This is a genomic window from Denitrobacterium detoxificans (assembly GCF_015062615.1).
GTDB lineage: Bacteria > Actinomycetota > Coriobacteriia > Coriobacteriales > Eggerthellaceae > Denitrobacterium > Denitrobacterium detoxificans_A.
This window is the reverse complement of the sequence record NZ_SUUH01000001.1, coordinates 1-57,671: the sequence shown is the minus strand read 5'-3', so window position 1 is coordinate 57,671 and position 57,671 is coordinate 1. Positions and strand designations below refer to the sequence as shown.

The 57,671-nt window shown below is 57.7% G+C and carries 53 protein-coding genes and 7 tRNA genes (1 of these 60 running past the window's edge); 56 read left to right on the top strand and 4 right to left on the bottom strand.

What is annotated here, in order from left to right:
* The 4 genes from E7002_RS00300 to E7002_RS00285 form a co-directional block, all read left to right on the top strand.
* Positions 1–90: the final stretch of a 6-carboxytetrahydropterin synthase gene (locus tag E7002_RS00300; RefSeq protein WP_066662269.1), read on the top strand. It extends 339 nt beyond the left edge of the window; the window shows 90 of its 429 coding nt (coding positions 340–429); its start codon lies beyond the left edge, outside the window; the stop codon is at positions 88–90.
* A gap of 3 nt (positions 91–93) precedes the next feature.
* The gene (gene rnhA / locus E7002_RS00295) at positions 94–540 is read left to right on the top strand and encodes a ribonuclease HI (protein WP_303726939.1); all 447 of its coding nucleotides are present in this window, start codon (positions 94–96) and stop codon (positions 538–540) included.
* A 96-nt stretch (positions 541–636) separates the two neighbouring features.
* A complete protein-coding gene (locus E7002_RS00290; protein WP_303726938.1) occupies positions 637–2,049 on the top strand; it encodes a sodium-dependent transporter in 1,413 nt (470 codons plus the stop codon).
* 28 nt (positions 2,050–2,077) lie between these two features.
* A tRNA-Arg gene (locus tag E7002_RS00285) sits at positions 2,078–2,153 on the top strand.
* A gap of 153 nt (positions 2,154–2,306) precedes the next feature.
* Here the strand turns inward: E7002_RS00285 and E7002_RS00280 are convergent.
* Entirely contained in the window at positions 2,307–2,993 is a 687-nt protein-coding gene (locus tag E7002_RS00280; RefSeq protein WP_303726937.1) for a nitroreductase family protein, read from the bottom strand.
* Positions 2,994–3,576: 583 nt separating this feature from the next.
* On the opposite strand from E7002_RS00280, the gene arcA reads away from it, so the two are divergent.
* The 4 genes from arcA to argS all read left to right on the top strand — a co-directional run bounded on the left by arcA (position 3,577) and on the right by argS (position 8,786).
* Complete coding sequence (gene arcA, locus E7002_RS00275) at positions 3,577–4,800, top strand: arginine deiminase (RefSeq protein ID WP_303726936.1); 1,224 nt, start codon at positions 3,577–3,579, stop codon at positions 4,798–4,800.
* A gap of 85 nt (positions 4,801–4,885) precedes the next feature.
* Positions 4,886–5,881, top strand: coding sequence for an ornithine carbamoyltransferase (argF, locus tag E7002_RS00270; RefSeq protein ID WP_303726935.1), 996 nt, complete (start codon positions 4,886–4,888; stop codon positions 5,879–5,881).
* Positions 5,882–5,952: 71 nt separating this feature from the next.
* Entirely contained in the window at positions 5,953–6,912 is a 960-nt protein-coding gene (gene arcC, locus E7002_RS00265) for a carbamate kinase (protein WP_303726934.1), read from the top strand.
* Positions 6,913–7,061: 149 nt separating this feature from the next.
* On the top strand, positions 7,062–8,786 hold the full coding sequence (argS, locus tag E7002_RS00260; protein WP_303726933.1) for an arginine--tRNA ligase: 1,725 nt from the start codon (positions 7,062–7,064) through the stop codon (positions 8,784–8,786).
* Between the two features lie 35 nt (positions 8,787–8,821).
* Here the strand turns inward: argS and E7002_RS00255 are convergent, their stop codons facing one another.
* Positions 8,822–10,408: a dicarboxylate/amino acid:cation symporter gene (locus E7002_RS00255; RefSeq protein ID WP_303726932.1), complete on the bottom strand. Its 1,587-nt coding sequence runs from the start codon at positions 10,406–10,408 to the stop codon at positions 8,822–8,824.
* A 129-nt stretch (positions 10,409–10,537) separates the two neighbouring features.
* Here E7002_RS00255 and E7002_RS00250 point away from each other — a divergent pair, with 129 nt between their 5' ends.
* Positions 10,538–10,978 carry a PPC domain-containing DNA-binding protein gene (locus tag E7002_RS00250; protein WP_303726931.1) on the top strand — a complete coding sequence of 147 codons (441 nt, stop codon included), beginning with the start codon at positions 10,538–10,540 and terminating at the stop codon, positions 10,976–10,978.
* A gap of 361 nt (positions 10,979–11,339) precedes the next feature.
* On the opposite strand, the gene E7002_RS00245 is transcribed toward E7002_RS00250, so the two are convergent.
* A tRNA-Lys gene (locus E7002_RS00245) sits at positions 11,340–11,415 on the bottom strand.
* Positions 11,416–11,509: 94 nt separating this feature from the next.
* Positions 11,510–11,586, bottom strand: a tRNA-His gene (locus tag E7002_RS00240).
* A 463-nt stretch (positions 11,587–12,049) separates the two neighbouring features.
* On the opposite strand from E7002_RS00240, the gene E7002_RS00235 reads away from it, so the two are divergent.
* From E7002_RS00235 to E7002_RS00005, 47 genes are all read left to right on the top strand, one after another.
* Positions 12,050–12,124, top strand: a tRNA-Asn gene (locus E7002_RS00235).
* A gap of 35 nt (positions 12,125–12,159) precedes the next feature.
* Positions 12,160–12,234: transfer RNA gene (locus tag E7002_RS00230), tRNA-Val, on the top strand.
* Between the two features lie 177 nt (positions 12,235–12,411).
* Positions 12,412–12,486: transfer RNA gene (locus tag E7002_RS00225), tRNA-Ile, on the top strand.
* Between the two features lie 70 nt (positions 12,487–12,556).
* Positions 12,557–14,656, top strand: coding sequence for an ABC-F family ATP-binding cassette domain-containing protein (locus tag E7002_RS00220; RefSeq protein ID WP_303726930.1), 2,100 nt, complete (start codon positions 12,557–12,559; stop codon positions 14,654–14,656).
* Between the two features lie 97 nt (positions 14,657–14,753).
* On the top strand, positions 14,754–15,440 hold the full coding sequence (locus E7002_RS00215) for a site-2 protease family protein (protein WP_303726929.1): 687 nt from the start codon (positions 14,754–14,756) through the stop codon (positions 15,438–15,440).
* Between the two features lie 24 nt (positions 15,441–15,464).
* Positions 15,465–16,613, top strand: a complete 1,149-nt coding sequence (trpS, locus tag E7002_RS00210) for a tryptophan--tRNA ligase (protein WP_303726928.1) — start codon at positions 15,465–15,467, stop codon at positions 16,611–16,613.
* A gap of 10 nt (positions 16,614–16,623) precedes the next feature.
* Positions 16,624–17,415 carry a ScpA family protein gene (locus E7002_RS00205; protein ID WP_066662305.1) on the top strand — a complete coding sequence of 264 codons (792 nt, stop codon included), beginning with the start codon at positions 16,624–16,626 and terminating at the stop codon, positions 17,413–17,415.
* A gap of 1 nt (position 17,416) precedes the next feature.
* Complete coding sequence (scpB, locus tag E7002_RS00200; protein ID WP_303726927.1) at positions 17,417–18,187, top strand: SMC-Scp complex subunit ScpB; 771 nt, start codon at positions 17,417–17,419, stop codon at positions 18,185–18,187.
* 59 nt (positions 18,188–18,246) lie between these two features.
* Positions 18,247–18,969 carry a pseudouridine synthase gene (locus E7002_RS00195; protein WP_066664986.1) on the top strand — a complete coding sequence of 241 codons (723 nt, stop codon included), beginning with the start codon at positions 18,247–18,249 and terminating at the stop codon, positions 18,967–18,969.
* 48 nt (positions 18,970–19,017) lie between these two features.
* Positions 19,018–20,154, top strand: a complete 1,137-nt coding sequence (locus E7002_RS00190) for a prephenate dehydrogenase/arogenate dehydrogenase family protein (RefSeq protein ID WP_303726926.1) — start codon at positions 19,018–19,020, stop codon at positions 20,152–20,154.
* Between the two features lie 3 nt (positions 20,155–20,157).
* Positions 20,158–21,480 (top strand): 3-phosphoshikimate 1-carboxyvinyltransferase, encoded by a 1,323-nt coding sequence (aroA, locus tag E7002_RS00185; RefSeq protein WP_303726924.1) that lies wholly within the window; start codon positions 20,158–20,160, stop codon positions 21,478–21,480.
* A complete protein-coding gene (gene cmk, locus E7002_RS00180; RefSeq protein ID WP_303726923.1) occupies positions 21,477–22,154 on the top strand; it encodes a (d)CMP kinase in 678 nt (225 codons plus the stop codon). Before aroA ends, cmk begins: the two co-directional genes overlap by 4 nt.
* Positions 22,154–22,942, top strand: a complete 789-nt coding sequence (locus E7002_RS00175) for a 1-acyl-sn-glycerol-3-phosphate acyltransferase (protein ID WP_303726922.1) — start codon at positions 22,154–22,156, stop codon at positions 22,940–22,942. The genes cmk and E7002_RS00175 overlap by 1 nt, the downstream gene beginning before the upstream one ends.
* 2 nt (positions 22,943–22,944) lie before the next feature.
* Entirely contained in the window at positions 22,945–23,790 is an 846-nt protein-coding gene (gene ispH, locus E7002_RS00170; protein WP_303726921.1) for a 4-hydroxy-3-methylbut-2-enyl diphosphate reductase, read from the top strand.
* Between the two features lie 37 nt (positions 23,791–23,827).
* Entirely contained in the window at positions 23,828–25,147 is a 1,320-nt protein-coding gene (locus tag E7002_RS00165; RefSeq protein WP_303726920.1) for a DUF512 domain-containing protein, read from the top strand.
* A 40-nt stretch (positions 25,148–25,187) separates the two neighbouring features.
* The gene (der, locus tag E7002_RS00160) at positions 25,188–26,504 is read left to right on the top strand and encodes a ribosome biogenesis GTPase Der (RefSeq protein WP_303726919.1); all 1,317 of its coding nucleotides are present in this window, start codon (positions 25,188–25,190) and stop codon (positions 26,502–26,504) included.
* A gap of 3 nt (positions 26,505–26,507) precedes the next feature.
* A complete protein-coding gene (gene plsY / locus E7002_RS00155) occupies positions 26,508–27,152 on the top strand; it encodes a glycerol-3-phosphate 1-O-acyltransferase PlsY (RefSeq protein WP_303726918.1) in 645 nt (214 codons plus the stop codon).
* Between the two features lie 7 nt (positions 27,153–27,159).
* Positions 27,160–28,164 (top strand): NAD(P)H-dependent glycerol-3-phosphate dehydrogenase, encoded by a 1,005-nt coding sequence (locus E7002_RS00150; RefSeq protein WP_303726917.1) that lies wholly within the window; start codon positions 27,160–27,162, stop codon positions 28,162–28,164.
* A gap of 5 nt (positions 28,165–28,169) precedes the next feature.
* Positions 28,170–28,637 carry a methylated-DNA--[protein]-cysteine S-methyltransferase gene (locus E7002_RS00145; RefSeq protein ID WP_303726916.1) on the top strand — a complete coding sequence of 156 codons (468 nt, stop codon included), beginning with the start codon at positions 28,170–28,172 and terminating at the stop codon, positions 28,635–28,637.
* Between the two features lie 65 nt (positions 28,638–28,702).
* Complete coding sequence (rpe, locus tag E7002_RS00140; protein ID WP_303726915.1) at positions 28,703–29,392, top strand: ribulose-phosphate 3-epimerase; 690 nt, start codon at positions 28,703–28,705, stop codon at positions 29,390–29,392.
* Between the two features lie 9 nt (positions 29,393–29,401).
* On the top strand, positions 29,402–30,604 hold the full coding sequence (locus tag E7002_RS00135) for a cysteine desulfurase family protein (protein ID WP_303726914.1): 1,203 nt from the start codon (positions 29,402–29,404) through the stop codon (positions 30,602–30,604).
* Positions 30,605–30,634: 30 nt separating this feature from the next.
* A complete protein-coding gene (locus E7002_RS00130; RefSeq protein ID WP_303726913.1) occupies positions 30,635–31,534 on the top strand; it encodes a Nif3-like dinuclear metal center hexameric protein in 900 nt (299 codons plus the stop codon).
* 5 nt (positions 31,535–31,539) lie between these two features.
* Positions 31,540–32,259: a zinc ribbon domain-containing protein gene (locus E7002_RS00125; RefSeq protein WP_303726912.1), complete on the top strand. Its 720-nt coding sequence runs from the start codon at positions 31,540–31,542 to the stop codon at positions 32,257–32,259.
* Positions 32,259–33,128: a reverse transcriptase-like protein gene (locus E7002_RS00120; protein ID WP_303726911.1), complete on the top strand. Its 870-nt coding sequence runs from the start codon at positions 32,259–32,261 to the stop codon at positions 33,126–33,128. Before E7002_RS00125 ends, E7002_RS00120 begins: the two co-directional genes overlap by 1 nt.
* 76 nt (positions 33,129–33,204) lie before the next feature.
* The gene (locus E7002_RS00115; protein ID WP_303726910.1) at positions 33,205–33,849 is read left to right on the top strand and encodes an AzlC family ABC transporter permease; all 645 of its coding nucleotides are present in this window, start codon (positions 33,205–33,207) and stop codon (positions 33,847–33,849) included.
* Positions 33,836–34,159 carry an AzlD domain-containing protein gene (locus E7002_RS00110; RefSeq protein ID WP_303726909.1) on the top strand — a complete coding sequence of 108 codons (324 nt, stop codon included), beginning with the start codon at positions 33,836–33,838 and terminating at the stop codon, positions 34,157–34,159. The genes E7002_RS00115 and E7002_RS00110 overlap by 14 nt, the downstream gene beginning before the upstream one ends.
* A gap of 189 nt (positions 34,160–34,348) precedes the next feature.
* Complete coding sequence (gene rplS, locus E7002_RS00105; RefSeq protein WP_066662376.1) at positions 34,349–34,693, top strand: 50S ribosomal protein L19; 345 nt, start codon at positions 34,349–34,351, stop codon at positions 34,691–34,693.
* A 69-nt stretch (positions 34,694–34,762) separates the two neighbouring features.
* Positions 34,763–35,551 (top strand): ribonuclease HII, encoded by a 789-nt coding sequence (locus E7002_RS00100; protein WP_303726908.1) that lies wholly within the window; start codon positions 34,763–34,765, stop codon positions 35,549–35,551.
* 104 nt (positions 35,552–35,655) lie between these two features.
* Positions 35,656–36,105, top strand: a complete 450-nt coding sequence (locus E7002_RS00095; protein ID WP_303726907.1) for a YraN family protein — start codon at positions 35,656–35,658, stop codon at positions 36,103–36,105.
* Between the two features lie 25 nt (positions 36,106–36,130).
* Positions 36,131–37,612: a YifB family Mg chelatase-like AAA ATPase gene (locus tag E7002_RS00090; RefSeq protein ID WP_303726906.1), complete on the top strand. Its 1,482-nt coding sequence runs from the start codon at positions 36,131–36,133 to the stop codon at positions 37,610–37,612.
* Positions 37,609–38,604 (top strand): DNA-processing protein DprA, encoded by a 996-nt coding sequence (locus E7002_RS00085; protein ID WP_303726905.1) that lies wholly within the window; start codon positions 37,609–37,611, stop codon positions 38,602–38,604. The genes E7002_RS00090 and E7002_RS00085 overlap by 4 nt, the downstream gene beginning before the upstream one ends.
* A gap of 101 nt (positions 38,605–38,705) precedes the next feature.
* Positions 38,706–39,836, top strand: coding sequence for an Ldh family oxidoreductase (locus tag E7002_RS00080; protein WP_303726904.1), 1,131 nt, complete (start codon positions 38,706–38,708; stop codon positions 39,834–39,836).
* A 38-nt stretch (positions 39,837–39,874) separates the two neighbouring features.
* Positions 39,875–41,287, top strand: a complete 1,413-nt coding sequence (gene trmFO / locus E7002_RS00075; protein WP_303726903.1) for a methylenetetrahydrofolate--tRNA-(uracil(54)-C(5))-methyltransferase (FADH(2)-oxidizing) TrmFO — start codon at positions 39,875–39,877, stop codon at positions 41,285–41,287.
* 3 nt (positions 41,288–41,290) lie between these two features.
* Positions 41,291–42,253, top strand: a complete 963-nt coding sequence (locus tag E7002_RS00070) for a tyrosine recombinase XerC (RefSeq protein WP_303726902.1) — start codon at positions 41,291–41,293, stop codon at positions 42,251–42,253.
* A gap of 99 nt (positions 42,254–42,352) precedes the next feature.
* Positions 42,353–45,184, top strand: a complete 2,832-nt coding sequence (uvrA, locus tag E7002_RS00065; RefSeq protein ID WP_303726900.1) for an excinuclease ABC subunit UvrA — start codon at positions 42,353–42,355, stop codon at positions 45,182–45,184.
* Between the two features lie 52 nt (positions 45,185–45,236).
* Positions 45,237–45,845: a hypothetical protein gene (locus tag E7002_RS00060; protein WP_303726899.1), complete on the top strand. Its 609-nt coding sequence runs from the start codon at positions 45,237–45,239 to the stop codon at positions 45,843–45,845.
* A gap of 114 nt (positions 45,846–45,959) precedes the next feature.
* Positions 45,960–47,291 carry an NADP-specific glutamate dehydrogenase gene (gdhA, locus tag E7002_RS00055; RefSeq protein WP_303726898.1) on the top strand — a complete coding sequence of 444 codons (1,332 nt, stop codon included), beginning with the start codon at positions 45,960–45,962 and terminating at the stop codon, positions 47,289–47,291.
* 83 nt (positions 47,292–47,374) lie between these two features.
* A complete protein-coding gene (uvrC, locus tag E7002_RS00050) occupies positions 47,375–49,333 on the top strand; it encodes an excinuclease ABC subunit UvrC (RefSeq protein WP_303726897.1) in 1,959 nt (652 codons plus the stop codon).
* 5 nt (positions 49,334–49,338) lie between these two features.
* Positions 49,339–50,289 (top strand): RNase adapter RapZ, encoded by a 951-nt coding sequence (gene rapZ, locus E7002_RS00045; protein ID WP_303726896.1) that lies wholly within the window; start codon positions 49,339–49,341, stop codon positions 50,287–50,289.
* Entirely contained in the window at positions 50,289–51,395 is a 1,107-nt protein-coding gene (gene yvcK / locus E7002_RS00040; RefSeq protein ID WP_303726895.1) for a gluconeogenesis factor YvcK family protein, read from the top strand. The genes rapZ and yvcK overlap by 1 nt, the downstream gene beginning before the upstream one ends.
* Positions 51,374–52,303, top strand: coding sequence for a DNA-binding protein WhiA (whiA, locus tag E7002_RS00035; RefSeq protein WP_303726893.1), 930 nt, complete (start codon positions 51,374–51,376; stop codon positions 52,301–52,303). Before yvcK ends, whiA begins: the two co-directional genes overlap by 22 nt.
* 71 nt (positions 52,304–52,374) lie before the next feature.
* Positions 52,375–53,376, top strand: coding sequence for a type I glyceraldehyde-3-phosphate dehydrogenase (gap, locus tag E7002_RS00030; RefSeq protein WP_066662410.1), 1,002 nt, complete (start codon positions 52,375–52,377; stop codon positions 53,374–53,376).
* 77 nt (positions 53,377–53,453) lie between these two features.
* The gene (gene pgk, locus E7002_RS00025; RefSeq protein ID WP_303726892.1) at positions 53,454–54,644 is read left to right on the top strand and encodes a phosphoglycerate kinase; all 1,191 of its coding nucleotides are present in this window, start codon (positions 53,454–53,456) and stop codon (positions 54,642–54,644) included.
* Between the two features lie 2 nt (positions 54,645–54,646).
* On the top strand, positions 54,647–55,414 hold the full coding sequence (tpiA, locus tag E7002_RS00020) for a triose-phosphate isomerase (RefSeq protein WP_303726891.1): 768 nt from the start codon (positions 54,647–54,649) through the stop codon (positions 55,412–55,414).
* Positions 55,415–55,435: 21 nt separating this feature from the next.
* Entirely contained in the window at positions 55,436–56,983 is a 1,548-nt protein-coding gene (gene gpmI / locus E7002_RS00015; protein ID WP_303726890.1) for a 2,3-bisphosphoglycerate-independent phosphoglycerate mutase, read from the top strand.
* A gap of 191 nt (positions 56,984–57,174) precedes the next feature.
* On the top strand, positions 57,175–57,426 hold the full coding sequence (gene secG / locus E7002_RS00010) for a preprotein translocase subunit SecG (protein ID WP_066662419.1): 252 nt from the start codon (positions 57,175–57,177) through the stop codon (positions 57,424–57,426).
* Between the two features lie 55 nt (positions 57,427–57,481).
* Positions 57,482–57,569: transfer RNA gene (locus E7002_RS00005), tRNA-Leu, on the top strand.
* The last annotated feature ends 102 nt before the right edge of the window (positions 57,570–57,671 follow it).

Sequence of the window (57,671 nt, the reverse complement as noted above, 5' to 3'; positions counted from 1 at the left end):
AGCCTTGCTGCCAAGGGATTTCCCGTCTCGCAAATTGATTGCTATGAGACGCCGCTGAACTGCGCGTCGTATTTCGGAGAAGGGGAGTAGCCGGTGAGGGTTCAGCTGTACTGCGACGGTGGATGCCGCGGAAACCAGAGCGACCGCAACGTAGGCGGATGGGGCGCGTACCTTATCTGGGGCGATCATACCAAGGAACTGTGGGATGGCGAGGTCAATACCACCAATAACAAGATGGAGCTCATGGGTTGCATCCAGGGCTTGCGCGCCATCAAGAACAAGAACGTGGGCGTCGACGTCTACATGGATAGCGCCTACGTATACAACGGCATTACCAGCTGGATCTATGGCTGGATGAAGAAGGGCTGGAAGAACTCCAAGAAGGAGCCGGTTGCCAACAAGGATCTGTGGCTCGAACTCCTGGCCGAGAAGAAGCAGTTTTCGGATATCACGTTCAACAAGGTCAAGGGCCATGCCGATAACGCTGGCAACAATAAGGCTGACGAGCTTGCCAATCGCGCGATGGACGAGCTTTCGTAGCTTGATGGATGCTTTCTCTTCGCGCTTTATCCGACTATAGCGTCATGTATAATTTCGCTCACGCATAGTGGCTTAGATTGTGGATTAGGGAACGAAATGGCGGAACAACTTATTGGTGAAAGCGCCCCGCGCGAACGATTTGGCTCGCGTTTGGGCTTTATTCTCATTTCTGCGGGATGTGCGATCGGCCTGGGCAATGTATGGCGCTTTCCGTACATCACGGGCGAGTATGGTGGTGCGGCGTTCGTTCTGCTGTACTTGATCTTTCTGGTTATTCTGGGTCTTCCGGTCATGGTGATGGAATTTGCCGTGGGCCGTGCCAGCCAGAAGAGCTCGGCGAAGGCTTTCGACGTGCTTGCCCCGAAGAAGAAGTGGGGCTGGTTCGGCTGGTGGGGCTACCTTGGCTGCATGCTTCTCATGATGTTCTACACCACGGTGGGTGGTTGGATGGTCAGCTACGTTGCCAAGATGGCATCAGGCGAGTTGAACGGCCTTTCCGCCGAGGGCGTGGGGCTTGCGTTCGAGGCTACCCTTGCCGACCCCGGCCAGCAGGTTGCCTGGATGCTTGTTGCCATCCTGCTTGGGTTCTTCGTCGTTAGCCTGGGCCTGCAGAAGGGCGTCGAGCGCATTACGAAGTTCATGATGGCTGCGCTCCTGATCATCATGGTTGCGCTGGCCATTCGCGCCGTAACGCTTCCTGGTGCCGAAGCGGGCCTCGCATTCTATCTGGTTCCGGATTTCGGCAAGCTCATGGCCACTCCCGAAACCTTCCTCGATGCTGTCTTCGCCGCAATGGGCCAGGCGTTCTTCACGCTTTCCCTGGGCATTTCCGCTATGGAGGTGTTCGGTAGCTACCTGGACAAGGAACGCAGCCTTACGGGCGAGGCCGTGAATATTGTTGCTCTCGACACCTTTGTGGCCATCGTTGCGGGCCTCATCATCTTCCCCGCATGCTTTGCCTTTGGCGTGAACCCGGGTCAGGGTCCGTCGCTGGTGTTCGTGACCCTGCCCACGATTTTCGGCGAAATGCCCTTGGGCCAGCTCTGGGGCGCGCTCTTCTTCGTGTTCATGAGCTTCGCCGCGTTGTCCACCATCATTGCCGTATTCGAGAATCTCATCAGCTTCGGCATGGATCGCTGGAATTGGACGCGCACGCAGGCGGTTGCCTATACCGCCATCATGGTTACCGTGCTGAGCATACCCTGCGCGCTTGGCTTCAATCTGTGGGCTGGCGTTACCATCCCCGGCATTGGCGATATTCAGTCGATCGAGGACTTCATCGTCTCGAACAACCTGCTGCCTCTTGGCAGCCTGCTCTACGTCGTCTTTTGCGTTTCGAAGTTCGGCTGGGGCTGGGAGAATTTCGTGGCCGAGGCCGACGCGGGCGAGGGCATGCATTTTCCCCGTTGGGCGCGCCTGTGGCTTACGTGGGGCGTTCCTGCGCTCATTCTGGTTATCTGGGTTTCGGGGTACGTGCCGAAATTTATGCTTTGGTTCGGTCTTTCGTAGTTCGATGCGATAGAATAACTCTGCTAATGCGCCCGTGGCTCAATGGATAGAGCATCGGACTTCTAATCCGACGGTTGTGGGTTCGAGTCCCGCCGGGCGCACCATTTAGCCTATGCTTCGGATGGCGTTTTTGTCGCCGTGAAATTGTAGCAGCCGACGTTTCGTCGGCTGCTTTCTTTTGGTATTGCCCCGTATTTCGCGTAGCTCGCGATTCGTATGGGGAGTTTCTTGGGTGTCGCGCGTGAGTCGTTGCGTTCTTACGAACAGCTCCAGGCAAATCGCGTATCTCCTGCGCCAATTTCGAAATTGCACTTCACGATGCCGATGTCGATCTTTGGGAGCGAGCCGCGCGACGTGGGGTTTACCTTTACCACGTTTCCTGGCTCGAGCGTGATGACGAAATCCTGGCGGTTCATTGCGGTGGGCGCGAGCATGGCTGCGTTCATGGCGGATACGAACCATTCTGGTGCGGCGTCTACGCCTTTGCCTAGCTGGTAGCACTTTTCCGCTGGCTTGCTTTTGCGAGGCGATCCGTGCGTTTTGCCGTATCCCAGCGCGATGACGCAATAAAGCTTTTCGCCCTTGAAGATGGCGCAAGCGGCGTTTCTCTTGTTGTATGTTCCCGCAACCCAGCAGCTGTCTATGCCCATCGCGCGTGCGTTTAGGACGATGCGCTGGCCATAGTACCCAATGCGCTGTTCGATGTTTGGTTCTTTCTTTCCGACGCAACATATATATGTGTGCACGTTTTCGAAGTGTCCGTATTTGGCGAGCACTCCCTTGAAGGCTACGGGATTGTTGCGTACGAGCTGAAAACGGAGGTCGCCCTCTTGGTTTGCCGTTTCGATCTGTTCTTGCAGGATGTCGAGTGTTTTGGTGTCGATGGGCCTCTCTGTGTAGGATCGCACGGAGTGGCGCTGTTCGACTGCTTCTATGAGTTCCATTGCGTCTCCTATTCGTTTTTGTACAAGTGTAGGGGTGCCTTCCTGGTTTTCGTCATTTGTCACGGTCATGTTGATATGCCGAACGGATAGGGTTACTTGCTCTTCATGCCGCGTTCGTAGGTGGTAGCGAGGGCGTAATTCCCTGCGATTTCGCGTTTGCATATCCCACGCTTACGTATGCAGAAAAATCGCCTATTAGTCCATTTGGAGGGGCGAAAATGGGTCGAATCGCATGAGATAGGGGAAATATGCGAAAGAGACGTATATTGACAGCCTTAAGGTCTTATGATTGTGAAAATACTACCTATCTAAACGTATAAATCCCCTGATGAACGCTTAGATTTCCGGAGAGCTTCCAAGGTTTAGAATTCTTGAAAACCCAAAAAGTCAATAGCCGTTTGCCGACTATTACCTACCGTTTACCCCGCAAAGGAAACGTTTTTTCAATACTTACAAATTCTCCTTGCATTTCGTTTGCGGGCATGCAATGGTTTGCTCGTTCCGCTTAAACGGGCCTACGGGTAAGGGCCTACCGCGGAAAATGCATATTGCAAAACGCACGAGAGAGAAAAGGAGGGCGTTCATGACCGGAGTCAACGTCAAGAGCGAGATTGGACCTCTAAAGAAGGTCATTCTCCACCGTCCCGGTAACGAGCTTCTCAACCTCACCCCCGACACGCTCGAGCGTCTGCTGTTCGACGATATTCCTTTCCTGGAAATCGCTCAGCAGGAGCACGACGCCTTTGCGCAGGCTCTGCGCGATAACGGCGTCGAGGTGGTCTACCTCGAGGACCTCATGGCTGAAACCATCCGCGACAACGCGGCGCTGCGCAGCCAGTTCATCGAGCAGTGGATCGAGGAGGCGAATGTCCACACCGAAAAGTGGCACAAGATCCTGCACGAGTATCTCGATTCCGAGTATGCCGATGCCAAGGCTCTGGTCGAAAAGACCATGACCGGCATCACGCTCGACGAGCTCGATATCGACCGCACCAACAGCCTGGTCGACCTCGTGAGCAGCCCCACGGAAATGGTCTGCGACCCCATGCCCAACCTGTACTTCACTCGCGACCCGTTCGCGATGGTGGGCAATGGCGTAACCATCCACCGCATGTACTCCGTCACGCGTAACCGTGAGACGATTTACGGTCAGTACATCTTCGACAACCATCCCGACTTCAAGGGCACCCCGCAGTACTACAGCCGCAAGGAAGCCTTCCACATCGAGGGTGGCGACGTCCTGAACATCAACGACCACGTGCTCGCCATCGGCATCAGCCAGCGCACCGAGCCCGATGCCATCGACACGCTCGCTCAGAGCATCTTCCACGACGAGCGCTCCACCATCGACACCATCCTGGCGTTCGACATCCCGAACAGCCGCGCGTTCATGCATCTGGACACGGTGTTCACCCAGATCGACTACGACAAGTTCACCATCCACCCGGGCATCCTGGGCCCGCTCACGGTGTTCGAACTCACCAAGGGCGCCGAGGGCAAGGTCAAGGTCAACCGCCTCGACTCCGACCTCGAGAGCATCCTCACGAAGTACGTGGGCCAGCCCGTCCAGCTGCTGCAGTGCGGCGCCGGCGATCGCATCGCCGCCGAGCGCGAGCAGTGGAACGACGGCAGCAACACGCTGTGCATCGAGCCTGGCAAGATCTGCGTCTACCAGCGCAACAACGTCACGAACGACTTCCTGTACAAGAACGGTCTTGAACTGGTCGTCATCCCCAGCTGCGAGCTGTCTCGCGGCCGTGGTGGCCCGCGCTGCATGAGCATGCCGGCCTGGCGCGAAGACCTCTAAGGTCTTGCCCTTTCGAACCCATGTGGTTCGTGCAATTGTTTACAAACGCCTGGAATGCCAGGCGACTTATGAAAGGAACTACATTATGCCTACTAGCCTGAGCGGTCGCGACTTCCTGAAGCTTCTCGATTTCTCCGCCGAGGAAATCAATTACCTGCTTCGCCTCTCCCGCGAATTCAAGAACCTGAAGCTCACCGGTACGCCTCACCGTTACCTCGAGGGCAAGAACATCGTTCTGCTGTTCCAGAAGACCTCCACTCGTACGCGCTGCTCCTTCGAAGTTGGCGCTATGGACCTGGGCATGGGTGTGACCTACCTCGATCCCGGCAGCAGCCAGATGGGCAAGAAGGAGTCCATCGAGGACACCGCTCGCGTGCTCGATCGCTTCTATGACGGCATCGAATTCCGCGGCTTCGCCCAGAGCGACGTCGAAGAGCTGGCCGCCAACGCTTCCGTGCCCGTGTGGAATGGCCTCACCACGGAATGGCATCCCACCCAGATGCTCGCCGACATCCTCACCATGCAGGAAAACTTCAACTACGACATCAAGGGCAAGACGCTGGTCTTCATGGGCGACTGCAAGAACAACGTTGCTCGCTCCCTCATGGTCGTTTGCGCCAAGCTGGGCCTGAACTTCGTGGCCTGCGGCCCCAAGTCCTGCATGCCTGCTCAGGACGTTATCGACGCCACCAAGCCCTTCTTCGAGGAGAATGGCTGCACCTGCACCCTCACGCAGGACGTTGCCGAGGGCGTCAAGGGCGCACATGCCATCTACACCGACGTTTGGGTATCCATGGGCGAGCCCGACGAGGTTTGGGAGTCCCGCATCAAGGAACTCACCCCGTATCGCGTAACCTCTGAGGTTATGGCCATGGCCGATCCTTCCGCCATCTTCCTGCACTGCCTGCCCAGCTTCCATGACACCAACACGGTCATCGGTGCTGAAAAGGCCAAGCAGTTCGGCATCACCGAGCAGGAAGTTACCGACGAGGTCTTCGAAGGTCCTCAGAGCCGCGTCTTCGACGAGGCCGAGAACCGCATGCACACCATCAAGGCCATCATGTACGCGACCCTGTCGTAAATCGTCGTACCATTTGCTAGATTCCCAGGGCCGGCCTTCTCGGCTGGCCCTGCCATTTGAAAGGACATACCATGCCTTATCAGAAAGGTGAAGGCCCTTCCGTAGTTATCGCGCTGGGCGGCAACGCTCTGGGCAATACTCCCGAAGAGCAGCTCGAGCTCGTGAAGAACACCGCTAGCCACATCGTAGATATGGTGGGCGAGGGCGTGAACACCATCGTTACGCACGGCAATGGCCCCCAGGTTGGCATGATCAACAACGCGTTCGATGCCGCCTGCAAGGATCCCGCGAACAAGGTTCCGGCCATGCCTTTCCCCGAGTGTGGTGCCATGAGCCAGGGTTACATCGGCTACCATCTGTCCCAGGCCATTCTGGGCGAGCTGAAGCATCGCGGCATCATGCGTTCCACTGCCAACGTGGTTACGCAGACGGTTGTCGATCCTAACGACCCTGCCTTCGAGAATCCCACCAAGCCCGTGGGTGCCTTCATGACCGAAGAAGAGGCCAAGGCCCTGGCCGAGAAGACCGGCTGCACGGTGAAGGAAGATGCCGGCCGTGGCTGGCGTCGTGTTGTGGCTTCCCCGAAGCCCCAGCGTATCGTCGAATTCGACGCCGTGAAGGACCTCATGGACGCTGGCTACATCGTGGTTTCCACCGGTGGCGGCGGCATCCCCGTCATCGAGGCGAACGACAGCTACCATGGCGTTCCGGCCGTTATCGACAAGGATAACTCCGCTTCCATGCTGGCTGCCTCGTTCAAGGCCGATATGCTCGTCATCCTTACCGCCGTCGAGAAGGTTTGCATCAACTTTGGCAAGCCCAACCAGGAAGAGATTTCCCACATGACGGTTGCCGAGGCCGAGGAGTACATCGCTCAGGAGCAGTTCGCCGCCGGTTCCATGCTGCCCAAGGTTCAGGCTTGCATCAACTACGTGCGCCGCTACCCGCAGGGCAAGGCTCTCATTACGAGCCTCGAGTGCGCTGCCGCTGGCCTGGAAGGCAAGACAGGCACCGTTATTACGCTCGACTAACCGGGTTTATCTTGGTTGTAGGGGAGCCGCATCCGTTCGTGGATGCGGCTCCTTTTGTCTAGATTGCTCTATCTGTACTTTCATTTCCCTACGCGGGTGCTAGAATAGCCGCAATGTGCATTCGTATTAGGAAGTGACGGAAAACAACCATGCAGATTCGCGAACAACTTGAACAGCTTGTTGGCCAGGGTCTTTCGACTGCTGTTGCCGATGGATCGCTCGCCCTCGACGAGATTCCGGAAGCTGCTCTCGAGCGACCTCGTGACACGAACAATGGCGACTGGGCTTCTACGGTTGCCCTGCGTCTGGCGAAGGCGGCCAAGAAGAACCCCCGCGAAATCGCCCAGATCATCGTTGATCACCTTCCCGAGAACGGCATGATCGCTTCCTGCGAAATCGCCGGTCCTGGCTTCATCAATTTCACGCTGGCTCCCGAAGTGTTCCAGGGCGTTATTGCTCAGGTTCGCCAGGAAGGTGCCGATTACGCCAAGGGCACCATCGAGGGTCCCAACTACATCAACATCGAGTACATCAGCGCTAACCCCACGGGTCCGTTCCATGTGGGTCATGGCCGTTGGGCTGCGCTTGGCGACGCCACGGCGCGCGTCATGCGTCATGCCGGCTACAAGGTGTACGAAGAGAACTACATCAACGACCATGGTAGTCAGATGGATAACTTCGGTCGAAGCGTTGTTGCGCGTTACCTGCAGGAGCTTGGCCACGACGTTCCGCTGCCCGAAAACTGCTACGCTGGCGCCTACGTTATCGACATTGCCAAGTCCATCATCGAAAAGGATGGCGACAAGTGGGTCGACGCCGATGAGGAAGAGCGTCTGCTGAACTTCCGCGAGCGCGCCTACGCATACGAGCTTGCCGAGCAGCATCGCATTTGCGACACCTTTGGCACCACGTTCGACAAGTGGTTCAGCGAGCGCACTCTGTACGTGAAGGACGAAGAGGGCAAGAGTCAGGTCGACCGCGCTCTGGCTGCTATGGACGAGCGTGGCTACCTGTACGAAAAGGACGGCGCCACCTGGTTCAAGAGCACCGCGTTTGGCGATGACAAAGACCGCGTTCTGCAGAAGAGCAACGGCGAGTACACGTACTTTACCAGCGACGTTGCATACCATTACAACAAGATGCAGCGTGGCTTCGACCATCTCATCGACCTGTGGGGCGCCGATCATCATGGCTACATCGCCCGTTGCGAGGCCATGCTGGCCGCTTGGGGTTACCCGGGTGCCTTGGAAGTCATGCTTGGCCAGCTCGTGAACCTGTTCCGCAATGGCGAGCCGGTTCGTATGAGCAAGCGTACGGGCGAAATGGTTACGTTCGAAGAGCTTATCGAAGAGGTGGGCGTTGATAGCACGCGTTGGCTCATGCTTTCTCGCGGTGCCGATCAGACCATTGACTTCGACATCGAAGTGGCCAAGAAGAAGGATGCGTCCAACCCCGTGTATTACGTGCAGTACGCACATGCGCGTATCTGCTCTATCTTGCGCAAGGCTGCTCCTGCCGAGCTTGCCGCCAAGGCCGAAGCTGGGGAAATCTCCATGGATGAGCTCGTTGCTCAGGTGCTTCCTGCCAACATCGACCTTTCCGTGCTCACCGACCCCAGTGAAATTGCTCTCGCTCGCAAGATCGAGACGCTCCATGATTTCGTTCAGCTGGCTGCGCGCGACCGCGCTGCGTTCCGCATGACGCACTTCTGCCAGGATCTTGCCGGTCTGTTCCATGGCTTCTACACCAACTGCCATGTGAACGTGGAAGACGAGAAGCTGCGTAACGCCCGTCTGGCGCTCTGCGACGCAACGCGTATCGTTCTGGCGCTTAGTCTGGGTCTTCTGGGTATTTCTGCCCCCGAGAAGATGTAGCAGATACCAACAGATCTAGTTGTCTACGGCGGGGTTTATCCCCGCCGTTTTTCTTCTGCGCGTTCGTTTTCTGCAACTGTTGTAATGCTGCTGATGACGTTCAGGATGTTTTGGAGCCCGCCGCAGAACAGCTCGAAGCATATCGCCAGGGAAATGGCGATATCGGAATGCAAGTACGTCAAGATTACCAGCATGCCGATGAGGATGGACCCTGGCTGGTTGGGGGCTCCGAACGAGAGGAACATCACGATAAAGGCTATTGCTGCGATGTTGAACCACGACACTTCGCAATTGGCAACGAAGATGTAGATTGATGCGAGCAGCATGAGAATGAAGCAGTTGCCGTCAAGGCTGGTCTGTGCCAGTATCGGAAGCTCCTTCCCGAGCCTTTCCTGGGGGATTCCCAGATGCTTCGCGCAGTAGCGATTGTTGTAGGGCACGGCGTCGATGACGGAGCCTATCACGTAGTTCTCTTTAACGAGCGGCCATATCATTCGGATGAATTCCCCTATCCGGATTCCATGTGCCTTCAGCCTTAGGGCGTACAGGGCAAGTAGGGGGATCGTGCTTGCGAATACGATGACGCCGATGAAGAGGATCTCCAGGAAATTCGAAATGCCGTCCTTTGCCAGGAAGACTTCCAGGAACAGCAGGAAGCAAGCTATCGGGAAGGCCGTCATGAGAATGCCGAGTATGCCGGAGAACAAGTTGTAGCAAGCGTCGATTGCCCGTTTTAGCAAGTCGAAGCTCTTGCCTATCGAATTCAGCGCGCCAACGATGAGGAGCGCTACGACAATCATGGGAATGGGGGAGATGGTCTCGAAGGGCTCGATGATGCTTGACGGTATTATCTGATCTATCGCCGAGGCAAGCGACCAATTGGCGAATCCTATGTCGACCTGCTCCGTCATTCCGCTGGATGAGAGGGCCCACTGGGCAAACATGAAACCCATGATGAGAGCTAGCACGACTACGCCGACCGAGGAGGATATCGCACTGATGAACAGCCTGCGCGATGACGAATTGTGGTCGGCAACGATGAAGGAATCGGTTACGTTCTTGAGCAGCGAGAAGAGCGTTACTGGTGCGCCTATCATAAGCACGGCGTTGGTGAACAGCTTTTCCAGGGGTGATACCCATTCGGTTGCCAGTAGCTGCAACTCAGCTTCGTCAACCGTGAATTCAAGGATGATGCCCACGATCACTGCCATTATGACGGCGATGAGGTTTGGGAGGATGATGCTCCAGAAGTTTCTGCCCACCGAAAGGGAAATGACGTTGGTGCCGTTCTTGTATGAACAGGAGAACTTGTCGGAAAACGTATCGATGATTTCTGTTCTGGAATCTGGCTGGGCGTCTTCCTCGGGTAGCGAGAATCGCTTGCCCGCGAACGAGATTTCTATGTCCGTCCCCTTGAGTGCGCTAATGCTGCTGATCTCAAGTTGCGTTTCGTCGCCAGCTTGTGATGCGACATGGTAGAGGAGCGCTTCGAAGAGAGCCATCAATTCAGTGCCGCTGCAGGCGGAAATGCGGCGCCCCGCAAGGGCCTTTTCGGCGAAGTTGTGGGCTTGCGAAATGCCCGCCTCGCTTGCCTTTACCCGTATTGTTTCAGTTCTAGCCATAGTGAATGCTCCAGAAAACCGACGTGGCTGTTCCCTCTAGGTTTGCTGTGACAAATGCCATGTACTGAATACCATTATAATAGCGGTATGCATCTACGTTGGGGTAATTGGGAACATCGAGGTGAGAATATGGAATACAGAAAGTTCGGTGACGCCTACTACGTACGACTTGATCGGGGTGACGAGATCATTTCCTCTATTCTTGGCATTTGCAAGGCAGAGAATGTTGCGTCGGCTACGTTCAGTGGCATTGGTGGCTGCAAGGAAGCCCTGATCCAGACCTTCATTCCCGAAACGGGCGCATTCGAAACCCAAGAGTATGCTGGCATGCTCGAACTTGTGTCGCTCGTCGGCAATGTCTTTTCAGGTGATGAATCCGAATTGACCAGCCATGCTCACGCCATGTTTTCGTATAAGGATGGCAGCGAACATTGCGTGGCGGCGGGGCACGTGAAGTCCATAACCGTTCTCTACACCGCCGAAATCGAGCTACGGCCCGTTGTCGGAGGCATTATTGGGAAGAAATACGATCCGGTTACCGGCACGGGTTTTTGGGAGTTTCAAGACTAAGCACGTCTGACTCAGCGCACCCATGCAGAAGATGCTTTTTGCGCCGAGTATGATTTTAGCGTTCACAAAATGGCGGCACTTCCAAAGTGTGAACATATGAAGGAGGGGAGTGCTGGGTTCGAGTCCCCGTCATCCGGACATGAAAAAAGCTCCCAACGGGGAGCTCTACAATTCAAATGGTGGACCGTCGGGGACTCCTGCGTTCCTGTGGAACGCCGAACCCTCCCTCGCAGGCTCGGTCGGGCGAATTCCTACAAACGTGCCGCTGGCACGTTTGCTTAACGGAATTCCACCTCATCGGTTCGAGTCCCCGTTATACGGTATGAAAAAAGCTCCCGATAGGGGAGCTTAACAATTCAGATGGTGGACCGTCGGGGACTCGAACCCCGGACCTTGGGATTAAGAGTCCCCTGCTCTACCAACTAAGCTAACGGTCCATGTTCATATGTCTTTTGCCCTTCGAAAAGCGGCGAACGCTATTTTAGGACAACCGCTCTTGCTTTGCAAGAACTTTTTTAAAAAGTTTCGCGCTGGGGTGGATAGAGAGATTCGAACTCTCGACCTCCAGAGCCACAATCTGGCGCCCTAACCAACTAGGCCATATCCACCGTGCGCAAGTGGATAGTATAGCGGCCGATGAGGTAGGGGGCAACAGGCAATTTTCTCATCACGAATCATGCACAACTCGGCACGTTCTCACTGTAAAACAGCCTGTAAGGCGCTTGGTGATCACGGGATGCGTCCGTGGGGTGCCGTTATCCAGATTGACTCCACTCCGGTAGCGCGTGAGATGTCTTTGCGAGCCCCCGCCTATGTTGGCGGTGAGCGGTTGGGGAAGCGGTGCGATCGTTTGTTTGCTCGCGTACGTATATAGACGCGGAATGTATGTGCCGCATATCCCAAGCTCATGTTCTTGTAGATTTATTTGCTCCCTTATCTATATACGGGGGTATGTTGTCCAAATACGGCCTCGGAAAATGTGAAGATGAATCCACAAAAAAGGGGGTTGTCAAAGGGTTTGGTTCGCGTATAATCCTTTCTTGCGCGTTGCAAGTGAGCAACAAGCAAGATTCCTCGGTAGCTCAACGGCAGAGCATCCGGCTGTTAACCGGAGGGTTGTAGGTTCGAATCCTACCCGGGGAGCCATTTGTTTTTACAGCCTTTTTTGGCTCTTACATATCGGGCGTTTGGCGCAGCGGGAGCGCGACTCCTTCACACGGAGTAGGTCACAGGTTCAATCCCTGTAACGCCCACCATCAAAAACACCAGGTCAGAACAAGTTTCTGGCTTGGTTTTTTATTTATTGAAAATTGTCGAAATGCCTCCAGTACGTAATAAATACGTAATAGACGGACGATGGTGAGGAGATAATACGCATTGGGTCGACCATGCGCGGATGGTATACGGCCAATTGCGCTATACTACGTGTTCACGGGCCTGTAGCTCAATGGTGGAGCAGGGGACTCATAATCCTTTGGTTGTCGGTTCGAGCCCGGCCGGGCCCACCACTTAGATTTTCATCGGGTCAGTCGATTTTCGGCTGGCCCTTTTCAGTGTGTAAGGGTAACTGTATCTGCGATGATCATTCAGCTTGAACATATTTCCAAATCGTTTGGCGCGCGTACGCTCTTTTCTGATGTCACTTTCAAGCTTGAAGCCTACGATCGCCTTGCGCTCGTAGGTCCCAACGGCGCTGGCAAAACAACGCTGCTCAATATCATTACGGGTAATGAAGAGCCTGATGAAGGGCGTGTGCTGTATGCAAAGGGCGCATCGGTTGGCTATCTCGAGCAGGAAGCCATCGAAATGGGGGACCGCCCCCTGTTCGACGAGGTAATTTCCTCGCAGAAGGAGATCCTAGAAGCCGAGGAGCGCCTACGTGCCCTGGAGGACAACCTGGGTGATAACCCCACGGAAAAGGAGCTTGCCGCCGCTGGACGTGCGCGTGATGCGTATGAGGCCATGGGTGGCTATCTGCTCGAGTCGAAGGTGCGCAGCGTCCTGTTTGGCCTAGGCTTTGGCGAAGAGGATATGAAGAAGCGCACGGTCGACTATTCGGGTGGTTGGCAGATGCGCATTGCGTTGGCGAAGCTTCTCGTGCGCAACCCCGATGTGCTCATGCTCGACGAGCCAACTAACCACCTTGATCTTGAAAGCGTTACCTGGCTTGAGGGCTTCTTGCGCGGTTATAGCGGTACGGTCATCGTGGTTAGCCACGACCGCGCGTTCATGGACAACATGGTTGACCGCGTCGCGGAAATCGACAATGGGCATGTGAACTTCTATAAGGGCAACTACTCGGCCTACCTGAAGCAGCGTGAAGAGCGTATTGAACTGCTTCGCCAGCAGGCCGAACGGCAGCAAGCTGAAATTGCCCATATGGAGGCGTTCATCGAACGATTCCGCTACAAGGCCACGAAGGCAAAGCAGGTGCAGGATCGGGTGCGCAAGCTCGAAAAGATTGAGCGCATCGTGGTGCCCGAAGAGCGCAAGACGGTTCACTTCAACTTTGTCCAGCCGCCTCGTACCGGCGATATGGTCGTCAACCTTACGGGCGTTTCCAAGGCCTTTGGCGAGCACGTTGTCTACGATAAGCTCGACCTTTCGGTGTATCGCGGCCAGAAGATCGCGCTCGTGGGCCCCAATGGTGCCGGTAAGTCCACGCTTCTGAAGATGATTGCGGGCGTTCTCGACCCTGATGCTGGCAGTATTCAGTATGGCGCGCACGTAGACAAGACCTACTACGCCCAGCATCAGCTCGAAGAGCTGCATGAAGGCAATACCGTGTTCGAAGAACTTGATCGCGTTGCACCTGGTTGGACCATTTCGCAGGTAAGGACGCTGCTGGGTGCCTTCTTGTTCCAGGGTGATGCCGTCGAGAAGCGCGTGAGCGTGCTTTCTGGTGGCGAGAAGAGCCGTCTGGCACTGGCCAAGATGCTCGTTTCGCCCAAGCCGCTGCTCTGCCTCGACGAGCCTACGAACCACCTCGATATTCAGAGCGCTGACGTTTTGGAACAGGCTCTTGCTGAGTTCGAGGGGACCATCATCCTTATTACGCACGATAGGCATCTCATTCGTGGCGTTGCGAATCGCATTATCGAGATTACGCCTGGTAACGTTACCGTCTACGATGGCGATTACGATTATTACCTGTTCAAGAGCGGGCAGGAAGATTCGGCTTCCATTACGGGCGGCCGTGACGAGGCATTGGCCACTTCGAAGTCTGGCCTTGCGAGCAGCCATGCGGCGACGCGCGCTCAGGCTGCCAAGAAGGAGGCTTCTTCGGGCATTACCGTGAATCGCCATCCCCGTGGGGAGCGTCCCGTAAAGAATGCGTCTGCTTCTCTTACGGCGCCGAAGGGCAGTGCGCCTAAGTCGAAGGAGCAGAAGCGCCGCGAGGCTGAAGCTCGTAACAGGGCCTATGCTGCGCTCAAGAACCATCGCAAGCGCATCGCGCAACTCGATAAGCAGATGGAAGCGGACAATACGCGCCTTGCGGAGATCTTGGAGCTGCTGGCAGACCCCGATTTTTACACGAACGAGGATGCGTCGAGCGATGTCATTGCCGAACATGCCAGCATCAAGAAGCGCTTGGCCGCTGCGGAAGAGGAGTGGTTCATTCTTAATGAGGAGCTTGAAGCGGAAATGGCTCGTCAGCGGGAGGCTTCCGAAAAGTAGGCGCAATGCCTGCCGATGACCGATTCGATGCGGAGCGTGCGGATGAATTTTCGTGTTTTCATTTCGGCTTACTCGCCTGCGGTATACTAGGACACCTATGAGTACAGACATGATTGCATACTACGCTTGTTCGATTCTGGCATTCGTGCCGGCCATCGTGCTTCACGAGGTCGCACACGGTTTTGCCGCCTACAAGCTGGGCGACCCGACGGCGAAGAATGCGGGCCGTCTCTCGGTGAATCCCCTTCGCCATATCGATCCTTTTGGCACGGTGCTGCTGCCTGCCATTCTTATGCTGGCTAATGCGCCCGTGTTCGGCTACGCAAAGCCCGTGCCGTACAATCCGCGCTACTTCAAGGACAAGCGCAAGGGCGACTTGATTGTTGGCCTTGCGGGCCCTGCCGCCAATTTGCTCATGGCCCTTGTGGGCGCCATGGTTGCATGGCTCCTGTATCCGCTTGCCACTACCAGCTTGGTGAATAGCAACGAACTCTTTGCGTACTTTTACCTGCTGTTCTTGCCGTATTTTACGCTTATCAACCTTTATCTGATGTTCTTCAACCTGCTGCCTATTCCTCCGCTAGACGGATCGAGTATTTTCGCGTTCATCCTGCCGGAGAAATACTTGCGTCAGTATTACGCGGTGCAGCAATACGCCATGCCCGTTTTGCTGATTCTGCTCTTCATTGTTCCGTATTTCAGCCCCATTAATCCGATTTCGGTGTATATGAACGCTACTGCGGGCAATGTCGCTAATTTGTTGTTCCCGTTCCGTATCTCGTAGTAATAAGTAAGTAAGGATTAGGTCATGTCGGAAGAAATTTGCGCTGACAACCAAGACAACAGCACGCTCGTGGTTCCCAAGGAGCGCATCATTCTTACGGGAGACCGTCCCACGGGGCGTCTCCACGTTGGTCATTTCGTAGGATCGCTTCGTGAGCGCGTTCGCTTGCAGAACTCGGGCGAATTCGACCGTATCTTCGTCATGATCGCGGATGCGCAGGCGCTTACCGACAACGCCGATAACCCCGAGAAAGTTCGCCAGAACATCATCGAGGTCGCGCTTGACTATCTGTCCTGCGGTATCGACCCTGCCAAGACCACTATCTTCATTCAGTCGCAGATTCCCGAGCTCTTCGAGCTTACGGCGTATTACATGAACCTTGTTACGGTGGCGCGCGTGCAGCGTAACCCCACGGTGAAGAGCGAAATCCAGATGCGTGGCTTCAACGCCGACATCCCCGTTGGCTTCTTCACGTATCCCATTAGCCAGGCTTCGGATATTACCGCGTTCAAGGCCACCACGGTTCCCGTGGGTGAAGATCAGCTTCCCATGCTCGAGCAGACGCGCGAAATCGTTCGCTCGTTCAACCGCACGTATGCTCCCGTTCTCGTGGAGCCCGAAGCGCTCATCCCGCAGGGTGAGGCCGCGAAGCGCTTGCCTGGCATCGATGGTAAGGCGAAGATGAGCAAGTCCCTGGGCAACGGCATCTATCTGTCCGACACGCCCGAGGAAGTTGCCAAGAAGGTCAAGAGCATGTACACCGACCCTGGTCACCTGAAGGTTTCCGACCCGGGCAAGATCGAGGGCAATGCGGTGTTCACCTATCTTGATGCGTTCAGCACCAACGAGCATTTTGCGGAATACTGGCCCGAATACGCCAACCTTGACGAGCTGAAGGCGCACTATCAGCGCGGCGGCCTGGGTGACGTGAAGTGCAAGATGTTCCTGAACCGCGTCCTGGAAGACACGCTTGCGCCCATCCGCGAGCGTCGTCACGAGCTCGAGGCCGATATTCCCGCGGTGTACGACATTCTGGCTGCTGGTTGCGAAACCGCACGTGCTGCCGCTGCCGAAACGCTGCATGAGGTGAAGGATGCCATGCGCATCAACTACTTCTCCGACGTTGCTCTTATGGAAGAGCAGGCACTGCGCTATCGTCGCGTGGAAGACTAGCCCGCGGTAGATGTCGTATCGCGTTCGCACAGAGAGCTTCGAAGGCCCGTTCGACCTTCTGCTGTATCTGGTTAGCCGCCAGAGAGTAGACATCGGCGCCATTTCCATTACGGAGATTGCCGATCAGTACCTCGACGAAGTCTCGCATATGGAAAACGTCGACTTGGATGTCGCGAGCGACTTTCTGCTCGTGGCATCCACGTTGCTCGAGATCAAGGCTGCGGCCCTGCTTCCCAAGCCCAAGGACAATCTCGTAGAGGAATACGAGGAGATTGGCCCTATGGAAGCACGCGACATGCTGGTGAAGCGCCTACTTGCATATACCCAGTTCAAGAATGCGGCTGCCGAACTTTCCGCGCGATACGATTCAGAGCTTCGCTTGCATCGTCGTAGTGCGGGCCCCGACGAGAGCCTGCTTACGCTTATGCCCGACTACCTGGAAGACGTGACGCTCGATTCGCTTGCGTACCTCTGCGCTCAGGTCATGGGCCATCGCGATCCGTTCTTGCTCGAAAGCGAGCACATTGCTGCGAAGCCCATTCCCGTGGAAGTGCATGTGCGCGCCATTCATACCCGCATTCGCAATCAGAAACACGCCCGCTTTAGCGATTTGCTCACGAGTCGTGCGAGCAAGCCCGTTATCGTCGTCACGTTCCTGGCCATTTTGGAGCTCTACAAGCGTGGCATGGTGACGGTTCGCCAGTCCGAGGCGTTTGGCGACATCGACATTGACTTTATCGAGGGCTCCGGCGAGCTCTTCCTCGAGGGCGAAGGCGCCCTCACCAGCGTTCAGGAGGCGTAGCATGTTCGAAGGCTTGAGCGAGAACCAGCTGACCAGCGCCATTCAGGCGATGCTGTTCGTGACGGATGGTCCCGTTTCCACTATTACCATGGCCGACATGCTTCAGGTGGAACCTTCCGCTGTGGAATCGGCCTGCGTCGAGCTGCGTGCGCGCCTGCTCGAAGACGAAGAGGGCATTCAGCTTACCGAGGTTGCAGGTGGTTGGCGCCTGTGCACGCATCCTGCCTTTCACGAGCTGCTCGAGGCCTATGTCCTCTCGTGGGATACGCGCAAGCTTTCGCAGGCTGCCCTGGAGGTTCTTGCGGTCGTTGCCTATTCCCAGCCCGTCACGCGTGCCGGCGTTGCCGACGTTCGCGGCGTGAATTCCGATAGTTCGCTGAACTCCCTGATGGAAAAGGGTCTTGTGAGGGAAGTCGGTACGTCGGATGCTCCGGGTAACCCGACGCTCTATGGAACGACGCCCGCTTTCCTGGAGAAGTTCGGCCTTCGTTCCCTGAAGGATCTTCCCGACATCACCGAGTTTGCCCCCGACGACGAGACGCGCGATTTCATTCGCACGCGGCTTTCCGCCACGCGTGGTTATATTCCGCCCGTTCGCGAGACCGAGGCGCTTGACGAGCCGGAGGTTGAACAGGAGTCTATCGATGATGTCGAGCCTGGTCAGCAGCAGAGCATGGATGATGCGATGCGCCAGATGATGGCGGGTGCCCTGGCGGAAGCCGCGGGGGCCGTCGAGAAGATCGATTTTGACGACCTGGAATTTGAGGAGTAAGCGTGTCTGACATTCGCGATATTGGCTGGGAGGAGCGCATCGAGGAGCATGCATTCCCCATGCGCTTGCAGAAGTACCTCGCCCGGGCCGGCGTTGCTAGCCGCCGTGGATCAGAAAGCCTTATCACCGCAGGTCGCGTAGAGGTTAACGGCATCGTTGTCACCGAGCTTGGCAGCAAGGTCGACCCTCTGGAAGATGAAGTGGCCGTCGATGGGGTAGTGGTCGTTTGGGGTTCTTCCCATGTGGTGCTGGCCTTGAACAAGCCCTCGGGCATCATCACCACCATGAAGGACTATCGCGGGCGCCGTTGCGTTGCGGATATCATGCCCTGCGATGAGTATCCCGGGTTGTATCCCATTGGCCGCTTGGACAAGGATACGACGGGCCTTTTGCTCTTCACCACCGATGGCGAACTGGGGAATGGCCTGTTGCATCCCAGCCATCACGTAACCAAGGTCTACCATGCTACGGTGACTGGCATCATGACCGAAGCCGAGGCCCAGCAGCTTCGCGAGGGCGTTTTGCTCGAGGATGGCATGACGGCTCCGGCTGAAATTTCCGTCATCTCTAAGTCGCGCAATCGATGCGTGGTGGAGCTTGCCATTCACGAGGGACGCAAGCATCAGGTGAAGCGCATGTGCAAGGCGGTGGGGCATCCCGTCGAGCATCTTGACCGCGTTTCTTTTGGACCCATCGAAACGGGATCGCTTAAGCAGGGCGTTTGGCGCAAGCTCGACGATGAAGAGACCGCGGCTTTATATCGCGCCGCTGGTCTTGCGTGATAGTATTACGTTCTGAATTTCGGACCTCTGATGAATGCGGGGTTGCGGGTGGATACCAGCAGATACAAGAATATCGCAGTGGTTGGGCTTGGCCTCATTGGCGCATCCTGCGCCGCTCGGATTCGTCAGTTCGACGAGTCCATACGCGTATTTGGCGTCGATACCGATGAAGTCACCCTTGTGAAGGCCGTGCAGAATGGATGGGTTACGGGTGCTTCGCTTCCCGATGGCGAGGCGTTTGAGTCCTTCGTTCGCAACGAGTGCGAGCTGGTCATTCTGGCTACGCCCGCAACGGCTGCGCGCGCCTATTTCGAGCAGCTTGTATCGTGGGGCTATTCTGGCATCATTACCGATACTGCATCCACCAAGGCCCGTATCTGCGCCGATGCCGCCGACGTTCTCCCCGATATCAGTCGCTTCATTCCCGGTCATCCCATGGCGGGCTCCGAGGTGAATGGCATCGAGGGCGCGCGCATCGACTTGTTCGAAGGCGCACATTGGATTGTCTGCCCTAACGAGGACACTCCTGCCGATGATTACCTGGCGCTCCACGAGCTGCTTACGGGCATGGGCGCGCGTGTCATCTCGCTTCCGCGTGAAGATCATGATCGGGCTATTGCCATCGTGAGCCACGTACCTCATTTTGTGGCGTCTTCCCTGGTGGAGCTTGCTGCCAATCATGCCGACGACCAAAAGGCCCTGTTCCGCCTGTGCGCGGGTGGCTTCAAGGATTCCACGCGTATTGCCGCGGGCTCGCCCGAACTGTGGGCGGGCATCGCCTTCGACAATAAGAAGGCCTTGCATGACGGTTTGGTGGAGATGAGCCAGATTATCGCTCGGTTCATTGCCGCCTTGGAGCACGACGATCGTGCGGAGCTTACCGCTCTGCTCGATCATTCTGCTAAAATTCGCAGGTCAATCCCGAAGAAATGGCTGCCTGACAGCGAAAACCTGCTTGAGGTTCGCATCCCCATGGAGAACCGCAAGGGCATGGTCGCCGAGGTGACTACCATTGCCAGCAAGGTCGGATGCAACATTCAGTCAATTGAAATCGACCATCTTACCTCAAGCGCTGCTGTTCTTGATATGATACTTACTGATGAGGGGGATATCGGGCGACTCTCCATTGAGCTTCTCAATGCCGGTTTCCGTGTATCCTTGCTTCCTTTGAGTGTGAAGGAGTAAGCCATGAGCGAGCAAACTACCGTTATCAATCCGCTGCCGGCCCCTTTGAATGGCAGCACCAGGGTCCCTGGTGATAAGTCCATCTCTCATCGCGCTGTGCTCTTTTCGGCTATGGCCGAAGGCACTTCGCGTGTTTCCGGCGTGCTCGATTCGGGCGACGTGCGGTCTTCCATTCGCGCCGTTCAGGCGCTGGGTGCCAAGGTTACGCTTGAGAAGCAGGTAGATGGCAGCCTTTCGGGTGGCATTACCGGTTGGGGAGAACGAGGCCCCATCCAACCCGATGGCCCCATCGACTGCGGCAATTCCGGCACTACGGTGCGCCTGCTCATGGGCATATTGGCGCCTTGGGATATCGAGGTCGAACTTACGGGCGACGACTCTCTGCGCAAGCGCCCCATGCGCCGCATTACCGCACCGCTCATGAAGATGGGTGTTCAGTTCAGCCTTGCTGGCAGGGAGACGCTGCCCATCACCATTCATGGCTCGCGACCGCTGCGCGCCATCGAGTACGACGCTCCCATGGCGTCTGCCCAGTTGAAGACTGCTGTCCTGCTTGCCGGCCTGGGTGCTACGGGCAAGACGATCCTGAACGAGCCTGCCATCTCGCGTAACCACACCGAGCTCATGCTCCCCGAGTATGGCGCCGTTACCACGGCGGCGGAACGCGTTGCCACGGTGAAGGGCCCCTGCACGCTGCGTGCGTGCGAGGTGAACGTTCCGGGCGACCCGTCGTCCGCTGCGTTTCTGGTGTGCGCCGCCCTGTTGAAGCCTGGTAGCGAGGTTCAGATCGAAAACGTCAGCCTGAATGCGGGCCGCATTGGCTTCACCCGCACGCTCGAGCGCATGGGCGCCAACGTTTCCATCGAGGGCTTGGGCACGGCCGGAAAAGAGCCTTATGGCATTATTTCCGCACGTTATACGCATGAACTCGTTGGTTGCGAGATTCCCGCCGACAAGATCGCCTCGGTCATCGACGAGATTCCCGTTCTTGCGTTGGTTGCCGCCCATGCACGTGGCCTTACCGTCTTCCGCCAAGTGGGCGAGTTGCGCGTGAAGGAGGCCAACCGCCTGAAGGCCACCATCGACGGCCTTTCGCAGTTGGGCGTCGATGCCTGGGTGGAGGGCGACGACCTCTACATCGAGGGCCAGCCCGACCTTCAGGTGCCCGACGGCCTGGTCTTCAACTCCCATAAGGACCATCGCATGGCGATGACCTGGTCTCTTGTGGGCCTTTGCGGTGATAAGCCGGTTACCATCGTAGATTTTGACTCAATTAAGATTAGCTTTCCTTCGTTCTTGGGAAGCTTGGAGGGGCTTGCCCGATGATTATTGCCATAGACGGACCTTCGGGTGCCGGTAAATCGACCGTTTCCAAGGCTGTTGCCAGGAAGCTTGGTTTCTCATGCCTCGATACCGGGGCCATGTATCGTTCCATTGCGTGGTTTGCCCTGCGCGAGGGCGTAGAGCTTTCTGATGCCGCAAGCCTGGGCGTCATTGCGCGTGCCAAGGAGATTTCCTTTGGCCTTACGCCAGGCGACCCGCTTCCCAGCAAGGTCTACATTGACGGCATCGACGTTACCCGTGACATTCGCACGGCCCGCATCGACAAGGCTGTGAGCGCCGTTGCCGCGCATCCCAGCGTACGAGAGGCGCTCGTTATGCAACAGCAGCGCATTGGCGCCAGCGGCAATTACGTCGTCGAGGGCCGCGATATTGGCACTGCTGTGTTCCCCCATGCCGAAGTGAAGGTCTTCCTTACGGCCAGCGACGAGCAGCGCGCGCTCAGGCGGCTGCGCCAGAACAAGAGGCGGGGTATTGGCTCTACCGATTACGACGAAGTGCTTTCCGACATCAAGGCGCGCGATCGCTTCGATTCCTCTAGGGCGGCCTCCCCGCTGAAGCCTGCCGACGATGCGGTGCTGCTTGATTCCAGCATGCTTTCCATCGACGATGTCGTGGGCTCCATTTGCGATTTGGTTCAGGAAAAGGCGGTCATGTAATGAAGTTGTTCCTGACGCTCGAGGAAATGTGGGATCGTCCCCTGGGTGGAGAGGACCGTACGCACGAGATTCCGCATTGGTGCGGCAATATTTGCTACGTAATCGTTGGCCTGGTGCTGAAGATTGCGTTCCGCTTCAAGGTACACGGAAGGGAAAACCTTCGCGCTGCCCGCGGTAAGCAGGGCCTGTGCCTCTGCTCCACGCATACGTCCTTCCTGGACGTGGCGTTTCTCTATATCGCCGTGCGCCCGAGCCAATGGGTGCGCTTCATGGCGCGCGATAGCTTGTTTACGGGCTCTCAGCTTGGCGCCCAGATCATCGCGCGCGTTGGGGCATTTCCTGTTACCCGCGACTCCGCCGATCGCACGAGCGTAAAGCGCGCAACGCGCATGTTGCGCAACAAGGAAGTCGTGGGCATTTTCCCCGAGGGCACGCGTCGCGGAAAAAGTGAAAACACGCCTTCGCTGCATGCTGGTGCCGCGCTTGTTGCGCGTATGGGCAAAGCGCCGTTGGTGCCCACTGCCGTGCGTAACGTAGAGAAGATTAAGCGCAAGGGCGAGCGCGTGCGCTTTCCCCGCGTTCACGTCCTGTTTGGCGAACCCATCGACGTGAAGTCGTTCGAATTCCTTCCCAAGGAGGATAGGCTCGAGGGTGCTGTGTGGTACGTGATGCGTGAGAGCTTCGCGCTTCAGCGTGATGTTCCCGCCAATCAAATCGATATGGTCGAGCTGTTCCCCGAGACGAAGGATTACAGCCAGATCTTCGCCGAGCATCCGATTCAGGGGTAGCCATGGAAGTCATTACCGCATCTTGTGCTGGCGCCTGCTACGGCGTGAAACGCGCGCTGCGCCTTGCCGAACGAGCTGCCGAATCGGGCCGTCCCACGCAGACGCTCGGCCCGCTCATCCATAATCCGCAGGTTGTCGATCGTCTGGCCGCCAAGGGCGTTGGCGTGGCCAACGCTCCTGCGGAAGTAAGCGGCGAATGCGTCATCATCCGAAGCCATGGCGTTACCCCGCAGGTTCGCCAGGAAATCGAAGAGCGTGGCGTGAGCATCATCGATGCTACGTGTCCCCATGTGTTGCGTGCCCAGCGTGCCGCCAAGGAGCTTGCCGAAGAAGGTAGGACCGTCGTGGTGGTGGGCGAGAATAGTCATCCCGAGGTAGAGGGCCTGCGTGCGTGGGCGGAATCCGTGAGCGATCGCGTAGTAGTAGCTGGCGATGCGAGCGAGCTACCGGCCGATCTGCATGGCCCCCTTGGCGTTGTCGTGCAGACGACGCAGCGTCGTGCCATGCTCGAAAACGTGCTTTCTGAACTCGATGCGCGTGGCCTGGAATACGTGCTTGAAGATACCATCTGCAATGCCACGAGCATGCGCCAGAGCGCTGCTGAGGAACTGGCTTCCACGGTGGATGCCATGGTCGTCATTGGCGGGCATAATTCCTCCAACACCACGCGCCTGTTCGAGATCTGCTCGGCCATTTCGCCGCGTACGTTCCACATAGAAACGTCCAACGAGCTCAAGCGCGAGGATTTCGCTGGTTGCAAGCGCGTTGGCGTAACGGCGGGTGCGTCTACCCCCGATGATATCATCCAGGAAGTCGTGCGCGTTCTTTCGGAAGAATTCGATGCCTAGGCCTGCTTCTACACCCGTAGCCTGGATTAAGGACGTCTTGCCTGGCTCTCCCGCGGATGATGCGGGGTTCACGCCGGGCTGCGGCTTGCTTGCCGTTGACGGGCATCCCATCCGTGATGCCATTGACTGGCGCTGGTATACCGACGATTACGAGATCGAGCTTACGTACGTCGATGCCGATGGTGATACGGGTACGGTCGTGCTGGAGCGCGAGGAGGGCGAGACGTGGGGCTTCGATTTTACGAAGGCCATCTTCGACGACCTCATGCTCTGCCGCAACGCCTGCAAATTCTGCTTCATGCGCCAGCTTCCCGAAGATGCGCGTGATACGCTTACGTTGCGCGATGATGACTATCGCCTGAGCTTCCTGCAAGGGACCTTCGTCACGTTCACCAATATTGGCCCCGAAGACGAAGAGCGCATCATCGAGCAGTACATCTCGCCGCTGCGCTTTTCCCTGCATGCCATAACGCCCGAGGTCAGGCGCGATGTCATTGGCAAGCACGCTCCTCGTGGCATCGAAGTCGCAGAGCGTCTGCTAGAAGCTGGCATTCAGGTGCATGCGCAGATCGTGCTCATGCCGGGCGTGAACGATGGGGAAGAGCTGCGCCGTACGCTCGAGTGGGCGTATGCGCATCCGGGGATCCTTTCCGTGGGCATCGTGCCCCTAGGGTTCACGAAGCACCAGACGTCGTTCGAGTTCAGCTTCAACGATCGGGGCATGGCGCAGCAAGTCATCGATTGCATTGAACCGTTCCAGCTCCGCGCCATGGAAGAGCGCAGCGATGCCTGGGTGTTCTGCTCCGACGAGTTCTATCGCAATGCCCACCCCGAAGACTTGCTCGATTATCTTCCCCCTGCGGAGTTCTATGGCGGGTTCGATTTGTTCGAAGATGGTATTGGCATCGTTCGCTCGTTCGTGGACGATTGGAATGCCTGCCCCGATGCGCAGCTTGCCTGCGCCCAGGCCATACGGGAATCGGGGAAGCGCGTTCTGTTCGTATGCGGATGCGCTCAGCGCGAGTTCTTCACGCCGCTTATCGAGAAGAGCCCACTTTCCGGCTTGCTTGTGCCGTTCTACGTGAAGAACGAGTACTTCGGCGGCAACGTTGATGTTACGGGCCTGCTTTGCGGATGCGATATCTCAGCCGCCCTGGCAACCGTCTCCTCGGAAGACGATGACGTCTTCGCGGCGCTTCCCAAGGTCATTTTGAATGCCGACGGAGTCACGCTTGATGATATGACCGTGAGCGATATGGAGGGCGCCTCAGACCTGCATATTCATGTGGTATCCTGCGTAGCATCGGAATTTCTTCCCCAGATCGCCCAGATGTGCGGCAATTCCGCGCGGCGATAGTGGGGTTTCTCGCAAGCGCTTCCAAGCGAAAGGCGGAATAATGGCGAAGCATCTGGTGGCCGTGGTCGGCCGTCCGAATGTCGGTAAATCCACATTCGTCAATCGTATTGCACAAGCGGACGACGCTATCGTTCATTCCATGCGCGGCGTAACGCGCGATCGTTCCTATCACGAAGCCGATTGGAATGGCGAGAGCTTCACGCTCATCGATACGGGTGGCATTGAAATGGGTGACGAAGACGCATTTCAGACGTCCATTCGCAATCAGGCCTTCACGGCTGCCAACGAATGCGATGTCATCCTCTTCGTGGTCGATGGCAAGACGGGGATCAACGCCGACGACGAGGAGGTGGCGCGTAGCTTGCGCAAGGCCAACGTGCCCGTGCTCTTGGTCGTGAACAAGATCGACGATCCCAACAACCTCGATTCCGTCTACGAGTTCTACAACCTTGGCCTGGGCGATCCCTGGCCGGTTTCCGCGCTGCATGGCACGGGTACGGGCGACTTGCTCGACGAGACGGTGAAGCTGCTGCGCGAGGCGCCTGAGCGCTTTGATCCGAATGCAGAAGACGCCATCAACGTTGCCATCATCGGTCGCCCGAATGCGGGCAAGTCTTCCATCACCAACATGCTGTCCCAGAACGATCGCTCTATCGTGAGCGACGTGGCGGGCACCACGCGTGATGCCATCGACACGGTGGTCCATCACGAGGGCAAGGCGTATCGCCTGGTAGACACGGCGGGTTTGCGCCGCAAGAGCCAGATTGACGAAGACGTGGAGTACTACGGCTTCGTGCGTTCCATGCGCGCCATCGATCGCGCGCAGGTTGTGCTCCTCATGGTAGACGGAACGCTCGGCCTTACCGACCAGGATCAGCGCATTGCCGGCTTCGCCGCCGAACGTGGCTGCGCCATGGTTATCGTGTTGAACAAGTGGGACATCGTGGAAGGTGCCGAGGCGAAGGAACGCGTGCGCGACCAGGTGGCGGAACGCCTGCAGTTCGTTTCGTACGCTCCCGTTATCGCCGTTTCGGCGCTTACGGGCAAGAACACGCATCGCATTTGGGAAATGATCGACAAGGCGTATGCGGGATACAACGCCCGCGTTTCCACGAGCGCGCTCAACAACTGGCTCGCCGAGATTCGCGATTTTGGTCATAGCATCTCGCAGGGCAAGAAACTCCTGAAGCTGAAGTACGCCACTCAGACGGCTACGTGCCCGCCTCAGATTACGTTCTTCGCCAACCACCCCGAGATCGTTACCGACAATTACGAACGTTACCTGGAAGGTCGTTTGCGCCGCAGCTTCGAATTCACCGGTACGCCCATTCGCATCAAGTTCAAACGGAAGGATTAACCCTTGCAGTCGCCCATCGTACTCATTGTCGTACTGGCTATTTCATTTCTGCTTGGTTCACTTCCCAGCGGTGTCATCATCGGCAAATGCATATATCACGTTGATATTCGCGAGGTTGGCTCGGGCAATATCGGTACTACGAACGCCATTCGCGCATTTGGCAAGAAGGGCGGTTATCTGGTCTTCCTGATGGACTTTGGCAAGGGCCTGCTTGCTGGGTTGCTTGCCATGCTCATCACGTCGGCTTTTGCCTCCGCCGAGGGTATGTTTACCACGGGTGACGCCATGGCCATGGCGCTTGCCGGCGGATGCCTGGGTCACGTGTTTTCGCCTTGGCTTGGGTTCCATGGTGGCAAGGGCATTGCCGTATCCATCGGTGCCCTCTTCTTCGTGTTTGGTCCCATTCCCGCCCTGATCGAACTTGCTTCGTTCATCGTGGTCGTGGTGCTTACCAAGTACATTTCCGCGGGCTCCATCACGGCTGCGGTACTCTGCCCGTTCATGTCGTTCTACGTGTTCTGGGGCGACTGGTTTGCCGCCATTGTATGTGCACTCGTGGGCATTCTGGTGGTATGGGCGCATCGTGCGAACATCTCCCGCTTGCGCGCGGGCACGGAAAACCGCATTGGCAGTTCTAAAAGGGGGTAGTCTCTTTATGAAAATAGGCGTTATTGGTGCAGGTTCCTGGGGTACTGCCATTGCCCAGATGCTCGGAAGCAATGGCCAGAATGTGAATATTTGGGCTCGCAGGCCCGAGGTCGTCTCTTCCATCAATTGCGATCACGTGAACCCGCGTTACTTCAGCGATGTTGAGCTCTCGCGCAACATCGTTGCCACCGTGGGGTATCGCGATTGCCTGTACAATGCCGACGCCGTAGCCGTTGTCACGCCCTCGAAGCTCCTGCGTGGCGTAGCTCGTGCGCTTGCTCCCATTGCAAGCGATACGCTCCCCATCGTCATCTGCAGTAAGGGCGTGGAAGCCGAAAGCGGTTTGCTTCCCGTGCAGATCTTCGAGCAGGAGATGGGCAACCCCGATCGCTTTGCCGTACTCTCGGGACCCAATCATGCCGAGGAAGTCATTCGGGGCATGCCGGCTGCTACGGTCATCGCATCCAAGTCACCCGAAGTGGCCGCGTTCCTGCAGCAAGCGTTTGCGAGCGACCATTTCCGCACCTACACGTGTTCTGACGTCGTGGGCGTTGAGATTTGCGCTGCCTGCAAGAACGTCATTGCGTTGGCGGTGGGCATGTCATTTGGCCTTGGATACGGGGACAATACTGCCTCGCTGCTCATGACGCGCGGCCTGGCGGAGATGAGCCGTCTGGTTAACGCCCTTGGTGGCGAGGCCATCACGTGCATGGGTCTTGCCGGTACGGGCGACCTAATTGCTACGTGCACGTCTCAGCACTCGCGTAACCGCCGCTTCGGTGAAATGGTGGCGCGCGGTGGCACGCTCGAAGAGTTTACCAACGAAACGCACATGGTCGTTGAAGGTGCGTACGCATGCCAGACGCTTCTTCCGCTGGCGAAGAAGGCCGGCGTGGAAATGCCCATTACCGAAGCCGTACGCCAGGTAATTTGGGAAGGCGCCGACCCTCGCGTTGCGGGGCTGTCTCTGAGCGATCGTCCTCTCAAGCAAGAGTTCTACGGCTTGGGCTAGCCTCCATGCTCAGGCAAACGTATTTCGCATACAACACGCCCCTGGGGCAGCTCACGCTTTCGTCGAATGGCGAAGCCATAACCGGTCTTGCCTTTGGCGCGGTAGAACTCGATGGGGACGAGGCCCCCACCTTGCTTACGAACAGGGCGGCTAACGAGCTCCAGGAGTACTTTGCCGGCAAGCGCCAGGCGTTCACCGTACCTCTTAGCGTTTCCGGATCGGTGTTCCAGGAATCCGTCTGGCATGCCATTGCGCGTATTCCATATGGACAGACTAGATCGTATTCCGATATCGCCGCATCGGCGGGGAGTCCGGGCGCGTATCGCGCATGTGGCATGGCCGCGAATGCCAACCCCATACCCATTTTCATCCCGTGCCACCGCGTTATTGGCGCCAACGGGAAGCTCGTTGGATATGCGGGAGGCATGGATATCAAGGAATTCCTGCTCAATTTGGAAAGAGATTATGCCTAGTTAATTCCTGGGGGTTACAATCGGGTGGCTTTGAGGAACTACTTGCTGTAATCGAAAGGTCTGGCATGTTCGAAACGGTCCGCGTATCGCCTTCAATTTTGTCCTCCGATTTCATGAACCTTCAGTCAGAGATTGCTTCCATCGAGACAGGTGGCGCGGATTGGGTTCATGTTGACGTCATGGATGGCCATTTCGTTCCGAATCTCACCATCGGCGTACCCGTTGCGCAGCAGCTCGCGCGCATCACGTCTATGCCGCTCGACGTGCATCTCATGATTTCGAATCCACTTGTTCAGCTTCCCTGGTTCCTGGCTTCGCAGCCGTATATGGTTACCATTCACTGGGAAGCGCTCGACCCCGCATGTCCGAATGACGAAGCCAGGAAGGCCGTCGAACTCATTCACGAGGCTGGTTCGAAGGCCGCTATCGCGTTGAAGCCCGACACCGATGTTTCCGTTCTTGCCCAAACCATTGGTCTTTGGGATATGGTCCTCGTCATGAGCGTATTCCCTGGCTTTTCCGGGCAGTCGTTCATCGAGGAAACGCCCAATCGCATCCGTCAGGTCGTTCAGCTTGCAAAGGAAGCGGGCGTGTCTCCGCTCATCCAGGTGGATGGTGGCATCAACCCCACTACGGCCGCTCTCGTTGGCGTAGCGGGTGCTGATGTCATGGTTGCCGGCAATGGCGTCTTCAAGGCGGCCGATCGCGCCGCCGCCATCGAATCTATTCGCCTTTCTGCCGCGAACGCACGTTAGGAGCACGAAATGGATCGCGTGTATTTCGACTGGGCGGCCACGACGCCGTTGTGCCAGGAAGCGCAGCAGGCAATGGAACCGTATATGCAGGCGGGCATGGGCAACATCGCCGTTGGAGCGAATGCGAACTCCCTTCATTCCGAAGGTCGTGCGGCGTTTGCCGCGCTCGAGCGAGCACGTGCTGACGTTGCCCGTTGCATTGACGCGCGTCCCGACGAAATCATCTTCATGAGTGGCGCTACCGAGTCCGATAACATGGCTCTTTTGGGGATATCGCATGTCGCCTACGGGGAACTCAAAATGAGCGGCCGTTCCAGCGTGAGAGGGCATGTTGTCGTATCGGCAATCGAGCACGATGCCGTTTTCAAGACGGCGCGTATGCTCGAACGCATAGGTGTCGACGTTTCGTACCTGCAGCCCGATGCCAACGGCTTTGTTACGCCCGAGGATCTCAAGGAGGTTTTGCGGCCCGATACCTTCCTCGTGTCCGTTATGCTCGCGAATAACGAAATCGGATCGATTCAGCCCATTGCCGAGCTTGCGGAAGTGGCGCATGGCGCTGGTGCGCTGTTCCACACCGATGCCACGCAGGCTTTGGCCAAGATGCCCGTCTCGGTGCGCGACCTAGGCGTAGACGCCATGAGCTTTTCCTCTCATAAAATTTGCGGCCCGAAGGGCGTAGGTGCACTTTACCTGCGTCATGGCGTTTCGTGCGATCCGCTTATTTTGGGTGGCGGTCAGGAATCGGGTATGCGCAGTGGCACCCAGAATGTCGCTGGTGTGGTAGGCTTTGCCGCGGCCATGAAGAGGTTCTGCGTTGACGCCAATGCCATTGAGGCAGAGGCGGCAAGGCAGCGTGCGTTGCGCGATTCCTTGTACGAAGGTCTTTTGCAATTTCCCCAGGTAGTCAAGACGGTTGATTGCAACGAGGGCGATACAAACTATCTACCCAACATCGTTAACGTATGCGTGCGCGGCTTGGAAAGCGAAACGCTCATCCTTCGCTTCGATAGGGAAGGCGTTTCTCTTTCGGGTGGTTCGGCGTGCAGCTCGCATTCCCTCGAACCTAGTCGCGTATTGAAGACCATTGGCATCGAGCGAGACCTTGCCCTTTGCAGCCTACGCTTCAGCTTTGGCGCATTTACGACCGCCCAGGATGTGCAATATGTCCTCCAGACGTTTGATCGCGTGGTGAATTGGAATAAGCGCTAAAATGGTACGTGCATTTTAGGGGTTGATCCAATGGCCAATAGCACGAAGAGTTCTATCGACGGCGCCCATGATTTGGCGCCCGTTCATGCCGAGACGCTAAGCGTGCCCGGTACTGGTTCCTTTACGGTTGGCGACATCGAGCGCGCCCTGCTTTCGCTCTTTCCGAAAAGCCAGGCGGAATCCTGGGATAAGATGGGCCTGCTCGTGGGAGACCCTTCCGTTCGGGTAACTAATGTGGGTATTGCGCTCGACCCCACGCTTTCCGCGGTACGCCAGGCTCATCGTATGGGGTGCCAGCTTCTGCTTACGCATCACCCCGTGTTCATCGAGGCCCCCGAATCGTTCACGCCCGCTTCTCAGAGCGTTGTTTCGCCTGGTTCCGTGGTGTTCGAAGCTGCCAGGTTGGGCGTTGCCCTCATGAATTTCCATACCGCGCTCGACGTTAATCCGCGCGTGCCCCAGCTGATCTCTTCCATGCTTGGGCTTTCGTTCCAGGGCATCGTCGATGTCGTTTACCCCGAATCTCAGCGGGGATATGGCCATCTTTGCTATCCCAATGAGGAACCGGTTACGCTGCGTACCCTTGCTGCGCGCTGCGTTTCCGTGTTTGGACGCATCCCGCGCGTGTGGGGTGATTTCGATATGCGCGTCCAGAGCGTCGTCACGTGTACGGGCTCGCAGGGAGATTTGGCCCAGATATGTGTTGAACGGGGCCATGATGTGCTAATTTGCGGCGAGATACGCTATCATGACGCTCTTCCCGCAGCAGAGGCGGGATTGGGAATCATCGAGCTTGGGCATGATGTCAGCGAATTGCCGCTGTGCCTCGTGCTCGCCGATGCGTTAGAGGAAATTGGCATGGCTCGAGCAGCCATGCATATCATCGACCAGAACTGCAATTGGCTAACACCCGAAGCGGTGAGAAAGTAGGAAGCATGCAGGCTACAGCTGAACAGATTCAAGCCCTCGAATCCCTGCAGGACATCGATCGCCGCCGACTGCGTGCCCGTATGGAGGTCGAGTCTCTTCCTCATGGGAAGAAGATCGCCGAAATCCGCCGCAAGCGTGCTCAGGCCGACGCCAAGCGTGCGCAGGTGGAAGCCATTCTGGCCAAGGCTGAAGAGCAGATGAATCGCTATTCCGAAGAGGACGAGCAGCTCGAGGGCAAGCAGCGCGAAACGCAGGCGAAGATCAACGAGGTGCAGGGCGACTATCGTAGCGTCACGTCCCTCACGCGCGATCTCGACGGGATGCGCAAGCGCCGCGAGACGCTCGAGTTCGAGATGGGCAAGCTCGACAAGAAAATCGAGGAAATCCGCACGGTTGCCGAGCAGGCTGGCAAAGTCGTGGCTACGCTCTCCTCTCAGGAAACCAAGCTTACCGAGCAGTTCCGCACCGAAACCGCTCGTCTTCAGAACGAAATCGCGCAGGCCGACTCCGAGCGTGCCGCCCAGGTAAAGCTTGTGTATGAGCCGCTGCTTTCCACGTACGAAGCCGCGCTCGAGCGTTGTGGCGGCGTTGCCATTGCCAAGCTCGACGACACGCGTTGCTCTGCGTGCCGCAATGTCATCGAAGCGAATAGGCTTCTGCAGATCAAGCGCGAAGCTCCCATTTCGCAGTGCCCCCATTGCCGTCGCCTGCTGCTCATCGACTAGTGTCTACGGGCGTTCTCTACATAGACGGCGCGTCGCACGGCAATCCTGGCCCTTCCGCGTGCGCTTTCGCCCTTCTTGCCGAATCGGGCGGGGAGGTGTCGCATGGTGCCTGGTACCTGGGCGATGCCACGAACAACATCGCCGCCTACATGGCGCTCATCTGGGGCATGCAGAATGCCCTGGCAAGCGGGTTTACCGCCGTGGATGTGCGCTGCGATAGCCAGCTCGTGGCCCTGCAGATGGGTGGCGCGCTGAAGGTGAAGACGGCCGACCTGGTTCCCCTGTATCGCAAGGCGTCCGATTTGGCTGGACGCTTCGAGTCGTTTTCCATTACGCGCATTCGCCGCGCCGAGAACCATGCCCTGAACGAACTTGCGTGCGAAGCGCTTGACGAGCGCTCGCATAGTGGTTCCTATGCGGTGCCGCTCGACGCTGGTCAGGACACGCTCTTCCAGGTGCGTGACGAGGCAGAGTCGCCGGGCGAATCCGTTTTCAGCCCCGATGCGTCGTTCCTGTACAAGGGTGGCTATTACGAGCTCACCATCAAGAGTCGCTTCGAGCAGATCACTCCTACCGGCGACCCCGTTACGTGGAGCGTGGAAGCGCGCGTGTCCTCGGAAGAGCTTGACGCGCAAGGTCGCGTCATCTCGTTGGGGACCATGCAGCAGATGCTCGCCGATGTTATCGATGGCCTTGATGGCGCCGATCTTTCCCGGCAAGAGCCTTTCGATGCCCTGCCTGCCACCATGGAGCATTTGGCGCGCGTTGTCTTCTGGCGTTTGGATCCTGCCTTGCCTCCGCGCGTTCAGCTTGATGAGGTCGGTATATGGTCTTCGGCTATAGGAGCTAAAATCGTGTATCGCCCGTAGAGGGTAATGTCTATACTACCCAGGTATGGTTAGGAAAGACACATTCTCGAGCGCACTCAAGGCGGCTATTCCCGTTATGGCTGGCTACGTCGGCATCGGCGTTCCGTGCGGAATCATGGAAAGCTCTGTTGGGTTGAATGCCCTTATGGCGTTCGCTGTGAGCATGACGTTCTATTCTGGTGCCGGCCAGTTCATGGTGTCCAGCATGTGGCTTGCGGGCAATCCCGTATCAGCCATCGTTGCGTCGGTTTCGTTCGTGAACACGCGTCAGATGCTGTATTCCACTGCCTTTGCCCCGTATTTTGCTGGCGTGAAGAAGTGGCTTACGTTCTTGTTCTCCGCCACGGTTACCGACGAGAGCTTCGGAGTGAACATGGGGCTGTTCAGGCAGGGTGGCTGGCGTCCGGCGCAGGCTACGCTTGTCAACCTGCTGTGCATGACCACGTGGGCGCTTTCCAATTCCGTGGGCGTGCTTATTGGTGACGCGCTTTCCATTCCCACCGCCATTGCCTCGTTTGCCATGACCTCGATCTTCATCTGCTTGCTTGTTACGCAGAAGTTCGATCGAACCAATGTCGTCGTGGTCATCGCATCGTTTGTGGGCGTGTTCCTGTTCAAGCTCATTGGCCTCTCGGGGGCTGCCATCTTGCTTGGTGCCTGCCTGGGCGTTGCCTGCGGCATGCTCTTCCGCCGAATTGGAGGTCATCGTGAGCTGGTCTGAGTTTCTGCTCATCTACGGATTGTGCCTGGTGGCCATCGTGCTCTGCCGCTGCGTACCCATATTTGCCCTGAAGGGGCGCGATTTGCCGCGTAACATGCAGACGGCGCTCTTCCTCATTCCGCCTGCTGCGTTTGCTGCGCTCGTCGCGAACGACCTGCTTTCGCCCACCATGTTCGACGGGGGAGTATGGCAGGGCGCCATGCCCCTGCTGAGCGCTGCCGTTGTCGTGGTTGTTGCGTGGAAAACCCGCTCGTTGATTTGGTGTGCCCTCGCTGGCGTTGCGGTATATGCGATACTAACCATGCTGTAAGCAGCGTGCATGGTGCCGCTAGTTCTAAACCGTTGGGGCGGTCGAAGCTTTGGGGGATAAGTCCAGCTCCCAAAACCTTCATAACCAGGAACTGCTTCTTGCAGAACCAAGGTTGGGGCGTTATACTCTTCAATCGCGTCTTTACCGGACATTCAGTTTTGAATTGCAAAAATAGAAGGACAACGAACAATGGATATCATTCGCGCTATTGAACAGCAGCAAATCAAGCAGGACATTCCTGAGTTTCATGTGGGCGATACCGTAAAGGTGCACTATCGTATTACCGAGGGTAACCGCGAGCGTATCCAGGTTTTCCAGGGCGACGTCATCCGTCGTCATGGCGCTAGCAATCGCGAGACCTTCACGGTTCGTAAGATCAGCTTCTCCATTGGCGTCGAGCGTACCTTCCCCGTGCATTCTCCCAAGATCGACAAGATCGAGGTTGTCCGTCACGGTGATGTTCGTCGCGCCAAGCTCTACTACCTGCGTGACAAGGTTGGCAAAGCTGCCAAGATCAAGGAAAAGGCATTCTAGGCTAAACACGCCATTGGGATGTTCGGGGGCCTGCTTGCAGGCCCCTTCTTTTATGCAAGGGGAACGTTGATGAAGCAGAATTTCCATACCGCCCAGGATATTGTCGAGCGTCTACGCGCAGCCGATGCAGCCGAACTGGCCACGCTCGAGCGCTCGCTTGCCGCCGATACGCGCAAGACCGTTCAACGGGCACTTGCCAGCGCGCGTCGTCGCATCGAGGCGGAACGAGCCGAACGGGAGCGCGTGGAGGGCATGTATTCCTTCCAGGACGAGCTTGCATCTGGAAAGCTGCTTGTGGGCCTGGACGAAGTTGGTCGCGGCCCGCTTGCGGGTCCCCTTACCGTTGGTGCCGTGGTTCTGCCAAAGGAGCCCATCATCTACGGGCTGAATGATTCGAAGCAGCTTACCCCTCAGCGACGGGAAGAGCTCGCAGCGCAAATCAAGGAGCAGGCGCTTGCCTGGTCCATTCAGTACATTCAGCCGCACGATATCGACGAGAACGGCATGACGGCATCGCTGCGTTCTGCGTTTTCCGCAGCCATTCGCGAGATCGAGGAAGCGGGCGTGGACCTTCAGGTGGTTCTGCTTGACGGCAACGCGCTCCATCTCGACAGCCGCGAAATCAACGTCGTGAAGGGCGACGCACGCTGTGCAAGCATTTCGGCTGCTTCCATCATTGCCAAGGTGGAGCGTGATGCGCTCATGGTCGAGTACGCCAAGGAGTTTCCCGAATACGGTTTCGACGGCAACAAGGGCTATGGTTCCGCTGCCCACATCGAGGCCATCAAGCAGTATGGGCTTTCGCCCATTCATCGCGCGTCGTTCTGCACCGCGTTCGTTCAGGACAAGCTTTTCTAGATTGCAAGCTTTGCGCAATCCTTTGGCAAGGATTCCGCGATGAATAACGTATCGCGCCGTTAGAGCGTACGCGTACCTTGGACCCCATGTAGAAAGGGGTCCGTATGGAAAAGGCGAATACCGCAAATCATGTCTTCGGCGCAACGGATGAGACCGAATCCGAGTCTTCTACGTCGAGCCATAATATCGAACTGGGCAAACGGGGCGAAGATGCCGCTGCTGCCTACCTAAGCCAACGTGGCTATCACGTTTTGGCGCGCAATTGGCGCTGTCCTGCCGGCGAAGTCGATATCGTTGCGGAAAACGAAGATGGTCTTCACTTTGTCGAGGTGAAGACGCGCATGAGCGAACGCCGTGGCTTTCCCGCGGAAGCGGTCGATGCGAAGAAGCGCCACAAATATGAGCGCATGGCGGAGATATACCTGTGCGACTGCGAGATCGACGAAGATAATTGCGCCGTTTACTTCGATATCATCTCTATTCTAGTAGGCGATAACAATCGTGCGTTCCTCCGCTTCCATAAGAACGCCTTCGGACGCGAATGCGAGCGCTAGTATGACGCGGAAGCAATGTAGCGTCATGAGCGCCACCATCGTAGGCGTGAAGGCCATTCCCGTCTCCGTTGAAGTTGCCATTACTAGCGGCATTCCCGGATTTGCCATCGTCGGTATGCCCGATGCCGCCATCCAGGAAGCCCGCGAGCGCATTCGGTCTGCCATCAAGGCATGCGGCTATACCATGCCGCGCGAAAAGGTTGTGGTGAACCTGGCGCCTGGCTCGCTTAGGAAGACGGGTTCGGGGTTCGATTTGCCCATTGCCGTTGCGCTGCTCGTGGCAACTGGGCAGATAGAGCCGCAGGTAGTGGGCGATGCGTTGCTTGTTGGCGAGCTGTCGCTTGAGGGAGGCGTGCGTCCCATACCCGGCATGCTCGCGTACCTTCTTTGCGCTCGCGATCAGGGCGTAAAGCTGCTATGCCCGCATTCCGATGCGGCGTGCTTTCCCGATGATTCCATCAACGACATCGTGGTTTTGCGGAGTTTGGGGGCGTTTGCAACGGGGGAATTCGAGCATCCTTGTTCGACGTACGGCTCGAAGCCCGCTGCGGAACCCGATTATGCCGACATTGGCGGCCATGAGTTCGAGAAGCGGGCCATGCAAATTGCGGCTGCAGGCAATCATGGCGTTTTGCTCATGGGGCCTCCGGGTTCGGGCAAGACCATGCTCGCTTCCCGCCTGCCCAGCATTTTGCCGCCGCTTTCCGAACGCGAGATCATGGAAACCGCCTGCGTGCATTCGGTTGCGGGGGAGGACGTATCGCCTATTCTTCGGGGCATTCGCCCGTTCAGGTCTCCCCACCATTCTGCGACAATGGCTGGTTTGGTTGGCGGTGGGTCCGTTATTCGCCCAGGTGAGCTTACCCTTGCGCATAATGGCGTTCTGTTCCTGGATGAGCTGGGCGAGTTTTCTGGGCATGTGCTGCAATCCATCCGTCAGCCTTTGGAATCGGGGCACATCACCATTACGCGTGCCAACGGCAACGTCGATATGCCCGCTCGATTCATGCTGGTTGCGGCAAGCAATCCGTGCCCCTGTGGTTATTTCGGCGACGAGAAGATATCCTGCACCTGTTCGCCCGCACGCGTTAGCGATTACCAGAATCGCATTGGCGGGCCTCTCATCGATCGCATCGACATTTGCCTCGACGTTTGGCGCAGCGATTACGAAGACGTCGTCTCGTCTGGTTCAAATCTCGATTCGGCCACGCTTCGCGGCGGTGTTCTCGCAGGCAGGGAATTTGCATACGAGCGATGGAAGCGAAGCGAGGTGCCCTTGGTTGTCTCTACGCACGACATGCTGCGCGCGTGCATGATGGAAGAGGAGACTGAGCGCTTTTTCAAGGGCATGGCCGAGGCCCATATCCTATCAGGTAGGGGCATCATGCGCGTACTTTCCGTGGCGCGCACCATTGCCGATATCGAGCAAAGCGTACGCGTCACCGACGACCATATCGCCGAGGCATTCAGCTTGCGCGTGCGTTCGCAGATTGGGGCTGCGGCATGACGAAAGCATTCAAGGTACCCACGGAGGAACAGGCGAAGGCCGATCAGAAGCGCATGGGCTTTCGTAGCTATTCCGGCCCCAAGCTGAAGGGGGAGCGCGTGGTGTTGCGCGCCAACGAGGCCGGCTATCCCGCGCAGCTGAGTCGCATCCCCTATCCGCCAAGCGAGCTATACGTTATTGGAAACCCCGCTGCGCTACAGGAGGGTTTGGCCATCGTGGGAGCGCGCAAGGCCACGCCATATGGACTGGCCTGCGTCGACGAATTCGGCGGCATGGCGGCGCGTGTTGGCATTGCCATTCTCTCGGGTGGCGCCAGGGGATGCGATTCGCGTGCCCACGAAGCGGCTCTGCGGGAAGGCGCGCCTACGGTGGCGTTTCTAGGCGGCGGATGCGACCAGATCTATCCTGCGAGCAATTACGGCTTGTTCCAGCGTATCGTCGATGCGGGTGGTGCCGTTGTCTCGGAACAGCCATGGGAATTCCCTGCGGTTCCCTATGCTTTCAGGCTTAGAAATCGCCTGATAGCTGGCCTTGCCCGTGCCACGCTCATCGTGGAGGCGGGGCTTCCCTCGGGTACCTTTTCCACGGCCGATGAGGCCCTGCAGGCGAATAGGGATGTGCTCGTAGTGCCAGGAGCTATTACGTCACCAACCTCTGCTGGTTCGAATCGCCTGCTCTACCAGGGTGCCACGCCCGTGGTGGATAGGGAATCGTTTGAAGACTACCTACTCTCCACCTTTGGCATGCTGAGCTTTTCGCATGTCGAGCCTACCGAAAAGCGAGCGCCGCGTAAGGCCGATCCGGTGCTTCGGGCCTTGCTGGCCGAACCCATGCGTATGGATAGGCTCATTCGCGCTATGTGCGAAGCGGGTTCCGTTTCGGGTGATTCTCGAGTGCGTGTGCAGAAGCGTGTAGCCGAACTGGAACGTGATGGCGTTATTGCGCGTTACCCCGATGGAAGGTATGGCCCCAAGCGAGTGGGCGTACTTTAGCGCGGTGTATTCTCTTCACGTAGAGTTTTCATTCCTCGTGAGAGCTGGCATATGCGGCCGTATAATGTGCCCACTGAATTCAATCATGCGAAAGGTGCGCTATGGGTTACGTGAAGTGGAGTTTCGATACGCTCGATCGTTTCTGCGGGGATGTCTTCTCCGCCTTCGGCTTCTCCGAGGAAGACGGCAACATCATCAAGGACGTTCTGCTCACCGCCGATCTGTTTGGCATCGAAAGCCACGGCATGCAGCGCATGGTGCGCTATCACAAGGGCATCGAAAAGGGCACCATCCATCCCCAGGAAAAGCCCGAAGTGGTGTTTGATACTCCCATTTCCGCTGTCATCGATGGCCATAACGGCATGGGCCAGCTCGTGTCTCATTTCGCTATGACCAAGGCAATCGAAAAGGCCAAGCAGTCGGGCGTTGGCATCGTGAGCGTGCGCAATTCGAACCATTACGGCATCGCCGGTTACTACGCCAAGATGGCCGTTGACGAGGGCCTCATGGGCTTCAGCTGCACGAATTCCGAAGCCATCATGGTTCCCACGTTCGCACGCAAGGCTATGCTCGGCTCGAACCCCATCGCCATTGCCATGCCTGCCGATCCGTATCCGTTCTGGTTCGATAGCTCCACGTCCGTCGTCACGCGTGGCAAGCTGGAAATCTACAACAAGCGCGGGGAAGCGCTGCCCGAGGGCTGGGCGCTCGACGAGGACGGCAATCCCTGCTCCGAAGCACCGCGAGTGCTGAAGAACATCGTCGAGAAGAACGGCGGCGGCATCATGCCCCTGGGTGGCAACACCGAAAAGCTTGGTAGCCACAAGGGCTATGGTTACGGTATGGTCTGCGAGCTGTTTAGCTCCATTCTTTCCCAGGGCGTATTCTCCAGCTCCTGCTGCACGTTCGACGACAAGACGGGCATCTGCCACGGGTTCATGGCCATCAATCCCGCATACTTCGGCGATCCCGATGCCATTCGCGCGCATCTCTCTGAATTCATGGAAGAGCTGCGCAATGCGCCCAAGGCCGAAGGCGCCGAGCGCATTTATACGCATGGCGAAAAGGAAGTGCTTGCCGAAAAGGAACGTCGCGAAAACGGCATTCCCGTTAACGACGGCACCATGGTGGAAATCGCCAACCTGTGCAACTATCTGAAGCTCGATTTCGCTTCGTATTTCCCCGGTTACGAGCTTCCTCAGGACAGCACGTTTTTCGCTGGCAATTACTAGGCAATTACTAGGATGAGCTTGAACGGTAGCACGCGTCGATGACTTGCAATGTGAACATAATCGGAGCGGGCCTTGCGGGTAGCGAGGCCGCGCTCTACCTAGCTCACCTGGGGTGTTCGGTTACTCTTTTCGAGCAGCGGCCCGAACGCACTACGCCTGTGCATACGGGCGATGCGTGCGCCGAGCTTGTTTGCTCGAATTCGCTGAAGAGCATGAAACCCGAAAGCGCTGCCGGCATGCTGAAGGGCGAACTGGCCGCCTTGGGCTCCTTCTTGTACGAGGCCGCCCTCGACAATCGCGTTTCAGCAGGTGGGGCACTTGCCGTCAACCGCGAAGACTTCTCTGAATCGGTGACGCGTGCTATTGAATCGAACGATCGCATTACTTTGGTGCGCGGCGAAGTGACCTCGCTGCGCGAGGATGGTTCCGTATGCCTTGCCGGAATGTCCGAACCCGTTGGGTGCGATGCCGACGCGGTCATTCTGGCATCTGGGCCTCTCACCTCCGATGCCCTAGCCGAGTGGCTGCGTGGCATCACGGGAGAAGACACGCTTGCGTTTTACGACGCAGCGGCGCCCATCGTCCTGGCGGATTCGCTCGATATGACGAAGGTGTTCCGCCAGAGTCGTTACGAGGAAGGCGTGGGTGATTACCTGAACGCTCCCTTCTCGAAGGAAGAGTACGAAACGTTTGCCCAGGAACTCGTGGGTGCGGAACGCGTCATCATGCGCGATTTCGAAACGCGCGACCTTTTCCAGGCTTGTCAGCCCATCGAGGAAATCGCCCGCAAGGGCTTCGACGCGCCGCGCTTCGGGCCGCTTAAGCCCGTTGGCCTTACCGACCCCCGTACGGGTCGTCGCCCCTGGGCGGCGCTGCAGCTTCGCGCGGAAGATGCCCATGGGCAGAGCTTCAACCTGGTGGGATTCCAGACGAACCTCACGTTTCCCGAACAGAAGCGCGTATTCAGGCTCATTCCTGGCTTGGAGCATGCGGAATTCGTGCGCTATGGCGTAATGCATCGCAATACCTTCGTTGATGCACCTCATATTCTCGACGCTTCACTTCGCGTTGTTTCCAACCCGCTTTCCGTGCCTCTGTACATGGCTGGGCAGGTTGCGGGCACCGAAGGCTATTGCGAGGCTATTCGTTCGGGGCTTCATGCGGCTATCTCCGTGTTTTCCCAGCTTATAGGGAAACGGGGCGTGACCCTTCCGTCCGAGACCGCCTTTGGCGCACTCCTTTCCTATGCGTGCAACCCGGAAACGTCCGACTATCAGCCCATGCACGTCAACTTTGGCATCATGATGCCCTTGGAGCGCAAGATCCGAAACAAGGGCGAGCGCTATGCGGCCTATGCCGAGCGCGGCAACCGTGCGCTAGAGGAGTATTGTAGCCAGCTTGCGTCTTTGGGTATTGTCCTGCGTGGCCCCATCGATCCTTCTGAAGCGTAGGCCATGGTCACGCATCCTTCGGAAGGAAAAGAATGCGGTTTTCCCGCCGTGTTTGCCGAATGCGTTGAAGCGTATCTGACGTCGCTGCGCGTCGAGGAGAACGTGTCGGCTCATACGCTGCGCAATTATCGCATCGACCTCGAGGCGTATGGCCGTTGGGCGGTTCGCGCTCATGTGGACCCCTGCGCCGTCACCCATAAGCAGTTGCGTCGCTACCTGGGCGAACTCGATGCCGCGCGCTATGCTCGCAGCACGGTGAACAGGCGATTGAGCAGCTTGCGTGGCTTCTTTCGCTGGATGGTTGTAAACGAGCATATCGAAGCGAATCCCGTTGATGTCATTCCGTCGGTACGGGCTTCGAAGCGATTGCCCCACCGTATTCCCGCTGCTGATATGGCGCGCATCCTTTCCGTGAATGGATCTATCGATGCCAGCGGGCACACGCGGCAGCAGTCGCCATCTCAGCTTCGCGATCAGGCGATTCTCGAATTCCTCTACGCATGCGGCGCACGTATTTCCGAGGCGTGCAACCTGCGCGTCCAAGACGTCGACTTCCGGCAAATGCAGGTTCGCATGGTGGGCAAGGGCAACAAGGAGCGCATCGTGCCTCTGCACGAACTCTCTCTTTCCAGCTTGCGCGCCTACTTCGATTTCGGACGCCCGGAGTTGCTGGGGGAGCGTCCCGACCCAGGATTTGCCTTCCTTTCCACGCGGGGAAACCGTATGGGGCCCGACGCAATGCGCAAGATGTTCGCCAAGACGCTCGTGGAAGCTGGCGTCGATGCGCATTATACGCCGCATGATATGCGGCATACCTTCGCCACCGATGTGCTCGAGGGTGGTGCCGACTTGCGTAGCGTCCAGGAGATGCTTGGCCATGCAAGTCTTTCCACTACGCAGATATACACGCATCTTTCGGTGGGTCGCCTGAGCGAGGTGCACCATAGCGCGCACCCGCGTGGATAGTACATGTGTTCGTATTCTAGCGATGCGGTAACAACCCGACCATAGCGTTCGTACGGCTATAAAATGAGCCTATCGAATACGCATGTGTTAGGCGGTTATATGTCGCAGAATTCAATCGTTATCAAAGGTGCTCGCGAGCACAATCTGAAGAACATAGACGTAACCATTCCGCGCGATAAGCTCGTGGTTATCACGGGTCTTTCGGGCTCGGGCAAGAGCTCCCTGGCTTTCGACACCATTTACGCCGAAGGACAGCGTCGCTACGTTGAAAGCCTCTCCAGCTACGCGCGTATGTTCCTGGGTCAAATGAGCAAGCCAGATCTTGATAGCATCGACGGCCTTTCGCCGGCGGTTTCCATCGATCAGAAGACCACGAGCAAGAATCCGCGCTCTACGGTGGGCACCGTCACCGAAATCTACGACTACCTGCGCCTTCTTTTCGCCCGCGTGGGTGTTCCGCATTGCCCGGAATGCGGTAGGGAAATCAAGAAGCAAACCACCGATCAGGTTACCGACGAGATTCTGGCTCTGGGCGAAGACGTTCGCGCGCTTGTCATGGCCCCCATGGTCATTGGGCGCAAGGGCGAATTCACCAAGCTGTTTCAAGATATTCGCGCCGAGGGCTTTTCCCGTGTGCGCGTCGATGGCGAGGTCATGCGCCTCGACGAAGAAGAGGGCTTGAAGCTCGACAAGAAGTTCAAGCATACGATCGAGGTCGTCGTCGACCGCGTAGTACTGAAGTCCTCTGCCACGTCGCGCATCGCCGAGGCCGTCGAGGTGGCTACGCGCCTTGCAAACGGCCGTGTGGTCATTCACACCATGAAGGACGAAGGGGAAGAGGACCACCTGTTCAGCTTGGCCCTGGCGTGCCCCGAACACGGCCATTCCATGGACGAGCTGCAGCCGCGCGATTTCAGCTTCAATGCCCCCTATGGTGCGTGCCCCGATTGCCTGGGCATCGGCAGCCGCGAGGAAGTCGATCCCAGCCTCATCATTCCCGATCCTTCGCTTTCGCTGAACCAGGGCGTTGTAGCGCCGCTTTCCAGCGGCAACTATTATCCCCAGGTGCTGCGCGCCGTTGCCAAGCATCTGGGTTATGACGCCGATACTCCATGGGAGGATTTCTCGCGCAAGGCGCAGAAGGCCCTCATGGAAGGCTTGCCCGAAAAGGAAAAGGTTCGTGTCGACTATCACACCGTTGACGGTCGCGAAACGTATTGGTTCATCGAATGGGAGGGCATTCGCGCAGCTGTCATGAATCGCTACAAAGAGGCAAGTAGCGATCGCCAGCGCGAGAAGTACGAGAAGTACTTTGCCGTGGTTCCCTGCGCTACTTGCGGTGGAAAGCGCCTGAAGCCGGAAATCCTGGCGGTAACGGTGAATGGCAAGAACATTCACGAGGTTTGCGAGCTTTCTGCCCGCGATTCGCTGTCGTTCTTCAATTGCCTTAGCTTCGAAGGGGCCGACGCCCAAATTGCGAACCCCATTGTGAAGGAGATCCGCTCCCGCTTGCAGTTCCTAGTCGACGTGGGCCTCGACTACCTTACGCTGGAACGTGCCACTGCCACGCTTTCCGGTGGCGAAGCGCAGCGCATTCGCCTGGCAACGCAGATTGGCGCGGGCCTCATGGGCGTGCTCTACATTCTCGACGAGCCCTCCATTGGCCTTCACCAACGTGACAACGAACGTCTTATCGGTACGTTGGAGCATCTGCGCGACCTGGGCAATACCGTCGTCGTGGTAGAGCATGACGAAGATACCATTCGCCATGCCGATTACGTTATCGACATGGGGCCCGGTGCGGGCGAGCATGGCGGGGAAGTGGTTGCCGCGGGAACGCCCGCGCAAATCGTACATTGCCCCGATTCGCTTACCGCAGCGTACCTCACGGGCAAACGTGAGATTTCCGTTCCCAAAGAGCGCAGAAACCCCCGTCGCGGAAAAATAACCATCTCGGGTTGTCGCGCCAACAACCTGCGCAATCTTACCGTAAGCATCCCCATCGGCACGCTTACGGTGGTTACGGGCGTTTCGGGCTCGGGGAAGAGCTCGCTTATCACCGATACGCTGGCTCCTGCGCTTGCCAATCGTGTGAACCACGCCCATCGCAGTACGGGCGAGTATCGCAAGATTACTGGCATTGAAAAGCTCGACAAGGTCGTCGATATCGATCAATCGCCCATTGGCCGTACGCCGCGTTCGAACCCCGCCACCTACGTGGGCCTGTGGGACGATATTCGCAAACTCATGGCATCTACGCAGGAATCGAAGGCACGTGGTTATTCGCCGGGTCGCTTCAGCTTCAACGTTCCGGGCGGTCGTTGCGAAGCCTGCAAGGGCGACGGCCAGGTAAAGATCGAAATGCACTTCCTGCCCGACGTTTATGTACCCTGCGAGGTCTGCAATGGCCAGCGCTACAATCGCGAAACGCTGCAGGTGCGCTACCGTGGCAAGAACGTCTACGAGCTGCTCGACATGACGGTCGACGAAGCGCTCGAGTTCTTCTCGAGCATTCCGCGTATTACGCGCAAGCTGCAAACGTTGCACGACGTTGGCTTGGGCTACATTCGCCTCGGTCAGCCTGCCACTACGCTTTCCGGTGGCGAAGCTCAGCGCGTAAAGCTTTCCAGCGAACTGCAGCGCGTGCAAACGGGGAAGACGTTCTACATTCTCGACGAACCCACTACGGGTTTACACTTCGAGGACGTACGCCAGCTCATTGTCGTGCTCCAGCGTCTTGTCGATGCGGGCAACACCGTGCTCATCGTCGAGCATAATCTCGATGTCATAAAATGCGCCGACCACATCATCGACTTGGGCCCCGAGGGCGGCGAGCGAGGTGGTGGAATCGTGTGCGAGGGCACGCCAGAAGATGTTGCCTCGTGTTATGAGAGCCATACCGGGCGTTTTCTCGCCAATATGCTTTCATAAGCGCTTATAATCGTGGACTATGAGTCAAAGGTCCCGAGAGAAAATAGCATTGATGGTCTTCGTCGCGCTGATCGTCGTAGTGATCAGCGGCGGTATTTGGTACATCAACGTTGGCCATAATTGGAATACCGCAGCCACCACCATCGATGACGCCACGGGCTCTATGGAGGGGTATACCGCCATCGTATTCGATGGCGTCGATATCCCCACGGTCGAAGAAGCGGCGGCTACCACCAAGCCCGTCACGCGCTATAGCGTTCTTGCCAGCTACCACGAAAAGAATGCCACGGTCGTGGGGCTCGACCTCATCAATACCGCGTTGTACGACGAGGGCCTTATCGTGAAGGCCGGTTCGAAGCGCATTGGCGTGTTCTGCGTTGATTCTCTGGAAGATGCCAGCATGTACCAGAACACCGTACGTGCCTTCGAACGCCAGGAAGTCGATTTCGTCGTGTGCATTACCTCCGACGCCCAGCTGCTATGCGGTAGCTCGGTTGGGATCAATGGCATCGACATCGTCATTTCCACGCAGCGCAACACGAGCTCCGTGCTCGATGGTACGCTGGGCAGCGCCTATTGCGTCGATTCTCCTTGCGTCGGCAAGATCGGCGTCATTCTCATTTCTCCCAGCAACGTCGTTTCCTCGAAGGTCATCTCCTAAAACGCGCTTTTGTTTCAGCGACGTTAATAATTCGCGAAAAGCTTGTTTCACTACATCACGCGAAAGTGCCGCCGTATAATAGTGTGCGTTGGCAATCGCACTAAGGAGGTAACCTTGAGTTACACGCAGCAAGTTATCGATATGGTGAAGGCGAAGGACGCTGACCAGCCCGAGTTTATCCAGGCTGTCACCGAGGTCCTCACTTCTCTCCAGCCTGTCATCGACGCTCATCCCGAGTATCAGAAGAAGGCCCTGCTCGAGCGCATCGTTGAACCCGAGCGCGTGGTCATGTTCCGCGTGCCCTGGGAAGACGATGAGGGCAACATTCATGTGAACCGCGGCTTCCGCATCCAGTTCAACAGCGCCCTGGGGCCCTACAAGGGCGGCCTGCGTCTGCATCCCTCGGTTAACCTCTCCATCTTGAAGTTCCTCGGCTTCGAGCAGATCTTCAAGAACAGCCTGACCACGCTTCCCATGGGCGGTGGCAAGGGCGGTTCCGACTTCGACCCCAAGGGCAAGTCCGACCGCGAGGTCATGCGCTTCTGCCAGAGCTTCATGACCGAGCTCTGTCGTCACATCGGCCCCGACACCGACGTTCCTGCTGGCGACATCGGAACCGGAGCCCGTGAAATCGGCTACCTGTTCGGCCAGTACAAGCGCATTCGCGACGAATGCTCCAGCGTTCTCACTGGCAAGGGCCTTTCTTTCGGCGGCTCCCTGGCTCGTACCGAAGCTACCGGCTATGGCCTGGTGTACTTCGTGCAGGAATACCTGAACTGCCACGACGACAGCTTTGAGGGCAAGACGGTCACCATTTCCGGTTCCGGCAACGTTGCCATCTACGCTGCCGAGAAGGCTCAGCAGCTGGGCGCTACCGTCGTTACGCTGTCCGACTCCACTGGTTGGATCCATGCCCCCCAGGGCATTGACATCGCCCTGCTGAAGCAGGTCAAGGAAGTCGAGCGCGCTCGCATCAGCGAGTACGCAAAGCGCGCCGAGGGCGTTGAGTACCACGAGGGTCGTGGCGTGTGGCAGATTCCCTGCGACATCGCGCTTCCCTGCGCTACGCAGAACGAGCTGCTCATCGACGATGCCAAGCAGCTTGCTGCCAACGGTTGCAAGGTCGTTGCCGAAGGCGCCAACATGCCCACCACCATGGACGCCACCACTTACCTGCAGGAAAACGGCGTAACGTTCATGCCGGGCAAGGCTGCCAACGCTGGTGGCGTTGCCACCTCTGGCCTGGAAATGAGCCAGAACCACGAGCATCTGTCCTGGACGTTCGAGGAAGTCGACGAGAAGCTGCACGGCATCATGAAGAGCATCTACCATGCCGCCGACGACGCTGCTCGTGAGTACGGCTTCGAAGGCAACTACGTTGTTGGCGCTAACATCGCCGGCTTCAAGAAGATTGCCGATGCCATGATCGCTCAGGGTCTCGTGTAGGTCGTACGCCATCAGGCAACATCTTCGATGCTTTTAAGCCGCGGGGCCTTTATGGTCCCGCGGCTTTCGTTATACTTTCCCTCATGAATGAAGAGCGCATCGAAACCATCAAACGCCAGCTTGACGAAGTGCCTACGCTTCCCGGCGTCTACCTGTGGAAAGACGCTGATGGGCAGGTCATCTACGTGGGCAAGGCAAAGCAGCTGCGTGCCCGAATGCGCCAGTACGTCAATTTCCAGGACGATCGCGCCAAGATCCCGCTTCTGGTCGACCAGATTCGCTCGTTCGGATACATCGTCGTCGACAACGAATACGAAAGCCTGGTTCTGGAAAAGAACCTCATCGATCAGTATGCGCCGTTCTTCAACGCCGACTTCAAAGACGACAAGAGTTATCCGTTTATCGCCCTAACGAAGGGGGATACGTTTCCCGCCATCAAGTTCACGCGCGAGAAGCACAAGCCCGAAACGCAGTACTTTGGCCCCTTCACCGACAGCCGTGCGGCACGACGCATGATCGAGATTGCGCGCAAGGTGGTTCCCATCTGCGCTGCCTCGTGTTCGCAATGGCGTGCCATGAATCGCGAAATCGCGAAGAACGGCCTCAAAGAATACCTTTCCGAGCAGCGCAAACCCTGCTTCGACTGCCATGTGGGCATAGGCCCGGGCGCATGCTGCGGAAAGATTTCGCCTGAAGCGTACGCGGAAAACGTGCGTCGTGTTGAGCGTTTCTTGCGTGGCAATCACGCCGAGTTCATTTCCGAGCTGAAAGACGACATGTCCCAGGCGGCTTCCGAACTCGATTTCGAGAAGGCGGGGCGCATCAAGGAGCGCATAGAGGTCATCGAGCGCCTTACCGACAAGCAGCACGCGGTCATGGCGCATGACGTAAATGCCGACGTCATTGGGTTCTACCGCGAGGAAACCATTGCGGGCGTCCACGTGCTCATGGTGCGCGAAGGGCGCGTCATCAACGGAAACGAATTCGTCTTGGACAAGGGCAAAAACGTACCCGACCAGGATATTCTCCATTCGTTCCTGCTGCGCTACTACAGCGTCACGGAATCCATTCCGCGCGAGGTCATCGTGGCCAACGAGCCCGAGGATAAGCCGACGATGGAGGATTGGCTCACCAACCGCCTGGCAAGCAAGTTCGGTGCGCGCGTGCGCTTCGTAGTGCCCGAACGCGGCGAAAAGCGCGATTTGCTCGAAATGGCCCAGGTCAACGCAAAGCATACGCTTATGCGCTACAAGGTTCGCACCAATTACGAGGACAAGCGCATTAACGAGGCACTGCTTCAGCTGGAAAGCGCCCTTGCGCTCGACGCGCCACCCATGCGCATCGAATGCTTCGACATTTCCACGCTCCATGGCACGTATACGGTTGCTTCCATGGTGGTGTTCACCGACGGAAAGCCCGACAAGGGACAGTACCGCAGGTTCAAGATCCGCGCCGAACTCGACGAGGCGAACGACTTCGTGTCCATGCAGGAAGTGCTGGGACGCAGGTATTCGCCCGAGCGCATGGCCGACGAGCGATTCGGACGCAAGCCAGACCTGCTCATCCTTGACGGTGGCAAGCCGCAGCTTTCTGCCGCCATGGAACAGCTTGGGTCGATGGGGGTTGATATTCCCATGGCTGGCCTGGCCAAACGAGACGAGGAATTGTTCGTTCCCTGGCAGGATACCGGCCCGGTAGTGCTTCCGAGCGGTTCCGCCTCGCTCTACCTGGTGAAGCAGGTGCGTGACGAGTCCCACCGCTTCGCCATTACGTTCCATCGCGAATTGCGCGGGAAGGGCATGACGACGAGCATCCTCGACGAGGTGGCCGGCATTGGCCCCGTGCGCAAGAAGGCGCTCCTGAAGGCAATGGGCGGATTTCGCAAGCTGCGCGAAGCGACGCTGCAGGACATCATGGATGCTCATGTTGTGCCCGATGATGTGGCACGCGAGGTATACGCGGTGCTGCGGCAGTATAATGATACGCGTAAGAACAGCACGATTGACGAATCTGATCATTCTTCCGTGGAAGAAGGGGAATAGCGTATATGGCAAGCAATGATGCGCAAAACGCTCCAATGCCGCATCCTACGCCCGACCTGGTTGTCATTACCGGCATGAGCGGTGCAGGGCGCACGGAGGCGATGCATACGTTCGAGGACATGAACTATTTCTGCATCGACAATCTTCCGCCGGCGCTTCTCATGTCGCTCGTCTCGTCCGATAGCATTCCCAGCCAGGACGGGGCATCGGGAAAGCTTGCCGTGGTCTGCGACGCTCGAAATAGGAACTATTTTCGCGAGCTCACGCGCGAACTCGCGCGCCTAAGCGAAGCGGGCGTCGACTACTCCATCATCTTCCTCGACGCTTCTGACGAGGCCATTCTCGCGCGGTACAAGGCGTCGCGTCGTCGTCACCCCATGTGCGTCGACAACAAGACGACCATTTCCCAGGGGATCGCCATGGAACGCGAGCTCACGCAAGAGCTGCGCGCAACCGCCGATGCCATCATCGATACCTCCAACATGAGGCCCATCGTGCTGCGCGAGCGCATTCGCTCGCTTTTCGCGCACGAAACCCCTCGTCAGGGTATGAGCGTCGTAGTGTATTCGTTTGGGTTCAAACATGGCTCCGCGGCAGACGCCGATATTCTCATCGACGTGCGCTTCCTGCCCAACCCGTACTACGACCCCGAAATGCGCCATCTTACCGGGCTCGATGACAAGGTTCGCACCTTCGTCATGGAGCGTTCCGAAACCAAGGAGTTCATGGTTCGCTGGACGGCGCTGCTCGATTGCGTCATGCCTGGCTATGTTGCCGAAGGCAAGCAGCAGCTGGCCATTGGCGTTGGCTGCACGGGTGGACAGCACCGTAGCGTTGCCATCGCGGTTGCCACGGGTGAATACCTGCGGAAATGCGGTTACCAAGTGCACGTTTCGCATCGAGACCTCTCGCGCGCCGATACGGGCGAAGCGAAGAAGAGTGGGGAGGGGGAGTAATGGCGAATTCCGCATTCAGGCAAGACCCCTCCGCAACGGGCTCGTTTGACAAGATTCGCGGCATCGAGCCCGTAGTCGGCAATGCGCAGCCTGCTCATGCCGTGGTTATTGGCGGTGGAACGGGCGCACCGGTTTCCATTCGTACCCTGGTGTCCATGGGCGTGCGTACGTCCGCCGTGGTCGCCATGGCCGATGATGGTGGTTCCACCGGTGCCTTGCGCGAGCTTGCCAACGTCACCCCTCCTGGTGACATCCGCAAGTGCCTCGTTGCCTTTGCCGACGATCCGCATGATCCGCTGACCCGTGCGTTCAAGTACCGTTTCGAGCTGGCGAACAATCATGCGCTGGGCAATCTGCTCATTACTGCACTCGAAGATGCAACGGGGTCTTTTCCCGAGGCCATTCGCATTTGCGAAGACCTGCTGCATGCGAAGGGGCACGTGTATCCCTCCACGCTCGACAAGGTGACGCTTTGCGGCCGTACGCTCGATGGTCGCATCATCGAAGGCCAGGCCAACATTTCGCATTCGCGCACTGCCATCGAAAGCGTGTGGCTGAAGGCGCCCTATACCGGCACGCCGTATCCGGCTGCCATCAAGGCCATCTGCGAGGCCGACCTCATCGTGCTGGGACCTGGCTCGCTTTTTACGTCAATCATCCCGAACTTGCTCATCCCAGGCGTGCTGGAAGCGATTCGCAGTTCGCGCGCGAAGACGGTCTTCGTCTGCAGCGTTGCCGATTTCCAGGGTGAGACCTGGGGTTTTTCCGCGGAAGAGCACGTACGTGCCCTGCAGGACCATGGCATGGCGGGCTTGCTCGATTACGTGCTTGTGCACACGCCCGTGCAATTGCGCCCTGGCGGTCACGAACCGGGTAGCTTTAACCAGGTCACGCGCGAAGAACCGCTGCAGAACGATTTCGATGGCGCAAGTCGCGTTCGCCCGGTTCCCATTACCTACGATGCCGCGTATCGCATCCAGGAAAGCGGTCCGGTCGTCATTGCGCGCGACTTCGTAGACCCAGCTCATCCAACCATCCACAATCCCATTGCCCTGCGCGATGCTCTTACGGGGGTGCTCAAGCTTTGTCGTTCACCGCAGATGTAAAGGAAGAGCTTTCGCGCGTTCCACCCGTATGCTCGCATTGCGAGCGCGCTACGCTTGCCGCTCTCATTCGCATGGAAGGCTCGCTCTTCCTGGCTGGTTCTGGGCGTTTCCGCATTGAAGTCGACACTGATTCGCCGTCCGTTGCGCGCCTGCTCGTAAAGCTCTTGCACGAGCAGTACGGTCTGAAGACCGATTGGACCGTTCGTCGCAGCGTGCTGCATAAGACGCCTAACTACCTGATCGAGGTGCCCATGCAGAAGGGGCTGCCCGAGGCCATGAAGGACATGGGCGTGCTCACGTCGGGCGGCTTCGACCGTGGCGTGTATCCGAAGCTTGTCGAGAAGCGCTGCTGCGCCGCCGCGTACCTACGCGGGGCCTTCCTGGGCAGCGGGTTCATTGCCAACCCGAAGGGCGATTTTCATTTCGAGATGTCGGTTGAATCCGAAGAGCTGGCAAACGGGCTCGTAGAGCTCATGGCCGAACGCGACATTTCGGCGAAGATCATGCAGCGTCGCAGCAATTACATCGTCTACATGAAGAGCGGGTCGGCCATTTCGGCCTTTCTAGCCGTAGTTGGCGCGCACCAGAGCGCGCTTGCCATGGAAAACGTTCGCGTGATCAAGAGCGTGCGCAACGACGTGAACCGCAGGGTCAACGCCGAGCTGGCCAACCAGCAGAAGGCCACCGAAGCCAGCATGGAGCAGATCATGGCCATTCACGCGGTGATCGACCGCTATGGCCTGGAGAGCCTTCCACCGGCTCTTCAAGAATTCATCAAACTTCGCGTGTCGCACCCCGATGCCACATTGAAGGAACTCGGGGAATACGCCGACCCGCCCTTGTCCAAATCGGCCGTATACCATCGCGTTCGTCGAATCGAGCAGCTTGCCGCGCAGGTTGAGCGGTAAATGCGTTATAGTATCCCACGGTGCGACCTGCGGGTTGTGCCTGAATAGTATCGAGAGATAAGGAGTGCCTAATGGCAACGAGGGTAGCGATCAACGGGTTCGGCCGCATTGGACGCCTGGTCTTCCGTGCGATGGCAAAAGACCCTGCTTTGGAAGTGGTCGCAGTTAACGATCCCGGCTCTGTTGAGGCCATGACCCACCTTCTGAAGTACGATTCCATTCATGGTCGCGATTTCGAATCGGTCGAGGTTACGGAAGACGGTTTCGTGGCAGACGGCCAGAACGTGAAGGTTTTCTCCGACCGCAATCCATCCAATCTGCCCTGGGGCGAGCTCGACATCGACATCGTCGTTGAGTCAACGGGCGTGTTCCGCGACCGCGAAGGTGCCCAGAAGCACATCGACGCTGGCGCCAAGAAGGTCATCATCACCGCTCCTGGCAAGAACGAGGACATCACCATCGTCATGGGCGTGAACGACCACTTGTACGATCCGGCCGTTCACAACATCGTGAGCAACGCTTCCTGCACCACGAACTGCCTCGCTCCGTTCGCAAAGGTGCTGCTCGACAACTTCGGCATCAAGCGTGGCTACATGAATACCATCCACGCATACACGAACGACCAGAAGATCCTGGACCTTCCTCATAAGGACCTGCGTCGTGCTCGTGCCGCGGCCATGTCGATCATCCCCACCACCACGGGTGCCGCTCGCGCCGTTTCCCTGGTTCTCCCCGAACTGAAGGGCAAGCTCGACGGCTTCGCAACGCGTGTGCCCATTCCCGACGGCTCCATGGTCGACCTTACCGTCGAACTCGAGAAGTCCGTTACGAAGGAAGAAATCAACGCTGCCATGAAGGCCGCTGCCGAAGGCCCGCTGAAGGGCATCCTGGAATACAGCGAGGATCCGCTGGTTTCCATCGACATCGTCCACAACAGCCACTCTTCTATCTTCGACGCCGGCCTTACCATGGTCATGGGCGGGGAAAACAACCTCGTTAAGTGCGTCAGCTGGTACGACAACGAGTGGGGTTATTCCAACCGCGTGAAGGACCTGGCGAAGATTCTGCTCTAAGGTCTTATGTCATTACGGCCGGAACATGCACGCTTGGCGCTGCGGTTCCGGCCTTGTTTTGTGTAGAAAGGAAAAGCATGGCTGAAGTGAAGTCACTTGAGCAAGCCGATGTAGCCGGTAAACGAGTTCTCTGTCGCGTCGATTTCAATGTGCCGCTCGATGGCGCTACCGTAACCGACGACACGCGCATCCGCGCGGCGCTTCCCACGATCGAGTATTTGGTGGGGAAGGGCGCCAAGGTCATCCTGATGAGCCACCTGGGTCGTCCCGCTGGCACGGGCTTCGAGGAGAAGTTCTCCCTCGCTCCTGCTGCCGAGCGTCTTTCCCAGCTTATTAGCGCTCCCGTTACCTTTGCCGCCGACACCGTGGGCCCCCATGCCCATGAGGTCGTCGAGGCCATGGAAGATGGCCAGGTCGTGGTGCTGGAAAACCTGCGTTTCGACAAGCGCGAGAAGAAGAATGACCCCGCGTTCTGCGAAGAGCTTGCCAAGCTGGGCGATCTCTACGTGAACGATGCCTTCGGCACCGCACACCGCGCTCATGCCTCTACGGCTGGCGTAGCCGCGCTGCTGCCCGCATATGCCGGCTATCTCATGCTGCGCGAGGTGAGCACGCTTTCGGGGATGCTCGACGAACCGAAGCGCCCCTTCGTCGCCATCCTTGGCGGCTCGAAGGTCTCCGATAAGGTTGGCGTCATCGATGCCCTCATCGAGAAGGCCGACACCATCATCATTGGTGGTGGCATGTGCTTCACGTTCCTGCTGGCCCAGGGCAAGCAGGTGGGCACCAGCCTGAAGGAAGAGGATTGGGTTGAGCGCGCTGCCGGCATGATCGAGCATGCGAAGGAAGCAGGCGTCGAGCTGCTGCTTCCCACCGACGTGGTCGTGGCCGATCGCTTCGCCGAAGACGCGAACACCGCAACCGTTTCCGTGGACGAAATCCCCAGCGACATGATGGGCCTCGACATCGGCCCCGAGACCGAGAAGCTGTATGCCCAGGCCATCGCCCAGGGCAGCACGGTATTCTGGAATGGCCCCATGGGTGTGTTCGAGATGGCTGCCTTCGAGCATGGTACGAAGGCCGTTGCCCTGGCCGTCGCTGAAAACGCGGAAGCCGACACCATCATCGGTGGTGGCGATAGCGTTGCCGCCGTTAACAAATTTGACCTTGGAAGCAAGATGACCTTCATCTCCACCGGCGGTGGCGCTTCCATGGAGCTGGTGCAGGGTCTGCCCCTGCCTGGCGTTGAGGCTCTTAAGGAGGCTTAATCATGCGCAAGCCTATGATGGCTGGAAACTGGAAGATGAATAAGACCTGGGCCGAGTCCGTCGTGCTCGCCCAGGGCATTTCCAATCGCTGCGACGATGCGTGGGATGCCGTTGACGTGGTGCTTTGTCCGCCCGCCTGCAATCTGAAAGCCGTGCATACGGTACTCGAGTTCGATCGCCGCGACATTCACGTGGGTGCCCAGAACTGCCACTGGGAAGAAGGTGGCGCCTTTACGGGCGAAATCTCCATTCCCATGCTGGAAGACATCGGCGTCGACCACTGCATCGTGGGTCATTCCGAGCGTCGCGAATACTTCAGCGAGACCGACGAGATGGTCAACCGTAAGGTGATGGCGCTGGTCAACCATGGCATTACCCCCATCGTCTGCGTAGGCGAATCTCTGGCCGTGCGCGATGCGGGCACGTACCTGGAATTCATCGTCAACGAACTGCGCGCCGATTTTGCGGGCCTGGAACCCGAAGAGGCTGCCAAGTGCGTCGTCGCTTACGAGCCCATCTGGGCCATTGGCACGGGTCGCACGGCTACGCCTGAACAGGCGCAGGAGGTCTGCTCGGCCATTAGGGCTGCCCTTTCGGATCTTTTTGGCGAGGAAGTTGCCAGTGGTATGCGCGTGCTCTATGGTGGCTCCATGAAGCCCGCCAACGTCGAAGGCCTCATGGCCCAGTCCGATATCGACGGCGGCCTTATCGGTGGGGCAGCGCTTTCCGCCGATTCCTTTGCCGAACTTGTTGAAGCGTGCCTGAAATAGGCGCGAGAAAGAAGCATGTTTATGGATAAGAGCAAGCTCCATCTGCCTGCGGCGCTTATCATCATGGATGGCTTCGGCATCGCCGAGCCTGGTCCGGGCAATGCCATTTCGCTTGCGAATACGCCCCATCTCGACCATTTGCGCGAAACGGCGTCGAACATTCAGATTCAGGCGTCGGGCGAATACGTGGGTCTTCCCGATGGCCAGATGGGCAACTCCGAAGTGGGTCATCTGAACATTGGCGCCGGCCGCATCGTCTATCAGGAGCTTACGCGTATCAACAACGCATGCCGTAGCGGTAGCATCGCCGAAAACGAGAAGCTGTGCGCCGCTATGGAACGCGTGAAGGCGGCTGGTTCCGTACTGCATGTTATGGGCCTCGTTTCCGATGGCGGCGTGCATTCCAGCAACGAGCATCTCTATGCGCTGCTGAAGATGGCAGCGCAGCATGAGGTTCCGCGTGTCTTCGTTCATTGCTTCATGGATGGACGTGACGTTCCGCCTGCTAGCGGTCTTGGCTACATCGAAGAGCTGGAAGAGCGCATCGCCGAATACACGACCGATGCGTGCCAGATTTCGATTGCGTCCATTTCCGGTCGCTATTACGCGATGGACCGCGATAATCGCTGGGAGCGCGTGAAGAAGGCATTCGATGCGGTTGCGCATGCGCTGCCCCATAGCGAGCTTTCGCCCACCGAGTTCATGCAGGCAAGCTACGATGCCCAGGTAACCGACGAGTTCGTCGTTCCGGGTTCGTTTGCGACGCGCGGCGTTGAAGACGACGATGCCATCATCTTCTTCAACTTCCGCCCCGATCGCGCGCGTCAGATTACGCATGCCTTCGTGGATGCAGAGCCGTTCGAATCGGAATCGTTCCCGCGTCCGTATTTCGTGTGCCTCACCGAATACGACCCCGAGATTCCCGCCGACATCGCGTTTGCGAAGGAATTCCCCGAAAACGTTCTCGCCGATGTGCTTTCCAGCGCGGGGTTGAAGCAGTATCACATCGCCGAGACGGAAAAGTACGCCCATGTCACGTTCTTCCTGAATGGCGGCATCGAAGCCCAGAAGGAAGGGGAGCGCAGGCAGATCATCGACAGCCCCAAGGTGGCCACGTACGATCTTCAGCCCGAAATGAGCGAGCCTGCGGTCGCCCAGACGCTTGCTGACGCCATCGACGCCGACACGGCAGACGTGTACATCGTGAACTTCGCCAACTGCGATATGGTGGGGCATACGGGCTCCATTCCCGCTGCTACGGCGGCCGTAGAGGCCGTGGATGCTGGTGTGGGGCAGGTTCTTGCCGCCATCGAGCGCAAGGGCGGCGTGGCGCTCGTTACGGCCGATCACGGCAATGCCGACAAGATGATCGCCGAGGACGGCCAGCCCCATACGGCTCACACCACCAACCCGGTGCCCCTGTTCCTGGCTGACTACGCGGGCCTGGGATACCAGCTTGCGCAGCCCGAAGGCACGTGCGGCGCCCTCTGCAATCTTGCTCCTACGCTGTTGCAGATGATTGGCTTGGAGGTTCCCGCCGAGATGACAGCTTCCAGCCTGCTCGCCTAATCTACGCCCATTCGGAACGCCCGCTTCGTGCGGGCGTTCTGCTTTTGCGGCGTCTGCGATGCCTTCATAAGGGCATACTGTGCGTAATTGGCATGAGAACTGTTGCTCTCGTGCTCAGATTGACTATAATTTTGCAGTTGCGAGTTGTCGGCACATACGGTGCTGTAGTCACAGAGAAGAAAGAGTTCGCTTTGAATCCGTTGCTTATCCTGGTCATCATCGCCCTGGTCATTTCGGGTGCTGGTCTTATCGTCTTCATCATGCTGCATTCCGGCAAGGGCACGGGCATTTCCGACGCCATTGCCAGCTCGCTGTATTCCACGAGCTCCGGCACTAGCATCATCGAAAAGAATCTCGACCGCATCACCATCATTTTTGCCGTGGTGTTCCTGATTTCGCTCATCCTTTTGATGATTATTTATCCTCAGGGCACAATTGCCTAAAATTCTCGCTTGCAACGCGGAAACTTGTGCTATAGTACCCCTCGTTGCTTTTCACGTCGGAGTGGTGGAACGGCAGACACGCTAGCTTGAGGTGCTAGTGCCCACTTTAGGGCTTGCGGGTTCAAATCCCGCCTCCGACACCAGGAATTACGAGCCGCCTTCGGGCGGCTTTTTAATATGAGCAGGACATTGTCAAGAGGCAAAACCGGGCCTGACCCCCAATTCGAGGGGCCAGGCCCTTCCTC

Bases quoted from the DNA above. Each gene is read 5' to 3' on its own strand.
- E7002_RS00290 (WP_303726938.1), top strand. From the start codon at position 637: ATGGCGGAACAACTTATTGGTGAAAGCGCCCCGCGCGAACGATTTGGC.
- E7002_RS00280 (WP_303726937.1), bottom strand. From the start codon at position 2,993: ATGGAACTCATAGAAGCAGTCGAACAGCGCCACTCCGTGCGATCCTAC.
- arcA (WP_303726936.1), top strand. From the start codon at position 3,577: ATGACCGGAGTCAACGTCAAGAGCGAGATTGGACCTCTAAAGAAGGTC.
- argF (WP_303726935.1), top strand. From the start codon at position 4,886: ATGCCTACTAGCCTGAGCGGTCGCGACTTCCTGAAGCTTCTCGATTTC.
- arcC (WP_303726934.1), top strand. From the start codon at position 5,953: ATGCCTTATCAGAAAGGTGAAGGCCCTTCCGTAGTTATCGCGCTGGGC.
- argS (WP_303726933.1), top strand. From the start codon at position 7,062: ATGCAGATTCGCGAACAACTTGAACAGCTTGTTGGCCAGGGTCTTTCG.
- E7002_RS00255 (WP_303726932.1), bottom strand. From the start codon at position 10,408: ATGGCTAGAACTGAAACAATACGGGTAAAGGCAAGCGAGGCGGGCATT.
- E7002_RS00250 (WP_303726931.1), top strand. From the start codon at position 10,538: ATGGAATACAGAAAGTTCGGTGACGCCTACTACGTACGACTTGATCGG.
- E7002_RS00220 (WP_303726930.1), top strand. From the start codon at position 12,557: ATGATCATTCAGCTTGAACATATTTCCAAATCGTTTGGCGCGCGTACG.
- E7002_RS00215 (WP_303726929.1), top strand. From the start codon at position 14,754: ATGAGTACAGACATGATTGCATACTACGCTTGTTCGATTCTGGCATTC.
- trpS (WP_303726928.1), top strand. From the start codon at position 15,465: ATGTCGGAAGAAATTTGCGCTGACAACCAAGACAACAGCACGCTCGTG.
- E7002_RS00205 (WP_066662305.1), top strand. From the start codon at position 16,624: ATGTCGTATCGCGTTCGCACAGAGAGCTTCGAAGGCCCGTTCGACCTT.
- scpB (WP_303726927.1), top strand. From the start codon at position 17,417: ATGTTCGAAGGCTTGAGCGAGAACCAGCTGACCAGCGCCATTCAGGCG.
- E7002_RS00195 (WP_066664986.1), top strand. From the start codon at position 18,247: ATGCGCTTGCAGAAGTACCTCGCCCGGGCCGGCGTTGCTAGCCGCCGT.
- aroA (WP_303726924.1), top strand. From the start codon at position 20,158: ATGAGCGAGCAAACTACCGTTATCAATCCGCTGCCGGCCCCTTTGAAT.
- cmk (WP_303726923.1), top strand. From the start codon at position 21,477: ATGATTATTGCCATAGACGGACCTTCGGGTGCCGGTAAATCGACCGTT.
- E7002_RS00175 (WP_303726922.1), top strand. From the start codon at position 22,154: ATGAAGTTGTTCCTGACGCTCGAGGAAATGTGGGATCGTCCCCTGGGT.
- ispH (WP_303726921.1), top strand. From the start codon at position 22,945: ATGGAAGTCATTACCGCATCTTGTGCTGGCGCCTGCTACGGCGTGAAA.
- der (WP_303726919.1), top strand. From the start codon at position 25,188: ATGGCGAAGCATCTGGTGGCCGTGGTCGGCCGTCCGAATGTCGGTAAA.
- E7002_RS00150 (WP_303726917.1), top strand. From the start codon at position 27,160: ATGAAAATAGGCGTTATTGGTGCAGGTTCCTGGGGTACTGCCATTGCC.
- E7002_RS00145 (WP_303726916.1), top strand. From the start codon at position 28,170: ATGCTCAGGCAAACGTATTTCGCATACAACACGCCCCTGGGGCAGCTC.
- rpe (WP_303726915.1), top strand. From the start codon at position 28,703: ATGTTCGAAACGGTCCGCGTATCGCCTTCAATTTTGTCCTCCGATTTC.
- E7002_RS00135 (WP_303726914.1), top strand. From the start codon at position 29,402: ATGGATCGCGTGTATTTCGACTGGGCGGCCACGACGCCGTTGTGCCAG.
- E7002_RS00130 (WP_303726913.1), top strand. From the start codon at position 30,635: ATGGCCAATAGCACGAAGAGTTCTATCGACGGCGCCCATGATTTGGCG.
- E7002_RS00125 (WP_303726912.1), top strand. From the start codon at position 31,540: ATGCAGGCTACAGCTGAACAGATTCAAGCCCTCGAATCCCTGCAGGAC.
- E7002_RS00115 (WP_303726910.1), top strand. From the start codon at position 33,205: ATGGCTGGCTACGTCGGCATCGGCGTTCCGTGCGGAATCATGGAAAGC.
- rplS (WP_066662376.1), top strand. From the start codon at position 34,349: ATGGATATCATTCGCGCTATTGAACAGCAGCAAATCAAGCAGGACATT.
- E7002_RS00100 (WP_303726908.1), top strand. From the start codon at position 34,763: ATGAAGCAGAATTTCCATACCGCCCAGGATATTGTCGAGCGTCTACGC.
- E7002_RS00095 (WP_303726907.1), top strand. From the start codon at position 35,656: ATGGAAAAGGCGAATACCGCAAATCATGTCTTCGGCGCAACGGATGAG.
- E7002_RS00090 (WP_303726906.1), top strand. From the start codon at position 36,131: ATGAGCGCCACCATCGTAGGCGTGAAGGCCATTCCCGTCTCCGTTGAA.
- E7002_RS00085 (WP_303726905.1), top strand. From the start codon at position 37,609: ATGACGAAAGCATTCAAGGTACCCACGGAGGAACAGGCGAAGGCCGAT.
- E7002_RS00080 (WP_303726904.1), top strand. From the start codon at position 38,706: ATGGGTTACGTGAAGTGGAGTTTCGATACGCTCGATCGTTTCTGCGGG.
- trmFO (WP_303726903.1), top strand. From the start codon at position 39,875: ATGACTTGCAATGTGAACATAATCGGAGCGGGCCTTGCGGGTAGCGAG.
- E7002_RS00070 (WP_303726902.1), top strand. From the start codon at position 41,291: ATGGTCACGCATCCTTCGGAAGGAAAAGAATGCGGTTTTCCCGCCGTG.
- uvrA (WP_303726900.1), top strand. From the start codon at position 42,353: ATGTCGCAGAATTCAATCGTTATCAAAGGTGCTCGCGAGCACAATCTG.
- E7002_RS00060 (WP_303726899.1), top strand. From the start codon at position 45,237: ATGGTCTTCGTCGCGCTGATCGTCGTAGTGATCAGCGGCGGTATTTGG.
- uvrC (WP_303726897.1), top strand. From the start codon at position 47,375: ATGAATGAAGAGCGCATCGAAACCATCAAACGCCAGCTTGACGAAGTG.
- rapZ (WP_303726896.1), top strand. From the start codon at position 49,339: ATGGCAAGCAATGATGCGCAAAACGCTCCAATGCCGCATCCTACGCCC.
- yvcK (WP_303726895.1), top strand. From the start codon at position 50,289: ATGGCGAATTCCGCATTCAGGCAAGACCCCTCCGCAACGGGCTCGTTT.
- gap (WP_066662410.1), top strand. From the start codon at position 52,375: ATGGCAACGAGGGTAGCGATCAACGGGTTCGGCCGCATTGGACGCCTG.
- pgk (WP_303726892.1), top strand. From the start codon at position 53,454: ATGGCTGAAGTGAAGTCACTTGAGCAAGCCGATGTAGCCGGTAAACGA.
- tpiA (WP_303726891.1), top strand. From the start codon at position 54,647: ATGCGCAAGCCTATGATGGCTGGAAACTGGAAGATGAATAAGACCTGG.
- gpmI (WP_303726890.1), top strand. From the start codon at position 55,436: ATGGATAAGAGCAAGCTCCATCTGCCTGCGGCGCTTATCATCATGGAT.